This is a genomic window from Bacillus sp. B2-WWTP-C-10-Post-4 (assembly GCF_009183805.1).
GTDB lineage: Bacteria > Bacillota > Bacilli > Bacillales > Bacillaceae_G > Bacillus_A > Bacillus_A cereus.
The window spans coordinates 1-56071 of the sequence record NZ_WEII01000025.1 but is presented as its reverse complement, the minus strand read 5'-3'; the positions used below and the strand labels follow the sequence as shown (position 1 = coordinate 56071).

Below are 56071 nucleotides of genomic sequence, written 5' to 3'. Positions count from 1 at the left end.
GGGTTGTATTACATAAAATTTATAATGAATAGAGGCGGTTACATTATGTTTTGGTTAGGGTGTTTTTTAGGATATATTGTAGGTTCAGTTATTACATGTGCTCTACTTTACTATGGGTATAGATCCAATGAAAATAAAAAAGTGGATATACAAAAGAGGGAGGAGAGGAAAGTCAATAAAAAAGGTGTATAGGATGTGTAAGGTAAGGTGATAATGTTGATGCAACAATAAAGGACAGTACATATTTTATATGACGATTATGTACTGTTCCGCTTATTCTTTTTGGATTATGAAAAATTGTTGCCTGTCTTGCTATAAATTTCATAGGCGAAATAACCAAATAAATAGCCTATTCCAGACCCTAAAATAATGGAAAACAGTGAGAAATCTGGGGAAAACATACCGGAAATCAAACCAATCATACAGCCGACAAGCATTCCCATAGGTATGAAACTATCTAATAACAGTTGAGCTTTTTGAGATTTTTTCTTACCTAATTTTCCGTTCTTATATTTATGTTCCAATCTTTTAATTACAAATACTACAATTCCACCAACTATTACAACAGGCGCGATTGCCGTGATTAGCCACATGTGAAAATCTCCTTTCACCTTTTAATAGGATTATACCAGATACTTACAATTAGGTGTTCCTAAACGTACTATCTAGTCTATTTAAATGGCCAATCAAAAAGACTCCTTCAATTGTAGTCAGTAACCCGTCAAAAAAACTTTCCCTTTCGTTTTCTCCGCAGATTGCACAACATCAACCGCCGTTTTCACATCCGCTAAGTCATATGTAGAATGGACTTTCATAAAACGTAATTGCTCATTTTCTACTAGACGAATTAAGTGACGAAACGTCTCCTGCCATTTATATGCTGACACATTTTTATTCCAATGTCGTAAATGAAATATGTTTGCGTGTACTTTTGCTTTTGTGACAATCTCGGCCCAGTTCACTTGTATTCCTGATAGAAGACCGATCGTTAAAAAATGCCCGTTTGGACGTAAGGAAAAAGCTAATTCATTTCCATCCGGTCCTCCGATAGAATCAATCGCAGCATCCGCACCAATCCCGTTTGTTAATTCCATAACAGTTTCATAAAGCGGGGCAGTGGAAGTATCAATTACATATGCAGCACCAAGGCGCAGTAATTCTTCTGTATGCTTATTATTTCTTGTAACGGCAATTAATCGGAAATTTAAAATTTGGGATAACTGCGCAAATAGATGTCCAATAGCGGACCCACAAGCATTCACTAATAAAACGTCATTACGCTGTAAGTTTAACGTTTCTGTACAAGTAACCCACGCCGTAAGGGGATTAATATACATTTGTGCCGCTGTGAAATCATCAATGGAATCAGGAATAGGGACTACAAAATCAGCTGATGTCTTCACATATTCTTGCCAAGTACCTTCCCCGCGTAAAGGTAACACTCGTTTACCGATAAGCTCTCGAGAAACAAAAGCGCCAACATTTTCTACAATACCAACACCTTCATAGCCAGGTATGTTAGGTAAAGGAATTCTATGAGCGTATGCTCCTGTGATGGGAATTAAGTCAGATGGATTAATCGGTCTAACTAGCATACGGACGAAAACTTCATTATCTTTCAGTGGTTCTATATTTTTATATTCAACTTGTAATACGTCTTTTGGATTGCCAAACTTATGAAATTGAATGCATGTTCCAAGCAAAGTAATTTGCCCCCTTAGTTTGATTGGGTTTATTATAGCATTTTTAGTTTGGGTGGTTACTTTGTTAGTGATAAATAGGGTTTTTAATTTACGTATTTATCAGAATTTTATAAAATGTGTATATAACTATAAAATGGGGGGATTTCTTCATGTGTACTAGTTTGACGTTACAAACTAAAAATTTCCAACATCTTTTTGCGAGAACAATGGATTTCACATTAGATATGAATCAGGAAGTAATAATCATTCCTCGGCGTTATCAGTGGAACAATATAACTGGTGAAACTATCCGAGCGAAAAAGGCTGTTGTCGGAATGGGAATTAATCATGAAGGAAGGGTCATTATGGCGGACGGAGTAAATGAAGCTGGTATGACGTGTGCCACTCTCTATTTCCCGGGATTCGCTACTTATAGTAACAGTATAGATAACCATAAAACGAATTTAGCGCCATTTGATTTTGTGGCTTGGAGCCTCACGCAATTTAATTCTGTTGAAGAGTTAAAAAAATCTGTTGATAACATTTCCCTTATAGATATACCATTACCAGTTTTAGGAATTACCCCACCGCTACATTGGATTTTAGCAGATAAATGGGGAGATTGTATTGTACTTGAGCCGACAACTGATGGACTAAAAATGTATGACAATCCATTAGGAGTGATGACTAATAGTCCGGAGTTTAATTGGCATTTACAAAATTTAAGACAATATATTGGACTTAAATCGCAGCCATTTGCGCCAACGGAGTGGGGAGATGTACCATTAAGTGCTTTTGGCCAAGGTTCAGGAACGATGGGACTTCCTGGAGATTTTACCCCGCCATCAAGATTTGTACGGGCAGCATATGGCAAACAAAACATTCAAGGTATAGAGAACGAAGAAGAGGGGATATCGGCTATTTTTCATATCTTATCAAATTGTGAGGTTCCTAAAGGGGCAGTAATAACAGAAGACGGAACATTAGATAATACCATCTATACGAGTGCAATGTGTATGGAATCTGGAACATATTATTACCATACTTACGATTGTAGACAAATTATAGCTATTCATTTATTCAATGAAAATTTAGATACAGCTGAGATTAAAACTTATCCGTTTCAACGGAAACAAAAAATATTTTATGAAAACTGAAGCGCCCCTGAAAAAGTGAGACTGATAAAAACACCTCCATTTAATTTGCATACTTAGTATGCGAATTTAGGAGGTGTTTTTTATCATTTACTAATATTCAGGTTTACTTCTTGCTATTCTATTAAGCCGAAGCTCTCTTCATTCTCTCAAGTAAACTAGACAACACATGCGTACGATACGATTCTAGTTTTTTACCTTCATAAGTACGGATACCTAATTTTTTAAGTTCTTTTACATACCAACCTTTGCTTCCGAAATACATGTGATCGCTCCCCTTCAACTTTGTTTTATTTATTCTGATTGCATATGGAGGTACAGGTAATATAATGAAGGAAATGAATTTCGCGCGAAAATGGTTAACTTTGTTGCAAAAGACATATATACTAAAGATAGTATACAACGAGGTGGAGAAGACGTGATTATAGAGAAGCACGAAATTCAAATTGACCAAATTACTAGCGGTAAAGTGAATATCTTTACTTTCTATCGAAATAGAAAGCAAATTGATGATCATTTTTTACGATTGCAAGAACCATCGCTTACAGCAAACTACTTCTTCCATTTTCATTTTGATGCAGAGAGCTTGCATCTACTGCAGAAAGAGTTTCCGAGCGTATATCCGTACGACGGTAGTGAAACGATTCACGACTGGACGGAAAAGATGAAAGCAGAATTGCAACATCAGATCCAAACAGGTAAATGGAATAAACGCGTACGTATCGGTAATCGTATTCTAGATGTGGTGTTTACGTGGTGTGACGAAGATATAGTAGAGTGAAAAAGAAGCGGATGACGCTTCTTTTTTTAGCGCTGGAATAAAACGAGCTTACCTGCAGTAGATGTACAGCGATGTGTTTTTTCATACAATCCTTTTTCTTGTAAGATAGATTCACCTTTTACTTTTGCTTCTTTTTCAGTTGCCGCCTCGAATGATTCGTCTAATGCTTTTGAACCATCTTTTTCAAAGACTGTTAGAACGTATACTCCCATGAAAATTCCCTCCAATATTTAAAATCAGAATCTTATAATTATTTTGACATAAAATGCTACAATATGCAAAGAAATATATGACATTGCGTGGTAAAATAGAATGAAACTTTAATTATCGAGAATATTTTTATTCTCGATAATTATTAGTTTTCAGCGATTTAAATTTTGATAAAATGAAACTTTTGAAAGATAGAAAGGATCGTTATTTGTGAAACAAGTAAGGTTTATACATGCGGCTGATTTGCATTTGGATAGTCCGTTTAAAGGGATGGAGATGAATGTTACGCAGTCTGTGTGGGAGAGAATGAAGCAAAGTACGTTTGAATCATTTGAGCGTATTGTTGATAAAGCGATTCAAGAGCGCGTTGATTTCGTATTACTAGCTGGGGATTTGTATGATGCGGAGACGAGAAGTTTGAGGGCGCAAGTGTTTGTGCGTGAGCAAATGAAGAGACTTTCGCAATACGATATCCCTGTTTTTATTATTCACGGTAACCATGATCATTTAGGGGGAAGCTGGGCAGCAATTGAGTTTTCGGAAAATGTTCATGTATTTACTGAGCCTTATGTAGAAGAGAAATCATTTTATAAAAATGGTGAGCTATTAGCTTCTATTTATGGTTTTAGTTATTTGCAGCAAGCGGTAACGGATAATATGACAGCGCAGTATACGAAAATGAGTGATGCGCCTTTTCATATTGGTATGCTTCACGGAAGTGTGGAAGGAGATGCAGAGCATAATCGCTATGCACCGTTTCAAATTCGTGAGTTGAAAGAAAAACAGTTTGATTATTGGGCTCTTGGCCATATACATAAACGTGAAATTTTATCAGAAGAACCATACATTATTTATCCAGGGAACATACAAGGTCGTCATCGTAAGGAAACAGGCGAGAAGGGTGCATACCTTATTGAACTTACGAAAAAAGGATCGCAGTGTTCATTTTTCCATACGGCAGATGTTGTATGGGACGAAATCGAGGTTGGTATTGATGGACTTGACACTGTTGATGAACTTATGACAAGCATATCTACTGCGATGAATGAATGCCGAAGAGAAGAGGAAGGTACGCTATTAACTGTCGTATTTACAGGACAAGGCCCACTTTCACCTTATTTGCGCGACGAAAAGCGTGTGGAAGAGATTTTTCACATTTTAGCATCTGGAGAAGAGCGAAAAGATTTCGTATATGCAATGAAGTGGAAAAATGAGACGGTTTCTTTTGCGGAAATCGAACGTTTGAAAGCGGAAAATCATTTCGTCGGTAGTGTGCTAAAGGAGTTAGAAGCTTTCACTAATATGGACGGAGTATTGCGCACAATTTGGACATCTCCTGTAGCGCGTAATAGTATTGAATCTTTTACAGAAGAAGAGAAGAAAGAGATTCAAAAGGAAGCAGAAAATATTATTTTAGAACAATTATTCCAGCAAGAGAGGGATAAAAAATGAGAATTGAAAAACTCCATATTTATGGGTACGGAAAATTAGAAAATGTGGAAATGGATCTTTCCTTGCTGACAGTGTTATACGGTGAAAATGAAGCGGGGAAATCGACAATTCGCTCATTTATGAAAAGTATTTTATTCGGTTTTCCGACGAGAGGACAGCGCCGTTATGAGCCGAAAGAAGGCGGGAAATATGGCGGTGCGATCACTGTGCAAACAGAGCAGTACGGTCGTTTGAAAATTGAGCGATTGCCAAAGACGGCAGCTGGCGAGGTGACCGTTTATTTTGAAGACGGGAAAACGGGCGGAGAAGAAATTTTAAACGATATATTAAGCGGGATGAATGAAAGTTTATTTGAATCTGTCTTTTCATTTGATATGCATGGCCTTCAAAACATTCATCAGCTCGGCGAAGCGGATATTGGCAATTATTTATTTTCGGCAAGTGCAGTCGGAAGTGATGCGCTATTGCAGTTAGATAAAAAGCTAGAAAAAGAAATGGACCAGCGCTTCAAGCCAAGCGGGCGTAAACCTGAAATTAACGTGTCACTGCAAGAGATGAAGAAGCTGGAAGAGAAGATGAAAGAGTGGCAAGGGAAAATTGGCACGTATGAAAAGCAAGTGGAGCAGCTAAAAGCAAGTGAAGAGAAGCTAGCTACTGTTCGCGTGGAAAAAGAGAATGCAGAAAAGCGGAAGCAAGATTATGAAATATTAGCAGCGCTTGAGCCTCTCGTTATTGAAAAGCGTGCGCACGAGAAAGTGTTAGAGAACGAGAGCGGGCAGTTTCCTGTAAACGGAATGGCGCGTTATGAAGCAATTAAGGCGAAGATGGAGCCGCTTCAATTACAAGTTGATTCGCTCCACAAGAAAATTGAGACAGTGCAATCGGAAATTGCCTCGATTCAAATAGATGAAGAGTTTTTACAAAAAGAAAGTTATGTAGAAGAACTTCGTATGCAGCATATGTCTTACGAAAATGCACGCCAAGAAATGCGTGATTTGACAGGAAGTATTACGAATATAAAAGAAGAACTGGCAGAACTAGAGCAACAAATTGGTGCTACTTTTGAAAAGGAAACAGTTCTGTCGTTTGATATGAGTTTGGCAACGAAAGAGTTAATTACGCAAACAGTGCAAAAGGCGCGTGAATTAGAAACGCAAAAAGCACAGCTTGATGATCGTTTTAAAGTAGCGCAGGAGCAATTAGAAGAACAAGAAGAGAATATAAGACAGATTAAGCAACAAATGTTAGCGGATGAAGAGCGAAATGCGTTAGCTGAGAAAGAGAAGTCGTTCCAAGATGCGGCGTTTATCGGTATGGGCGCAGAGAGAATGAAGCGCAAGTACGAGGAAAAAGCAGGAGCGGCTATGCAAAAGAAAAAGCAGTGGCAAAGAGTTTGTCTTCTGTTACTCCTTATTAATACAGGCATTTTATTCACGAGCTTATTTATAGACAATCGCCCGCTTTTATTTATTAGTGTCATCGTATTTGTAGGGATTGTTCTCGCCCTTGTTTTATATAAAGATCCATCAAGCGGATTACAAGAAGAGCTTCTTACTCTTCAGCAAAGTGCCGGCGGGAGACAAAGTGAAGAAGCGATGTCTGTACGCTATGAGTTAGAAAAAGATGAAGAGATTCGGAAGTTATTTGAGCGCGAGTCTTATAAGTTACAGCAGTTGGAACGAGCGTATGATAAAGTCGTTTCATCGTATGAGGAATGGGAGAGAGAAACGTTCCAGGCGGGAGAACAAGTCGATGCATATAAAACGCGCTATATGTTTCCTGAATTTTATACGTATGCACACATATTGCCGGCGTTTGAGCGTATTGAAAAAATGCAGCAATTATATCGGGAGTTAGAGAAGCAAGGTACGCGAAAATCTTCATTATATGAAATGATTTCGCAATTTGAACATAAACTAGAAACTGTTATCGGTAGTGCGGAGTATAGTAAGCTACACGAGGCACAAAGCCGTATGCAAAATGAGAAAGAGAAGCGCCAAACTTGTAAGCAGTTAAAAGAAAAACTGGCGGAATGGCAAGAAGAATATGAGTTTATGCAAGAACAATTAAAGCAATTACTAATAGAACGAGATGGTATATGGCATATTGCAGAGTCTACAGATGAAGAGATGTTTTTAGAAGCAGGTAAACTGGCGGAAAAACGTGAGGATGCAGAGAAACAAGTGGGGCGTTTATTACCGCAAATTGATCTGTTGGAACAGCGTTTAACGAGTTTATCATTAGCTGAACATTATGAAGCTGACGGTTATGAAGGAAAATTAAAGCAAGAAATTACAACTGTCCAAAACTGTCTTACGAAAGAGAAAGAACTGACAGAGCGTATTGCGAAACATCGTATGGAAATTGCGAATTTAGAAGAAGGTAATACGTACGGCGATTTAATGCATGAATGGGAAATAAAAAAAGCGCAAGTGCGTGAACAAGTGAAGAAGTGGGCTGCTTATGCGGCCGCAAAGACAGTGTTAACGAAAACGAAGCACTATTATCATGAAGTTCATCTTCCTCGTATTTTACAAAAATCAGAAGAGTATTTCGTCTATTTAACAGGCGGACGCTATAGTAAAATCTTTTCACCGTCAGAGGCAGAACCGTTTATCGTTGAACGTAACGACGGTATGCGTTTTTACAGTCATGAACTAAGCCAAGCGACAGCGGAGCAGTTATATTTATCGCTGAGATTTGCACTCGCGAAAACATTCGAACATGATTATCCATTTATTATTGATGATAGTTTCGTGCATTTTGATGCGGTAAGGACGAATCGAACGATTGAACTTATAAAGGAAATTGCAAAGGATAGACAAGTCATATTCTTTACATGTCATGCGCATTTACTTGCGTATTTTCCAGAAAAACAGATTATAAAATTAACACATATGCGTAAAGAAAATGAGTTGTAGTGTGCTATACTAAAAGTAACTGATTTGGTGGAGGAATTCGAATGAAAAAGAAAATTGCAGAGTATGAAGTTGGTGAACAAGTCGATATTTTCTTGTTAATTAAAACAGCGACAAAAGGTATCGCAAGCAATGGAAAGCCATTTTTAACAGTAATCTTACAAGATCCAAGTGGAGACATTGAAGCGAAGCTATGGGACGTATCACCAGAAGTTGAGAAACAATATGTAGCGGAAACAATCGTGAAAGTAGCTGGTGATATTTTAAACTACAAAGGACGTATTCAATTACGTGTGAAACAAATTCGTGTTGCGAATGAAAATGAAGTAACAGATATCTCAGACTTCGTAGAAAAAGCACCAGTGAAAAAAGAAGATATGGTTGAGAAAATTACGCAATACATATTTGAAATGAGAAACCCGAACATTCAGCGTCTAACAAGACATTTATTAAATAAGCATCAAAACGAATTTTTAGACTATCCAGCAGCGACAAAGAACCATCACGAGTTCGTATCTGGACTAGCTTATCACGTCGTATCAATGCTTGATTTAGCGAAAGCTATCTCAAATCTATACCCATCGTTAGATAAAGACTTACTATATGCAGGCGTTATTTTACATGACCTTGGTAAAGTAATCGAACTATCTGGCCCAATTTCTACAACGTATACGTTAGAAGGAAATTTACTAGGCCACATTTCTATTATGGTGAACGAAATTGGTAAAGCAGCAGACGAATTGCAAATCGATGCAGAAGAAGTATTAATTCTTCAACACATCGTCCTTTCTCACCACGGAAAAGCGGAATGGGGTAGCCCAAAACCACCATTAGTAAAAGAAGCAGAAATTCTGCATTACATCGATAACTTAGATGCAAAAATGAACATGATGGACCGCGCATTAGGACGCACAAAACCAGGCGAATACACAGAGCGTGTCTTTGCACTTGATAATCGTTCGTTCTATAAACCGACGTTCCATAATTAATAGTGTGAATAAAGTGGCCTCATTAAGTGTTAATACGCTTAGTGGGGCTGTTGTATAATGATAATAAAGTTATTGAATTTTGATTATTAAAAAGCTAAGAGCCTTACTACATTCTACGTAGCAAGGCTCTTTAAAGTTGTTTCAAATTACATCCATCTGTTCGTTCAAGTGTAACTATTCGCAATTATTTGATATTATATAGGTGAATAGAAAGATACATTAAAAATTAGTTTCGTAGTTGTAAAAGGAGGTTATTTATATTATTCTCTTATAATTTTTCCAAAAGGGAGAGTTTATGAAAAAGATTATTGTTTTTGTATTAATGATATTTATATTATTCTCAGGATTCGCAACACAAAGTTATGCGTTGTCAGATTCGCAATCTGCGGCAATACAAGCGTTGCTAGATGATGCCTGTCGTATATCAGGTGTGCCGGGAATGTCAATCTCAATACTTGCTGATGATGAAGTGTTCTACTTTTCTTCAGGGTATGCAGACCGTGAAAAGGGGTTGTCTGCAAGTGAAAATACACTCTATGAGTTAGCCTCGGTCAGTAAAGCTTTTACCGGTATGGGTATTATGCTATTGGAAGAGCAAGGGCTGCTCTCAATGACTGACCCTGTCCAAAAATATTTACCTTGGTTTACATTAAAGTATCAAGGGAAACCTGTTGATATGCAAAGTCTTACACTAAATAACTTTCTTCACCATACCAGTGGTCTAACAAATATTAGGCATCTTCAAAATATTCCACAAGGCAATACACCGGATATGTTGCAAAAGACTGTGGAAATGCTCGTTGATGCTGAATTGGCGTTCCCTCCCGGTGAACAGTATAACTATGGAACCGTTAATTATGACGTATTGGGTTTGGTTATTGAGATTGTGTCGCGACAAAGCTATGAAGACTTTATGAAGGAACAGGTATTTCAGCCGCTAGGTCTTCACCAGACGTATGTTTATAAAGAAGATGCTCAAGCTACTGGACAGTTGGCACAGGGCTACCGTTCTTCCTTTTTTATGACAACTCCATTTAAAGCTCCGGATTATGCTGGGAATAAACCCGCAGGCTACATCATTTCTAATACAAAAGATATGGCTCGTTGGCTGGGCATACAGATGGGTATCGTGCAGGACATACCCGAAATATTTCACACGGTTATCGAAAAATCACATAGGGGTGATATGTCTGTTTCGGCTGTCAACGGTATGTATTATGCGGCAGGTTGGTCCGTAAATGCCGAACAAACGATTATAGAACACACTGGGGGCAATCCAAATTTCAGAACCGAAGTAGTCATACTGCCAAATGAACGAACAGCCGTCTCCTTGCTGAGCAACGGCACAAATACCAATACAAACATGGTACTAAAAGTTAAAGATATATTAGAAGGCAATCTAACTCAGTCATATGAAATAAGCGGCACACAGCTTTTGGATATCATTTTGTCGTCTATCACAATTATTTTTTGCCTATTTGGCCGTTTTGCTATTTCTCTTAGGATTACGCAGAAGGAGAACGAATGAGCGACAGCCAATGACAAAAAAGAGAATAACCGTAACAGTTATTTTCCTGATCGCTACGATTGCTCTGGGTATACTGTGCTGCGCTTTCGATTGGTCAACAATACTTATGTGGCAAACATATAGTGTTCTTACAGCTTTGATTTCGTCAGCATTATTAACAGCAAGCATTACATGGCTTGTATACACTCACCGATAAAATACCTCGCTCCTAAGATAAGCATAATGTTAAGTCATTAAAGTCCGATTGGTGAGGGCTGATAATCAGTGGGGGGGGGAAGAAAACCCCCACTGATTAAAGTTTCACTTTATTAAAAATGAAATAAAATAGTTAAGAAGTACGCATGGGTGTAACGAAGAACTAATAAAACATATCTTGCCACTAGAATGGGGGCATATCAACTTTTAAATTGAGTACCGCCAGCATTTCAGAAAAAATATGTTAAGCAAAAAATACAGTAAGCTGTCCATATGGGCAGCTTATTTACATAATTCTCGATATTGGAAGTTGATTAATATCAGTTCATTTGTTTTTCGAAAGGAGTTATTTTGTTCGTTCAAAGATAATATCAAAGTAATTCGCGTACCCCATAGTTGGTGGCGCAAATAGTTGATTTTATAGGGGGAAAACCTGTAACTAAAGCCTAACATAGGTGTTTTTGTTTAAATTTTGCTTAATTCTCACTAGTAATTAACTAAAAATTTAGAAATCGTTATATAATGAATTTAATTTAAAATTAGGAGTGATTAAATTGCCAGATATGATAAACCTCGTTCTTTTCATCATTATAGCGAGGTGTTAAAACTTCTAATAGAAAGCATATTCGATTAAGAAAGAAGGGGTAGTTATGAAAACTAGTGAAGAAACGCATTGGCAAAGGTTTAAACGTAAGAGTAAATCCCCGAAAGAGTGGTTAAAGAAAGTATACGAATTTTTTATTAATGAACACGTATGGGATGCTATCTTTAAAGTGTTCCTTAAACTAGTATGGGCAGTAAAAGGTATGGGGAAAAGCTTGAAACGGGTAATAGAAAACATATTCAATTAAATTCTATTCTTTCATAATTTCCTCATACGATCGATAATTTCCAATAAATTTGTTTTATATAATGGAGTGTGAATACAACAGTTGATACAGCAATGGCTATAATACCTATATGTGCGTAAAAATTGAAGTAATCATATTTCTGGAAGAAAAATTCAAGGACAGGAAATAAAAGAGTAAGACTAGCAATTAATATTAATTGTTCTTTTTTCATTATCATGCCTCCTTCTTTGTATAATTCAGCATTGATAGAAACAATTTCTATATGAATATCCTATACATGATCAGTTAACATAACGTCCTATTATCGGTAGCAAGGAAAAAGGAGGAACCCTACTCTCACAAGGGAACCTCCTTTTTTTGTTCTATCAATCTATGCAATTTTTTATACATTCCTATTCTGGTGCGGTTTTAGGGTTCTTGTCTGTTATTGGATTAACGAAAAAACTGTATAAAATCTCGCATACTCTTAGCGTGTTTTTTTCAAAAATGCTGGCGATATCTCACATCCATCAACTTATGAATTTTATAATGTCCTCAAACCAAGAATTTCTCGTGTTTTTAGTCCAAAATGTTATTTAATAAAAAAATATCTCGAATTCGAGATAAAACACTTGCTTTTTAATCACTTGAGTTGTAAAGTGATAGTAACGAAAGCAATTGAGCCATATGAAAAACATATACTCAGTTGTTTTCGATTAAAAAACAAAGTAACTTATACAGTAAAAACTAAGATGAATTTACGAAAACATTAATGAGGATAAATTGAAAAGCTAAAAAACATATTATTTTTTTATCATCACTTGACTAGTAAAACGAAGTGGAGGAATTAAAAATGTATAAAATTAAAGGGCATCATCACATTTCAATGGTTACGAAAAATGCAAATGAAAATAATCACTTTTATAAAAATGTGCTTGGATTACGTCGTGTGAAAATGACAGTAAACCAAGATGATCCGTCAATGTATCATTTATTTTACGGAGATAAAACAGGAAGTCCGGGTACAGAGTTATCATTTTTTGAAATTCCTTTAGTAGGAAGAACATATCGCGGTACAAATGCGATTACTCGAATTGGATTACTCGTTCCTTCAGAGGAAAGCTTACATTACTGGAAAGAACGATTTGAGAAATTTGATGTGAAACATAGTGAGATGACAACATATGCAAATCGTCCTGCTTTACAATTTGAGGATGCTGAAGGTCTTCGCTTAGTACTACTCGTTTCAAACGGAGAAAAAGTAGAGCACTGGGAAACTTGGGAGAAATCAGAAGTTCCTGCAAAGCATCAAATTCAAGGAATGGGTTCTGTGGAAATGACAGTTCGTAGACTTGATAAAATGGCGAGTACACTTACAGAGATGTTTGGTTATACAGAGGTTAGCCGAAGCGAAGAGGAAGCAATTTTTCAGTCCATTAAAGGAGAGGCTTTTGGAGAAATCGTTGTGAAATATTTAGATGGTCCTACTGAAAAGCCCGGCCGCGGTAGCATCCACCACTTAGCAATTCGTGTGAAAAACGATGCAGAGCTTGCCTATTGGGAAGAACAAGTGAAACAAAGAGGCTTCCATTCTTCAGGAATCATTGACCGTTTCTACTTTAAAAGCTTATATTTCCGTGAATCAAACGGAATCCTATTTGAAATTGCGACAGATGGACCAGGGTTTACAGTTGATGGAGATGTAGAACATTTAGGAGAAAAACTTGATTTACCACCGTTCTTAGAAAATCAGCGTGCAGAGATTGAAGCGAATTTAGCACCTATTGAAGAGAAGTAATAGAAGAAAATATACAACTTTAACATATAAATGAAACCCATTGGAGGAATATAAAATGAACCAATTAAAAGGAATTCACCACGTTACAGCGATTACAAGTAGTGCAGAAAAAAACTATGAGTTTTTCACTCACGTTTTAGGAATGCGTTTAGTTAAAAAAACAGTAAACCAAGATGACATTCAAACGTATCATTTATTCTTTGCAGATGATAAAGGTAGTGCAGGAACAGATATGACATTCTTTGACTTCCCAGGTATTCCAAAAGGAGTACACGGTACAAATGAAATTTCAAAAACTTCATTCCGAGTGCCAACTGATGCAGCGTTAGCATATTGGGTGAAACGTTTTGACCGTCTTGAAGTAGAACATACAGGAATTAAAGAGCAATTTGGTAAGAAAACTCTTTCTTTCGTTGACTTTGATGAACAACACTATCAATTAATCTCAGATGAACTTGATAAAGGGATCGAATCAGGTACACCATGGCAAAATGGACCAGTTCCATTAGAATATGCAATTACTGGTTTAGGCCCTGTATTCATTCGTATCGCGAACTTTAGTTTCTTCAAAGAAGTGTTAGAAAAAGTTTTATTATTTAAAGAGGTTGCGCAAGAAGGAGAATTCTATTTATTTGAAGTGAACGAAGGTGGAAACGGTGCTTCTGTCATTGTAGAACATAATACGGTTCTTCCAGAAGCACGACAAGGTTTTGGTACGGTTCACCATGCTGCATTCCGCGTAGAAGATCGCGCTGTATTAGAAGAATGGATTGAGAGAATCAGTAGCGTTGGACTTCCTTCATCTGGCTATGTAGACCGTCACTTCTTCGAATCATTATACGCAAGAGTTGCACCACAAATCTTATTTGAATTTGCAACAGACGGCCCAGGATTTATGGGAGATGAGCCATACGAAACACTTGGCGAAAAATTATCTTTACCTCCATTCCTAGAGCCAAAACGTGAAGAAATTGAAAAATTAGTTCGTCCAATTGATACAGTGAGAAGTACGAAGGAATTTATTAAAGAGTAAAAATAGAGATAGTAAGTAGGAGAGCAAGTAGTTTTAGCGGAGTGCTGGAACTGCTTGCTTTTTTATTTATTCTAGTAAGTTTTCTGACAATTATTTCTCAAGTTATTAAAAAGGAAAACTTTGGTATAATTAATTAAAATATTGAATTTTCTAATAATTATTTTTCAATACATAGAAAAGGAGTGGTAATATACAATTTTAATAATTGTATAAAAATCCTAATTTTGTAATTTTGGAGAAAAGGGGATGCGAGTGTATGGGAGCAGATGTAGTAACGCGGGAGCAAATGAAACATTCTTTAGATGATTGGTATCGTGTAATGTTGCAGCAAAATATAGAGAAGGCCACAGAAATGAAAGAGGAGATTGAAAGTAAGATTAGTGGGTTGGATGTGGATCAGGATGTATTACTTTATCATGCGTTGTTGAATTTTAGATATGATGCATTAGTTGATTGGATTTCAGTTAGAGAAGATAGTTTTGATAAAGTGGAATCTTTCGAAATTCCAACAGAGGGCTTTTTAGCTTATTATTATCACTTTTTTAAAGGGTTTCATTGCACATTAATTTCAAATTATAACGAAGCGAAAGAACAGTATGAGCAAGCTGAGAAGTTATTGAAATATATTGCAGATCCGATAGAACATGCGGAGTTTAATTATCGGATGGGATATTTTTACTATCAAGTATATCAGCAAATGTTAGCTTTAGATTATATCAAAAAGGCGAAAGAAATATTTTGTGAACATAAAGGTTACGAAGGAAACGTGGCGTTGTGTCATAACTTCATAGGATTATGTTGTATTGATTTTAAACAGTTTGAGTTAGCGGAGGAAAGTTTTAATACCGCAATCCATTTACTTCAACAACATGATAAAGAAGAAAAACATATTTTAATGGTTAGAAGTAACTTAGGGTGGTTATATAGTAGTCAGAATTTATCAGATTTGGCAATTAGACATTTAAGTGAAGTGACTAAGAAAATGCCTAAGCATTTTAAAGCGATTTTTACTGAAGCAGAGGAAAATTATAAACTGGGCAAAATAGAAATTGCTAATAACTTAATAGAACTAGGGCTGAAAATTTGTAATGAGTTGCAAAATAAAGAATTTCAACATCGCTTTATGATATTGAAGGAATTAAATATTAATTCGAGTGCTAATGAGTTAGAAAAAGTAACTGTGGAAAGTATTTCGTATTTTGAAGAACACTCCCTTTTAGATTGTGTTAAGGAATACGCAGAAATATTAGCTTATAAATTTTATCAAGAAGAAAAACATGAAAAGGCTAGTAAATACTTTTATATTAGTAGCCAAGCTCGAAAAAAACTTTTAAAAGAAGGAGCGCTAAAATAAATGAAAAAAATTAATGTATTGATAGCAGGTTTAGTAATACTACTTTCATTAGGGCTTACTGCTTTTACAGAGTCTGAACAACATGCTTTAAATAGAGGTGATGGTGGCGGAGCACCAGCAAGACCAGACTACGTTAACATTGGCGACACAGGAGGAGCACCAGCAGATAATAAAGGCGACGGCGGCGGAGTAAGCCAACTATAATAACAAAGAAAGGGACTTCAACATGAAGTCCCTTTTTCTATTTTCAGGCCATGTAGAGAAAAGAGTTGACTTACTTTAAATGTGTAACTATAATAGTTATAGTATAACCATTAGTAATAGAAATGAGTTATATTTTTTTAGTATAATTGTAACTATTTCAGTTACAATTAAAAAGAGAACATAAAATAACCAAAAAATGTAAAAACTTTTAAATAGCAACAAGAGAAAGGAGACGGGAATGTTGAAACGGTTTAAGTTTTATTTGATTAGCGGTATTGTGCTTGTTTTGCTTATCGTATGTAACTTCGTTGATAAGCCGATTGCGAAGGTTGAAGAAGTGAAAGATACTGTTATGATGAAGCTGAATACGAAAGAGAGTATGGCGCAAATTGATGGGCAGACGATTTATTTTAAGCAAATTGGTGAGGGAAAACCGCCGTTACTCATGTTGCATGGGTTTGGTGGTTCTTCTGATGGGTTTAGTGATATTTATCCGGAACTAGCGCGAGACCATACGATTATTGCGGTTGATATTTTAGGGTTTGGGCGTTCTTCTAAGCCAGTTGATTTTCAGTATTCGTTTCCTGCGCAAGTGAATTTATATTATAAGTTAATGAAGAAGCTCGGATACGATCAGTTTGCGGTGCTTGGCCATTCGATGGGCGGAGAGATGTCCCTCAATTTAGCGTATTTATATCCAGACGCAGTGACGCATCTCATCTTGGCGGATGCTACAGGGATAGAGTCTTTCCAGCAAAAAGAAAGTTATGAAGTACCACCGCTATCGACGGACTTACAAACTGTAACTGAGATTACGAAGTATAATAAAAATGAAGTGAAAAATAGTCGTGATGATAAAGAGCATTATGATCAGCTTACGAAAATGAGAGAGCGCCGCATTGCGATGGAAGCTGATAAAATTAAGGTACCGACTTTAATTATATGGGGACGACATGATAAAAGTGTTTCTTGGAAAAATGGTGAACTGTATCATGAGCTATTTGCGAATAGTACGTTTCATATTATTGAAAAAGGATACCACGCACCGTTTCGTCAGGAACCAATTGAGTTTATGGAATATGTACAAGCATTTTTCGCGAAGCATCCACAATAAAAATTTTAAGCATAAATCCAATTCTTTCCTCATAAAGTGAAACTAATAAGGCTTGTCTAAGGAAAGGAATGAAGTGATTTGGAAACTTTACCATGGTGGGTGTATCTTGTAATTGTTGGGATTGTACTAAGTGGCTACATGGTTTTATATACTTCGAAAAAAGAGCAAGATATGGATAATGAGTTTATCGAAAAAGAAGGCGAAGTATATATGAAGCGCTTAGAAGAAGAGCGTGAGAAACGTAATCAGGATAGTGATAAGGATTCTGTATTGCTTTAATAGAAATTTTGAAAGGTTACCACCTAGTAGGATTTTACATCTCGGTGGTAGCTTTTTTTCTTCTGCGGGAGCAGTATATGTTCATCAAGCTAAGGTTATATTAGTTTAATTTTACATGTATAAGAGAGTCATCATAAACTTTTATTGATGGTATTTATATATTTTTTTACTCATAAGAATGGAACTAGTGGGGATTTTACTGGGGGGGGATTAACAATGCATAGGGATGAAACTTCATTACATCCGGATACAGGTGTTACATCTGTAATGTTTGTTGAGCGTTCATTAAATGAAATTCGTTTTTGGTCTAGAATCATGAAGGAGCATTCTTTTTTTCTTCGTTTAGGATTTAGATGCGAGGATACTCAACTAATCGAAGAGGCGAATCAATTTTATCGATTGTTTGAACATATTGAACAAATAGCGCATTCCTATACAAATGAAACAGATCCTGAGCAAATAAAAAGATTTAATGCAGAAGTACAACAAGCCGCAACTAATATTTGGGGATTTAAACGAAAAATTTTAGGGTTAATTCTCACATGTAAATTGCCAGGACAAAATAACTTTCCACTTTTAGTTGACCATACAAGTAGGGAAGCTGATTATTTTAGAAAACGTTTAATACAATTAAATGAAGGTAAATTAGATGCTCTTCCTGATGCTATTATTAAAGAAAATGTTTTCTTTTTACGGATTATGGCAGACCATGCTAAATTTATTGGCCATCTTCTTGATCCATCGGAAAGAAAGCTTGTAGATACAGCACGGAATTTTAGCAATGATTTTGATGAATTGATGTATCAAGCAATTGACTTAGAATCTATGAAACCACAATCCCAAACAGCCCCTCTTTTAGATCAATTTTTAGATCAAAATCGTGTGTCGGTTGCATCTCTTCGGGATTTTAAGAAAACAGCACGTGATTTAATTGAGCAATGTAAAATAAAGAGTATCATTCATCCGTTATTAGCAGACCATGTTTTCCGTGAAGCTGATAGATTTCTTGAAATCATTGATATGTATGATGTTCATCTTACAAATATTCAATCACAACCTAGATATTAGAAGATAAGGAAAGATACTATTTTTTCCTTAAGCTGAGAAGTTAACAATTTATTGTTAGCTTCTTTTCTTTTTGATTAAAATTTTCTTTTAAGGACTACATAAATCCCTTTGACCAAATATGTAATTCTTTGTAAAATGATATATATGGAAAGATTATGAATATACAGGAAATCTATGGATAGTAGATTTTAATAAATTATTCGGGGGAAATTTATTAGTTAAGTATATTAACTTGTTTGCACTACATTTTACAAATAAAGGGGTATTAGTAATCATGAAAGCAAAGAAATTAGTAAGTTTAGCGTTACCAGTTATGTTATTGAGTGGTTGTATTACAATTGAAACTGATGGTAAGAAAGCTGAACCAAAGAAAGAAGAAACGCAAAAGGTAGAGAAAGAGAATAAGACTTCTGAAAAAGAGAGTAAGTCAACTGATAGCAAGAAAGAGGATAGCTTATCTGTAGCGAAAGGTGAAGGTACAAACAGTAGTTCATCAAGTAGTCAACCAAGTTCTTCTTCAAATAATTTAACTTCTTCTAGTTCTTCAACTGGTAAGGTAACTGGTTCAGATGTTGAAAGGTACAAGGCAGATATCATAAATAGTGCTACTCAAATTGAAGATACAATGAAATTAATTGAAGGAATAGCAGATTCAGACGTAAAATCATACAAACAAAAGAAAAGTGAAGTACAACTGAGTTTAGGTGGAGCAAAGGCAACTGCAACGAAACTGAAGAATCTACAAGCGCCTCCTGAGTTACAGGGAGAACAGGCGAAGATAAAGCAGTCGATGGAACTGTATGCGGATTGTTTTCAACTTCTCTTTGATGCATTGGACCAAGAAGACGAAAGTAAAATGCATCAATCATTAAGTAAAGCACAAGAAGGTTCGAAACTGTTTGAAGAGGCAGCGAAGAGTATCGGTAGTAAAACCAACTAAAAATAAAGTATTTAAAGGGGTATTTGTAAGTACAGTTGGTGCAAGTGAAGAGTTAGGAATTAGTTATGGGAACACATTACAAATTTATCAAATGGACGATAATGTTCGTATTCGATATGTAAAACAATAAATAATTGGTGAAAAACTCTGTAATAAATTTTACAGGGTTTTTTGTTAGTTCTAGTTTATTTTTTGTCTTCCTAAGCGCTAAGCATACTAGTATAAGTTGAGAAATGAACAAAACGATAATGATAGGCAGATGATGTAACTCTATAGTAACTGTAACCATCTAAAGCCCAATTCATACACTATGATGGAGGCTTTTTACTTACTAATCGGATGAAAAAGGAGTGTAATCATGAAGAAACGTACTGTTAATGAAGCGGGAGGGAATGTGCCACAACCAATCCGCAGCGACGGAGCTGGTGCGATTGATTCTGGACCTCGTAATGTTATGCGGGATATTCAAAATCCGAATATGCTTGTTCCGCCTATAACGGATGCAGGGTTAGTTCCTAACTTGAAGTTTTCATTCTCGGACACTTCTATGATTTTGAAACAAGGCGGGTGGTCTCGGGAGATTACTGCTCGGGAACTACCGGTTTCGACGACGATTGCGGGAGTAAATATGAGTTTAACGGCCGGTGGAGTACGAGAACTACATTGGCATAAAGAAGCGGAATGGGCGTATATGCTTTTAGGACGGGCGCGCATAACGGCTGTTGATCAAAATGGGAGTAATTTTATTGCTGATGTTGGGCCAGGTGATCTTTGGTATTTTCCTCCTGGTATTCCGCATTCCATTCAAGGATTGGAACATTGTGAATTTCTACTCGTTTTCGATGATGGGCATTTTTCTGATTTATCTACTTTAGCTATTTCTGATTGGTTTGCGCATACGCCAAAAGAAGTGTTGTCGGCTAATTTCGGAGTACCTGAGAGTGCTTTTCGTTCTATTCCTTCAGATCAAGTTTATATTTATCAAGGAGAGGTGCCAGGTTCGCTTGAAAGTCAGGAAATTCAATCGCCGAAAGGAGAAGTTCCTTTAACATTTAAACATGAATTGTTAAAACAAAAGCCGATTAAGACTTCTGGTGGTAGCGTCCGAATTGTAGATTCTACAAATTTCCCTATTTCCAAAACAATCGCAGCAGCGCTCGTTGAGGTTGAGCCTGGTGGAATGAGAGAACTTCATTGGCACCCGAATAATGATGAATGGCAATATTATTTGACAGGGGAAGCGAGAATGACTGTGTTTCTTGGAAATGGTACCGCTCGTACATTTGATTATAGAGCTGGCGATGTCGGGTATGTACCGTTTGCGACAGGGCATTATATTCAAAATACAGGTACCGAAACATTATGGTTTTTAGAGATGTTCAGAAGCAATCGTTTTGAAGATGTATCGTTAAATCAATGGATGGCACTGACTCCTAAAGAAATAGTGGAGAGTAATATACATGTTGGCCCGCAAGTAATGGATTCCCTGCGTAAGGAGAAGTGGCCTGTTGTGAAATATCCGGGGTTTTCATATAGTCCGAAAAATGATTAGTAAAAATGAAAATTTGCGCTATTCTTTCTGGAGACTGATAAGAAGGGATGGCGTATTTTTTATGCCTAATCTAGTCTTTATCCCGCTATTTGCCGGGCAGTAAGACCCCACCTCAAAATTCAGCGGAAGCAAAGAAGTTAGGTGGGGGGCGGGCTGTCCGTAAAAGCCCGATTGGTGAGGGTTGATTAAAGTTTCACTTTATTAGTATCCGTTCCTTGTATTATTGTTCGGGAAATTATTATTGGAGCATAGTATAGGGAAGATACATATAAAAGAGCGCCATTATAAGCTGTAACGCATAAGTTGCGCAGGAAATGCAACGATAACTAGCTTTACTCTTCATCATTTATTTGAACATAATGGGCATAGAGAGGTGATAAACACAGTATGATTTTTAGCGAACGTTTAAAAGAAGAACGAGAAAAACGAAATTGGTCGCAAAATGATTTGGCTGAAAAACTTCATGTGAGCAGGCAATCTGTTTCGAAATGGGAGACGGGAAAGAACTATCCGAGCATTGAAATTATTATTCATTTAAGTGATCTGTTCGGTATTACAATTGATGAACTGCTAAGGAGTGATGAAGAATTGACGCAGAAAGTAATTGAAGATAGTAAGCAATTGGCATATCCAAAATGGAAGGTGTTTTTTGATAGTCTATTTATGATAGGAGTATTTTTGTTTATTGCAAAAATCGTTGTATGGATGCTAAACAAATTTGCTGGAGCAAGTATTACAATTGTAGCAGATGCGCCATATGTAATGAATCTTTTGCCTCTTGTATTCATGATTATAGGTGGTATAGGTTCTGATAAGTTGAAGAAAATATATAGATAAGAGAAAGATTTGAAAGAAATCCCCAACACTAGCTGTTCTTTTCACTTAAATTGTGTACTATAAAGGATAGGATGACATAAAGAAGGGGACATATAGAATGGAATTTCATGAACAGAAGATTTTGCCGGCAGTGAGGCAAATTAAAGATTTGGAAAAGCTATTACATAGTTCGTATGAATATATCGTTATTTTAGATATTCATGTCGGTCAATTGAAAAGTGTTATATCACTTGCGAAGCAATATTGTAAAAAGGTGTTTTTACATGTGGATTTAATTCATGGTTTGCAGAGTGATGGGCATGCGACGGAATATTTATGTCAGGAGTTTAGACCGTACGGGTTACTTTCAACAAAGGCGAGCGTTATTATGAAGGCGAAGCAAAAAGGTGTTGTGGCAATACAACGCATCTTTTTAATCGATTCGAGTGCAATGGAGAAGAGCTGCAATCTTTTAGATAAGACGAAACCGGATTATATTGAGGTACTTCCTGGAGCATTGACGGACGTTATTGCTGAAGTGAAAGAGCGTACTGGTGTACCGATTTTAGCAGGTGGTTTTATTCGTACTGTAGAAGATGTGGAAAGAGCTTTAAACGCTGGTGCGACAGCAATTACGACATCAAAACGCGAACTATGGAAACATTACCAAAAAAAGTGACGAAAATGTGAATTTTTTCGTTGACACCGCTTTCATTTACGGTTAACATTATAGACAAGTTAATAAACGTGACGGAGAAAAGTAGAGATCCACATTTCATTGTTTCTATATAAATTTATATAGAAGCGTGCAAGCTGTGGGTCTTTTTCTTTTTACAAAAACGAATGGCCATTCATTTTACCTCTATCACATTTGGAAGCGTTTAAATTGATTGTGGAGGGATACTATGTCAGCATTTTTAGGAGAGTTAATAGGGACTGCGTTGTTAATCGTACTTGGTGGCGGCGTTTGTGCTGGTGTAAGTTTAAAGAAGTCGTTTGCGAAAGATTCTGGTTGGATTGTTATTACAATGGGCTGGGGCTTAGCAGTAGCGGTTGCAGCGTATGCGGTTGGATCAATTAGTGGGGCACATTTGAATCCAGCTTTAACAATAGGATTAGCATTTAAGGGAGCGTTCCCATGGAGTGATGTACCAGGTTATATCGCAGCACAAATGATTGGGGCAATTATCGGGGCAGTTATCGTATATTTACATTACTTACCACACTGGAAAGAAACAGAAGATCCAGGAACAAAGTTAGGTGTATTTGCAACAGGTCCAGCAATTCCGAACACATTTGCAAACCTTTTAAGTGAAATGATTGGAACATTCGTTTTAGTATTTGGTATATTAGCAATTGGTGCAAATAAATTTGCAGATGGATTAAATCCATTTATCGTAGGTTTCTTAATTGTAAGTATTGGTTTATCATTAGGTGGGACAACAGGATATGCAATTAACCCAGCGCGTGATTTAGGTCCGCGTATCGCACACTTCTTCCTTCCGATTGCAGGAAAAGGCGGTTCAAACTGGAAGTATGCATGGATTCCAGTAGTTGGTCCAATTTTAGGTGGATCACTTGCAGGTTTATTCCATCAAGTTGTATTTGAAGGAAAACAAAATTCAGCACTTATTTATGTGATTATCGCAACTGTGATTGTACTAGCAATCTCTTATATGACAAGTAAAAAAAGCGGAAGCAATACAAATAGTAGAAAAGTAGCATAAGGGGGAAACCGATATGAAAAAATATATTCTTTCATTAGACCAAGGAACAACAAGCTCACGCGCAATTCTTTTCAATAAAAAAGGTGAAATTGTTCATTCAGCTCAAAAAGAGTTTACACAACATTTTCCAAAGCCGGGCTGGGTAGAGCATAATGCACAAGAAATTTGGGGATCTATTTTAGCAGTTATCGCAACTTGCTTAAGCGAAGCAGATGTAAAACCAGAACAAATCGCAGGTATCGGTATTACGAACCAACGTGAAACAACGGTTGTCTGGGATAAAACAACTAGTAAACCAATTTACAACGCAATCGTATGGCAATCTCGCCAAACAGCTGAAATTTGTGATGAGTTAAAAGAAAAAGGTTATAGCGAAATGGTTCGCGAAAAAACAGGTCTTTTAATTGATGCATACTTCTCTGGTACGAAAGTAAAATGGATTTTAGATAACGTTGAAGGTGCAAGAGAAAAAGCAGAAAACGGCGATCTATTATTCGGAACAATTGATTCGTGGCTTGTATGGAAACTATCTGGTGGTAAAGCACACGTAACAGATTACTCAAACGCATCACGTACGTTAATGTTTAACATTCACGACTTACAGTGGGATGATGAGCTTCTAGAAATGTTAACAATACCAAAGAGCATGCTTCCAGAAGTACGTCCATCATCTGAAATTTACGGAGAAACAATTGATTACCACTTCTTCGGTCAAAATGTACCGATTGCAGGTGTAGCTGGTGACCAACAAGCAGCATTATTTGGACAAGCTTGTTTCGGTGAAGGTATGGCGAAAAATACTTACGGAACTGGTTGCTTCATGTTAATGAACACAGGTGAAAAAGCAGTAGCTTCTGAGCACGGTCTATTAACAACAATTGCATGGGGAATAGATGGTAAAGTAAACTACGCATTAGAAGGAAGTATTTTCGTAGCAGGTTCTGCAATTCAGTGGTTACGTGACGGAATGCGTATGTTTAAAGATGCAAGTGAGAGTGAAGTGTATGCGAGTCGCGTTGAATCAACTGACGGTGTATACGTTGTACCAGCATTCGTTGGACTAGGAACACCTTATTGGGATAGTGAAGTACGCGGCGCTATGTTTGGTGTAACGCGCGGTACGACGAAAGAGCACTTCATTCGTGCAACGCTAGAATCTTTAGCTTACCAAACGAAAGATGTATTATGCGCAATGGAAGCAGATTCAGGTATTGAACTGAAAACATTACGCGTTGATGGCGGAGCAGTTAAAAATAACTTCTTAATGAAGTTCCAAAGTGATATTTTAGATGTTCCTGTAGAGCGTCCAGTGATCAACGAAACAACGGCTCTAGGTGCAGCATACTTAGCTGGTCTTGCGGTTGGATATTGGAAAAACCAAGATGAAATTAAAGAACAGTGGCATATGGACAAACGCTTTGAACCAACGATGGAAGCGAAAACAAGCGAAGAGCTATATGCTGGATGGAAAAAAGCAATTGAAGCAACAAAAGCTTTCAAATAATCATAAACAGTGTTATAATGGTGACAAGTTAATAATTCGGTAGGAGATTTGGAGAGACCACAACGCGCTATAGAGGCGAAATCTATAGCGGAGTTTGTGGTCTCTTTTTTCGTTATCAAAGGGAGGAATTACCATGAAATTTTCAAGTAAACAACGTAAAGACGTATTAAACGGAGTAAATAAACAAGAGTTAGATGTGATCGTAATTGGTGGAGGTATTACTGGTTCTGGTATTGCATTAGATGGAGCAACACGCGGGTTATCAACAATTGTGTTTGAAATGCAGGACTTTGCAGCAGGTACATCAAGTCGTTCAACGAAGCTTGTACACGGTGGTCTACGTTATTTAAAACAACTTGAAGTGAAAATGGTAGCAGAGGTGGGTAAAGAGCGTGCGATTGTATATGAGAACGGTCCCCATGTAACAACACCAGAGTGGATGTTACTTCCGTTCCATACAGGCGGTACGTTCGGATCATTTAGTACATCAATTGGTCTTCGTGTATACGACTTCTTAGCAGGTGTAAAACGAAGCGAGCGCAGAAAGATGTTTAACCGTGAAGAAACATTAAACAAAGAGCCTCTTGTAAAAAAAGAAGGATTAAAAGGCGGCGGTTACTACGTAGAATATCGTACAGATGATGCGCGTCTTACAATTGAAGTAATGAAAGAAGCAATTGAGCACGGCGCAAAAGCTGTTAACTATGCAAAAGTAGACAGTTTCTTATATAAAGATGGAAAAGTATGCGGTGTACGTGTAATCGATTTACTAGACGAAGAAGTATACGAAGTTTACGGTAAGAAAATTGTAAACGCAGCTGGCCCTTGGGTAGATACACTTCGTGAAAAAGATAACTCGAAAAAAGGAAAAGTACTTCAGTTATCAAAAGGTGTTCACTTAGTAATTGACCAAAAACGTTTCCCATTAGGTCAAGCGATTTACTTCGATACACCAGATAAACGTATGGTGTTCGCGATTCCTCGCGGCGGAAAAACTTATGTAGGTACAACAGATACGTTCTACGATAAAGACGCAGCTGTACCACAAATGACAACAGAAGATCGCACCTACATCATTAATGCGATTAACTACATGTTCCCAAGCGTGAAAATTACAGAGAAAGACATTGAATCAAGCTGGGCTGGTGTACGTCCGTTAATTTATGAAGAAGGTAAGAGTGCATCTGAAATTTCTCGTAAAGATGAAATTTGGACTTCTGAATCTGGTTTAATTACAATCGCAGGTGGTAAATTAACAGGATACCGCAAAATGGCTGAAATGGTAGTAGACTACGTAACGAACTTACTACAAAAAGAAGGTCATAGCGCATATCCGAAGAGCGACACGAAACATATGCCAATCTCTGGTGGACATGTAGATGGTTCACACGGATTCCCAGCATTCGTTGCGAAAAAAGCTGGCGAAGGTACGAAATATGGTTTAACAACAGCACAAGCAGAAGAATTCGCGAAATTCTACGGTTCTAACGTTGACGTACTATTTGACTTAGCGAAAAAACATAAAGACGAAGCGAAAGAATACAACATGCCGCTTGACGTTCTAATCCCACTTGTATACGCAATGGATTATGAAATGACAGCAAAACCAGTTGACTTCTTCGTACGCCGCAGAGGCGCTGTATTCTTCAACATCCACTGGGTATACGAGTGGAAAGAAGCAGTAATCAACTACATGGCTGCGAAACTAGGCTGGAGCAAAGAAGAACAAATGAAATATACAGCAGAACTAGAAAAAGCATTAACAGACGCTGTAATTCCTGTAGATCAACAAGAACAGGCAGCTGCGTTAGCATAAAATAGAGAACCACCTGAAGGGGAGCCTTTAGGTGGTTTTTTTATGGAATATTATTCTAAATATATTGCATAACGACATATGTTGTTATACGATGTATATAAGGTGGTGGTATTGTTGGACAAAGAAATCTTGAAGGGAAGTATAGATATTTTATTACTTTCTATCATTGCAAAACGTGATACATATGGATATGAAATAGCTCAAAGTTTAAAGGATGCAAGTGAAGATTTGTATAGTATGGGGCAGGGAACGTTGTATCCTGCTTTAAAGAGATTAGAGAAAAAGGAGTTTCTTGAATCTTATTGGAATGAATCTGAGAATGGGATGAAAAGGAAATTCTATACTATTACAGATAAAGGGAAAAAAGAATTACAGAAGAAAATGAATTCTTGGGAGAGTGTAACAGCATTAATTCAAGCTTGTCAGAAAGGAGTTATTTATGAGTGAATTTGATGAGTATATTAAGTCTATTTTAGCCTATTCAGAACTTAGTGATATTGAACAGGATGAGTTATTTCTAGAAATGTATGATCACTTGAACAGCTTGAAAGAAGAATATATGGAACAAGGTATGAATGAAAAAGAAGCGATTTATAAAGCGATTCAAAGTTTTGGAGAATCAAAAGTTATTGGCGTAGAGATTAATAAATCGGTATACGAAGTTCCTAGATCATTAAAGGTATTATCAAAAATTTTATGTATTCCTTATATAATCATTTGTTTTATTGTCTTTTTAGGAACGTTTATTTCAACTTCTACATTTGACTCTGTTCGCAGTTTGACAGGTGGGACTGTCTATCATCCCATTGAATTTTGGCAGCAATTTTTACATATATCTGATTTAGAAACGTTATTACAACTTTTTGGAATAACACTTTGGCAAGTTAAAGATTTTATTGCACATCCAGGTCCTTGGGGAAACTCAACTTATTGGTTAAGTGTTTTACAACATATAATATTAGTAGTTCCATTTGGATTTTTCGTTCCAGTGCTGCTTAATAAAGTGACTAACTATAAGAAAGCTCGTAAGTGGTATGTTATGACCTTTCTTGTTTGGGAGATATTACATTTACTAACTTTGTCTGATGTTTTTGATGTGTGGCGGATTGCTATAAATATGCTCGGTGCGTCGGTAGGATATCTTTTATTTATAAGCATGATACAAATAGATAATAAATTTAGGATAATGTGCAAGAAGATATTTGAAAATTAGCTTGCTATTCTGTAGTTTAAATTATACAAATTTAGTTTGATGGTAATAGAGTATTGCTGAAAACATAGGTGCTATATAGTGAGAGGATTTTTTATATTCGTAATAGGTGTTGTTCCTTGTTTACTCATACTGTTATGAAGCGGGTACATAATCCGTCTTTATTGGTGCTATAAATGATGAGAGCGGCACAGCTGAACTTGAAAAAGTCTAGCTGCGTTAGCGTAAAATAGAGAACTACCTGAAGGGGAGCCCTTTAGGTAGTTTTTCTCTTGACTAAAAATAAATAAAATGTGTTACAATAATGATAGAGTATGTAGTGTGAATTTTGCATAAAATAAAAAAGACAGAAGCCTGAGAAACTTCTGCCTTGTGTAACCTAACTTGCTATTGTGGTGGTAGTAGGTGCGGTTATAAGACAATTACATTAACGTTTTAGCCGAGAACCGCCCTTACCTTTTCCACGAAGCAGGGTGGTTCTCGCTTTTTTGTATACAGAAATTAGCCACGGACCGACGTATCTTCTACCGATGACAACGCCAGCTCCGGTTAGGATACCATACACTAATTTAATTATAAACATCGCGATTATATTATCACCTCCCCCCTTTTTTCAAAATGGAAGAGATGATTGCCACACCTACTAGTTATAGCTTATTAAGTTACATTTTAATTGTATTATGTTTTAAAATAGGGAACAAGATATATGGATGAAAATTCCTGTTTTTAAGCAGAACATTAGTGTCAGGGGACAAGAAGTAAATAAATATTCATAAAAAAACGGTATGGACATCGCAATCTGTATTTTTTACACTAGCACACTTAGTACGTTTTGTTTCAAAAACATAAATAGATAGTATGTAGAGGGTTATGATAAATAACCCTCTTTTCGTGTTTAAATAAGTGCACTCTCTTTAATAGAAATACATAATTCAGAACGAGAAATTGATTCAGCTAGCTGGTGTAAATAGGCGTATTCTTCCGCGTCTTTTTCGGAAGTGTTAGGATCCAATAAAGGTGAAGAAAGAAGTACATCAATCGTAAGTATGTCTGTATCATGAGAGACGATGTTATAACCTGCAAATACAGGTCGTTTTAAGTTTTTTACTTTTTGAATCATTTGATGGAATTTCGTAACACTTATATGGATTTGTGCGAATGGAAAGCATTTTTGGATTGGATTCTCGATGTTCTTTCTAATTTTATAATCGTATACATAGTAGTACTTTTCTTGCTGCTCGAGTGTTTGCAACTCTTTCGTGAATAAGTGGTATTTGTCTGTAAATCCAGTTGTGAGTGTATCGTGTTCTTCGCCAACTAATAATGTGAAAGGTCTTGGTGAGGAGATTGAAATGGTGCGGACGTTTAAGTTAGTAAAAGTGTGATTAGATTGTAAAATAGTATGTAATTTTTCGGTAGGAAACTCGCCGTCATAAATAGCAATAAAATAATAGTTCATTGTTTCACTCCTTGCTTTTTTCTAAAATGATATATTCTACTTTAAAGGTGTAAGTCCTGCAAAAAAAGAAACACCTTGATTGTCATCAAGGTGTAATAAGCTCAAAACTCTCCGAATCAGCCCCAAGCACAAAAGGACTAACCTCGCCAACGCTATAAAGTTGCAATTCATGCATTGCGCGTGTGCAAGCAGTGTAGAACAATCTACGAACGCTCTCATCGTTGTACACATCTTTAGAAGCATTGTAAATAATAACAGCATCAAATTCAATACCTTTCGCTAAGTAAGCAGGGATTACGACAATGCCTTGCTCATACTCGGCTGAGTTACTCTTCACGAGTTTAATATTATCGATATGATTAAGTGCTTCGTATGCAGCTGCGCTTTCAGCTGCAGATTTACATATAATTGCGATCGTATTGTGCTGCTCTTTTTGTAGTTCAGCAACTTTGGCAGTAATACGTTCGTGCAGTTCTTTGACATTCGATACTTTCGTCACTGTAGGTTTCTCGCCGTCACGTTCAAAGGCGTGAATGTTCTTGCCTTCCGGTACGAGAGCACGTGTAAATTCAATAATCGGTTTTGTTGAGCGATAGCTACGAGTTAAGTTAATGCCGTTTGTTTCGTCTGGACCGTATAAATTTGTAAGTGTATCGAAATTAACCGTTTCACTCGCATGAGCAAATATCGCTTGGTTAAAGTCGCCGAGTACTGTCATTCTTGCGGCAGGGAAGAGACGTTTTAAAAACTCGAACTGAAACGGAGAATAATCTTGCGCTTCGTCTACGAGTACGTGTTTAATCGATCTGTTCGTTTGGAAGCCTTCAATTAATTCTTTTAAAAGTAAGAATGGAGTCGCATCCTCGTAATATAGTTTTCCTTCATCAAGCATGTTTATTGTTAAGGAGCAAATGTCATCCCACTCTTTCGGTTTTTTCTCAGTAACCCATGATGCATCTGTGAAGAGTTGTTTATATATACCTGTGAAATTGATAAAGCGTAATGTTTGAACGCCTTTACGCAGTGGCTTCAATTTTTTACGGACAATCATACGTCCAAGTACTCTCGTTTCTTTTTCAAAATCATTAAAGGAGTTGTCGTCAAACTCTCCTTTTTTCTGCAAATATTTATAAGCTTTTTGGTATTCATCTTTACTAAGTAATTCAATTTCTTCTTCTACCCAAGGCTTTTTCAGTTCTGCTTTTTCAAGTGCATCTATTTGCTTATTTAGCCAATCCGTTAACTTCTCAATTCGACTATGGAAGCGGAGGGAGGAGTCGGTATTGTAAAATTGTTCTGTAATTTCTTTCGCAGAAACAATCAGTTTTCCTCTAAATTTCATTCCTCTAAATAGCATGCCTGAAGATTCAAGAGATTGTCTGTACGCTCTAATCATCTCGAAAAATTGAGTGGATGCTTTAAATCGGATGCTCGCATTTCTCGTTTTATAGGTAGGGCTATTCGTTTCAGTTAACATATATTCCAATTGCTCATAAGGATCTTCAACTTCAAATGACTTACTTAGTCTATGATTTAAATATTCTTGGAATGTAACTTGCTGCATATTTTCTTCACCGAGTTCAGGTAGTACGTTAGAAACGTAGCTATTGAACATAGAGTTAGGAGAGAAGAGAATAATTTGATCTGCTTTTAGCCATTCGCGATATTTATATAGTAAGTAGGCGATTCGTTGCAATGCAGCTGATGTTTTACCACTACCAGCGGCTCCTTGCACGATAAGGAGTCGGCCTTCATCGTGACGGATAATTTCATTTTGCTCGCGCTGAATCGTAGCAACGATGCTTTGCATATGTTTGTTCGTGCCTTTTCCAAGCGCTTGTTGCAAGATTTCATCACCAATTGTAAGGCTCGTATCGAACATAGAATCAATCTCGCCATTTTGAATAATGTATTGTAATTTTTTCTCCACATTACCGTGGATTACGCCGCCTGGTGTACTGTATTCAGCAGGTCCTGGTGGATAATCATAGTACACACTCGAAATAGGTGCGCGCCAGTCATATATAAGGAAGTTTTCTCCGCTTGCATCAGTAAGTGTAGCGACGCCGATATAAATTTGATCCGCGGTAGATTCTCCTTCTTCTTTGAAATCAATTCGTCCGAAATAAGGTGCTTTATGCATACGTCTTAATGCGGCAAGTCGATTAAAGGTGTGCTTATGGGTAATTTGTGTGACAGCTAGTGACTGAGCTTGTTGTCTTAAGTTGATAACTGTTTCAAGATAATCATCGAAAGTATCAGTATTCACTTTCACGTCATCCCAAAAGTGTTTACGAATATTGATTACTTCTGCTCGGCGTCTGCCAGTTTCGTTTTCCAGTTTATCAATTTGCTCCGTAATTGTTTCAATTACGGTATCCAATCTTTTTTGCTCTAGATCAAGTTTTTTGTTCATACGGTAAGCACTCCTTTAAAAGTGAAAAATAGAGGTTGACTGAAGATGTGTTTTGGTGTACAATTAAGATACGGATAAATACGTTCCTTTTGTTTTGTGAAACGTGTTTCTGTTCTAATTTAACATAGTTTTTTCATTTAATCAATGATAATAAGATAAACCTTGGTTCTACGTGGCGTGGATCAAGGTTTTTTTGTGTTTGAAGAGGGAGTCACGCTTGTTGTCGTTTTTTGTCGGTAAGTCGATATATTTCGAAAATCGCCGATATAATTGGAGTTGCGGTCGATATATTTGAAAAATCGCCGATATAATTTCATTTACCGAATCTAGATTAACTACCGGGAGAAGAGGGGATAAAAAAGCTTGGGCCGAAGCCCAAGCTTTTTTTACTTCATTATTTCTTTTCGTCTTTCTTAGCGTCAGCTTTTTTCTCTTCGAAAAGATCTTTTAAATCTTTATCGTCAACTTTTACGTCAGCTTTTTTGATTTCTTTCATCATAAGATCGTTCATAAATTGAGCATCTTGTGTTTTTTCTTGAACTAGTGATTTTTTAATATCAGCTTTTGCTTTATCGAAATTTGCATCTGCGTGATTATCAGTTACTTTGATGATATGGTAACCGAATTGTGTTTTTACAGGTTCGCTTACTTCACCTTTTTTCAACTTTTGAGCTGCTTCTTCAAATTCTTTTACCATTTTCCCTGGTCCGAAGAATCCTAAGTCGCCACCTTTTTCTTTTGAGCCTGTATCTTCAGAGTATTGTTTTGCTAATTCTTCGAAAGATTTACCTTGAGCAAGTTCATCTTTTACCTTTTTAGCAGTTTCTTCATCTTTTACAAGGATATGACTTGCTTTAATTTCTTTTTTATAATCCTCGAATTTTGCTTTTACATCTTTATCAGTAATCGATTGTTCAACCGCTTTTTCTTGAGCTAATTGAGCACGCACACTATTTTTAATAGTTTCTTCTTTAATACCTTGTTGTTTCATTAGTGTATCGAATTGATCACCGTATTGTTTTTTCATTTCATCGAACTTTTTGTCTACATCTTTGTCTTCAACTTTGTAGTTTTTAATAAGTACTTTTTCCATAACCATGTTGTTTAGTACTTGTTTACCAGCTTGTGTCTTCATTTGATCGTAGAATTCTTCTTTTGTAATGTCACCAGCTTTAGATGTAACAATTTTGTCTGATGATGATGTTCCACATGCTGATAATGCGATTACACTTGTTGCGGCTAAGGCAAGCATAGCTTTCTTCATTCGATAAACACTCCTACTATTATGTATTTTTAATTTATCCTACACCGATGAATTTTCATTCATAAGAGCCCGATTAAGTCTCACTGATACTTTTGCTTTTTTATATTGGTAAAGCGCGCTTAACAGGGCTTACCGTGGCTGAGGATAAAGTTTTGATGAATGTTTTGTTCTATAGTATAAGCAATATGTACAAAATTTAATATATCATATTTCGAACCGTTTTCATATTGATAAAGAAAAATTAACCAGCACGTGTCAGATTTTGAAAGTGTGCCATATTGGGCGCATGCCGCATATACAGAATAGAGGAGGGGATGGGGATGAATTCTCAACTTATTTTATTACTTGTACTGTTTATTTTATTGGTTATTGTAGGTATAATTTGCTTATAGAGGAAAAAAGTGAGGAAGGGGCTTTCCTTCCTCACTTTCCATGAAATATAATTTCTATATAACTAGAAATTAATAAAATTGTTATACATACATTAATAACCCGAAAGACACCGGGCTGGCGGCTCGCAGCTATTTGTTTTCGTTCACACAGTGTATGTGTCATGAAATTCGTGTAAAATATAACAAGAAGTGCGAATGCGACAAAAACAACTGTTATAAGTGTCATGAGGCGAGACCTCCTTTTGGCTAAAATACATATACATATATTGTATCACACGATATTTTGTTCGTGTTACAAAATTCAGAAATAGAAGACTTTGTGTTAGAAAGTGAGGGAGAAAATGGACGTTGTTAGAAGATTAGAACAAGCTGAATACTATGTAGACTTATTATTTAAAATGATTGATGAAGAGAAGTGTCCATTTTATTCTTTGATCATAAAGAAAAAAGCTCGTAAAAAAGATATTGAACGTATATTAAATCTTTGTGAAAAACTGAACGAGCAATATGTAGTGGAGAAAACAGAAGGGCTTCTTTTGTTCGATGCGCTGTTAGATCAATTTGAAAAAGCGCTTCCACATCAGCTCGAAGTACACGAAACTGCGGAAGCGCTAGCAAAACAAGGTTTATTTAAGCCGCTTATGAATGAATTCTTAAGCATGATTGCGAAAAAATAAATAGATTATTTCTTAACTAACTTTTGATCGGATTCTGTAAAGTTCTCTTCAATATCTTCTAATGATTTCTCAAAAATATCGATAAAGTCTTGTCCGTAAATGTTACGCAGGATTGCAATCAGTTCGATATTTTCTGGGAACTTCCCATAAAAATTACGAAGTGCAAGAGCCCCATTAAACACTGAATTATTTTCAGGGTCATACTCTTCCATTAAGCGAAGTAGTAATTCTTCCCCTTTGTCTGTAATTTCAATGTACGTATTTCGTTTATCATCTTCCTTTTTCGAGAATACAAGATAGCCGCGTTCTTCCAGCTTTTTCGAGAAGTTAAACGCTGTTGATACGTGCATAACTCCAAACTTAGCAATCTCAGAAATAGAAGCCCCTTTTAAATGATAAGCGATTGTTAAAATATGATGTTCATTAATATTTAAATCGTAAGGTTTAATCCACTGCTGCCAATCTTTCTCTACACATTTCCATAACGCTTTCGATAATTGAGCAATGCGTTGGCTGAAAATCATCGCTTCTTTTACCGAGTAATCTTTTTCTCCACTTTTCATTTACTCACCCACTTTAACATTCTTTTTTCATTACTATCTATTATGCCAGTAAAATAAAAATTAATAAAGTCTTTTTGTGAGAATTGTGAAAATTTTTCGGAAAAATGACATTCTATACAAATCATGCATAACTATGGAAGCGTTTTATGAGTCGTGAATACATACGTTGTCCTTACATGTTAAGTGATAACATATATTGTAAATGCATAAAAACACGGCATATCTATACGATATGCCGTGTCAAGGTCAATTTATATAAAAAATATTTGTTATATGCAAAAAACTAAGCAGGAATTTGTTTACGCTTTTTCTGGAACAGCTTCTTGTAGTTTCTCAATTGACTTTTGGATGTCCAAAATTTCTTTCTCAATATGGCGCTTGTTTTGAGAAATATCTTGCTTCCAGTTAGAAAGCGTGTCTTGCATGTCATCTTTTAATTCTTGAAACACTTCTTTACCTTCTGAAGCAGTTTCAACAATTTGACGCTTTAATAATTTCGTATCAGCTGTAATATCAGCTAAAGTCTTTTTAATATCATTTCCTTTTTCTTTTAACTTGCCACGCATGTCTTTACCAGAAGAAGGAGTTGAGAAAAGAACAGCTAGTCCAGCAACTGCTCCGCCGCAAATAACACCTGTAATAAAGGATTTAGCTTTTGACATAAAAGGAGACCTCCTTATTTTTTGTTCGTATTCATGATGGGAAAAATATGCATATCTTTCTTATATGTGCTATGCACAAACAATCATCCCTGAGCATTTTAAGTAAAGAAACAAGCCATGCGGAATTTGATGACTTCAGGGAAGTGGCTTGTTATGTATTACGCCTTCTTATAGTGTCATTATTTCACACTATTTGCAATTGTACTTGCGATGTTTTGTAAATTTTCCATAGTGTATTCATTTTGATGTGATTTCCAAACAGCACCGAAACCATCTTTTTCACCGTAGCGTGGAATTAAATGAAGGTGGAAGTGGAACACAGTTTGTCCAGCTTTTTCACCGTTATTGTTAAGTAGGTTAAAGCCAACTGGATTAAACTCTGCTTTAATCGCATTTGCGATTTTTGGAACGACAGAAAAAATGTGTGATGCGATTTCTGGCGTTAACGCAAAAATGTCTTGTTTGTGAACTTTCGGAATAACAAGAGTATGTCCTTTTGTTACTTGACTAATATCTAAAAATGCAAGCACATGTTCATCTTCGTATACTTTTGAGCAAGGGATTTGCCCGTCAATGATTTTACAAAAAATACAATTGTCTGCTGTATGATTCATTGATCTCATCCTTTCAAATATCCTTAGCCGTATTTTACCATAATTACATAAGAGAACAAACACGAAAAACAGGAAGCTGACTCAGCTTCCTGTTTTCTGAAGAGGGATTGAAAAAGCATTATCGTAATTTACGTTTCGCAGACACCTCATTTATTTAAGAAATGCACGGTAAATCGGCTAAAGTTTCTGCCGTAGACACCCCATTTTCAAGTGAAATGAATTGCAATCTTTTTTAAAATGAAATTGTTTATTTTTTAAAACAGTATATGCTCTTTCAGAGACACCCCGTTTCGAAAATGAAACAAATGATCTGGTTATGTGTAAATTTCATTGTCCAACTTGGACACCCCATTTCATGATGACTTCACTATGTTGTTGTACTCATCAATTGGTGGTTGCTTTTTCAATGTGTTCCTTCTTCAATAATTATGATGTCCGCTTTCGGAAAAATATATGCTAATAAATTTAAAAATTTTTTTTGAGTACATGGATACTATGTAGTACAGCATAATTTTTGGTAAGATGAATATAGAATGAATACTAATGAAGAAAGTGGTGTCGTATGAGCGAGTTATTGCGTGTAGAAAATGTTACAGGAGGATATACGAAACGACCTGTATTAAAAGACGTTTCGTTCTCTGTTAATAAAGGCGAACTTGTCGGCTTAATCGGTTTAAATGGAGCTGGTAAAAGTACGACGATTAAACATATTATCGGTTTAATGGAACCGAAAAAAGGAACTGTCACAATTAATGGGAAAACAATTCGTGATGATATGACAGCGTACCGTTCTAGCTTTTCATTCATTCCGGAAACGCCAGTATTATATGATGAATTAACGTTAGAAGAGCATTTGAAATTAACAGCTATGGCGTATGGCGTTGATGAAAAACAATATGAAGAACGTGTAGGACAACTACTACAAGAGTTTCGTATGAAAAATCGTTTAAAATGGTTTCCATCTCATTTCTCAAAAGGAATGAAACAAAAAGTAATGATTATGAGCGCATTTTTAGTGGAGCCATCTCTTTACATAGTAGATGAACCTTTCGTTGGATTAGATCCGTTAGCGATTCAATCCCTTCTTCAAATGATGGACCAAATGAAAAAGAGTGGTGCCGGTATTTTAATGAGCACACATATTTTAGCGACGGCAGAGCGTTATTGTGATTCGTTCATTATTTTGCATCAAGGTGAAGTAAGAGCGAAGGGAACGCTATCTGAACTGCAATCACAGTTTAATATGCCAGGTGCAACGTTAGATGATATTTACATCGCGCTAACAAAGGAAGAAGATTATGAATAGCACAGCGTTATGGAAAGAACGATTTCGTCACTTTCTAAAAGAAGTTCGTACATATAGTAAATACGTATTTAATGATCATTTGAAATTTATTTTCGTGTTCATCATCGGTGCGGGAGCGTACTATTACCAGCAATGGTTACAAACGTTAACACCTTCGTTTCCGGCGGCGCTCGTAATGGCAGTATTAATTGGACTCGTGTTAACGGCTGGATCCATTCAAACATTATTAAAAGAAGCGGATCTCGTTTACTTACTGCCAGTTGAAGAAAAGTTAAAACCTTACTTCACAAAGGCATTTCTTTTTACATTTATGATTCAGTTATACATAATCGCAATCGTAGCAGCTGCGCTTGCTCCGTTATACTTCCAACAAATGAAGCAAACAGGAGCTGGCTACATATGGATCGTACTCGCATTTGTCATTGTAAAAGCGTGGAATTTATTTGTAGCGTGGGAAAAGTCATTTTTAACAGATCAAAATATACAAAGGGCTGATTGGTTTATTCGTTTTATCCTAAACGGTTTATTTGTATATTTCCTTGTAGAACGTACTTCAGTTCTTTTCATTGGTGGAATCGTCCTTCTCATGGTGTTATACCTTGCTATCATGCATCAAATGGTCAAAGGAAAGCCACTAAACTGGGAGTATTTAATTTCCGAAGAAGGTAAGAAGATGATGCTACTGTACCGCATTGCGAACATGTTCGTTGATGTACCAGCATTAAAAGAAAGAGTAGCCCGCAGAAAATGGCTAGATTTCATTCTGTCGATGATAGGCGAAAAGCGTACATATTTATACTTATATACGAGAACGTTTTTAAGATCTGGTAATTATTTTGGATTATATGTGCGTCTGCTCGCTCTTGGCGGAGTAATTCTTTACTTCATTCCATTTTTATATGGACGATTTATCGTAAGCCTTATCTTCCTATACTTAATCGGTTATCAGCTATTAACTTTATGGAAACATCATCGCATGAAAATTTGGCTTGATTTGTATCCAGTAGGGGGAGAAGAGAAGAAGAAAGATTTTCTTGCTTTATTAAACGCGATTCTAATCATCGGAAGCGTAATCTTTACAGTTATATTTGCACTAGCAACGAAAGATTTCATGATGACAGGAATTTTACTTATCGTAAGCATATTATTTAGTATCGGTTTCGTTTACCAATACGGGGCGAAGCGCATTGAGCGTTTAAATTGAAAGGAATGAACCTATGATTACATACGAAGAGAAGGTTATAAAAGAATTGGAGCAGTGGAAAGCTACATTCATGAAAGATTCTTCTATGATGACACGGTTCTCCAAAAAAGTGCAGACGAAGGTGCAACAGCTCATTCCGGCGAAAGTACAAAAGGTACTAACAGAGACAATTCGTATGATGGTGCAAACGATTAGCGCCGGGTCAAACTTTATAAAGCCGAAGCTAAAAGAGACGACATGGTCACTGCAAAGACGTGACGATGAAGTTCGTAAAAAAATGGATGAGTACAAAAAAATAGCAGCGGCAGAAGGAGCAGGGACTGGAGCTGGTGGTATTCTCCTCGGTCTTGCTGACTTTCCGCTTTTACTTACAATTAAAATTAAATTTTTATTCGATGCAGCGACATTGTACGGATTTGATACGAGTAAACAAGAAGAGCGTCTTTTTATCCTTCACGTTTTCCAACTTGCCTTTTCAAGTGACGATCACAGAAAAGAAATATGGAAAGCAATCGAAACGTGGGATACAGAAAAAGAAAATCATATGGACTGGGAAAAGTTCCAAACAGAGTACCGAGACTATATTGATTTAGCGAAAATGCTTCAGCTCGTACCAGTAATCGGTGCCCCAGTCGGCGCATATGCGAACTATCAATTACTGCAAAGGCTTGGAGAAGTGACGATGAATTGTTATCGTATGCGATTGCTGAATAGAGATTAAAAACAAGGCGTCCTACATATGTAATGTAGGACGCCTTTTCTTAGAAGCTAAGTCCGATATAGCTAATTCCAGCTATAATCAATACGATAAAAAGTACAATGATTAATGAAAATCCGCTCTTACCAGCTTGTCCCGCTTCACCGCCGCCATTACCACCACTACCGCCATTACCACCAAGTCCCATATGATATCCTCCTTATTCTTATATGTTGCTTTTACTTTATAACTTTCTATATTTTCCAATAAATACCTTCTGTAGTGCTAACTAAATTGAAAATCATTTCGTTTTATTTTATAATTTACTTACCGACCGGTAAGTAAAAACAAGTGAGGTACAGTATGACGAAGAATTTACAAACATCGCAAAACATTGTAGAGGCATCATTTAAACTTATGGCAGAACACGGCATTGAGAAGATGAGTCTTTCCATGATTGCGAAAGAGGTAGGTATTTCAAAACCGGCTATTTATTATCATTTTTCTTCTAAAGAAGCGTTAATCGATTTTTTATTTGAAGAAATTTTCTCTGGATATCATTTCGTGAGTTATTTCGATAAAGAGCAATATACGAAAGAAAACTTTGCAGAAAAGTTAATTGCTGATGGTTTACATATGCTCTCTGAATATGAAGGGCAAGAAGGGATATTACGCGTTATCAATGAATTTATCGTAACTGCATCGCGAAATGAAAAGTATCAGAAACGCTTATTTGAAATACAAGAAGATTTCTTAAATGGTTTCCACGATTTATTGAAGAAAGGCGCAAGACTTGACGTTGTGTCACAACATGAAACGGAAGAAAATGCTCATACGCTAGCACTCGTGATTGATAATATGAGCAACTATATGCTCATGGGATTCCAGTTAAAGTATAAAGAAATTTGGATTCGAAATGTGAAAAACGTCATGAAGGAGGAGTAAAGATGAAAATGCAAAAAAACTGGTGGCTCGGTTTTCTTGGATTTATTGGGGTTTATAAAATACCAGGTATGATTGAAGCTTTTCAAGCGGATGGAAATTGGATGAAGTTAATCGGTTTCATTTGGCTACTTTGGTTCGGATATTTTATTCCTGAGAAGAAAGAAGATTGAATTTCAATTTTCTGTAAAGTTACGTAAAATATAGATTGAGAGTATTTATATATTAGATTACTAGATTTGGAGTGGTTACATGGATCCATTGAAAAATGAAATTCACCCTGACATGGTCAAGGTGTGGAAAGCGCGTTCTTTAATTGAGCTAGGAATCAGTATTATAGTCATTTTGGCATATCTTTTCTTTATGATTAAGTTTAATTGGTGGGCTTGGATTTTCTATGTGCTCATCGGATTAACAATTGTATATACACCGTTTGATTACTTTACGTTTCCGAAACTACGTCAACGTTATTACAGCTACCAACTAAATGAAGAAGAACTTGAAATTCAGCATGGTCTTTTCGTCGTAAAGCGCGTATTAGTACCGATGATTCGTGTGCAGCACGTTACGATTGAACAAGGGCCAATTATGAGAAAATACGGATTAGCAGAATTACACATTTCAACAGCAGCAACTTCTCATAGCATCCCAGGTTTAACGATGTATGAAGCTGAAATGTTGAAAACGAAAATCGCAGAATTAGCGAAAGTGAGTGATGAGGATGTATAAGAGGCAGCATCCAATCACGATGTTATTAGAGTTAAAAATAACAGACTTTATACCACTCATTATTTTTCTTTTTAGCTTAAGGGGAAAGTTTCCATTTTGGTATTTAGTTCCTATTGGTTTTGCGTTGATCACAATTATTTCAGCTATCGTAGGCTGGTATTACAAAGTATACTGGGTCGAAAATAACGTATTACATGTGAAGCAAGGTCTCTTCGTAAAGAAGGAGAGCTACTTAAATAAAGAACGTGTTCAAACGATTAATACAAGTTCTAACGTACTATACCAAATGCTCGGTTTGAAAAAAATTCAGATTGAAACAGCTGGCGGGGGCGATGAAGCAGAAGTTAGCTTAGCTGGAATTACGGTAGAAGAGGCGACGGAGCTTATTACTTTGCTAAATGAGCCAACTCCAGAAGTGAAAGCAGAAAAAACGTTAGACGAAGCAGCAGAAAATACAGTAGAAAAAGCAATTGTTACAGAGGAAAAACAAACGACAGAGTACAAGTTAACGTGGAAAGAGATTTTAATAGCGTCTGTTACATCTGGTCAATTTGGAGTATTGTTCTCTTTAATCTTTTTCGTTTATCACCAAGTAGATGAGTATATTCCGAAATGGATAAAAAATAGTGTGACGTCATATGTAATGGACCACGATATATATGGCTGGATTTACATGGTAGCTATTCTACTTGTTGTTTCTTGGATGATATCTACAATTGGCTACGCGTTAAAACACGGTAACTTCACAGTAAATCGAAAAAATGATGAAGTCCGTATTTCGCAAGGGTTACTGGAGAGAAAAGAACTCGTACTAAAATTGCACCGCATTCAAGGGATTACGATAAAAGAAGGCATTTTACGCCAACCGTTCGGTTATTGTGCTGTGCAAGTAGAAGTCATTCAAAGTGAAGGGAAAGAAGAAAAAGTTACACTGCATCCTATCATTCGAAAAAATCGAGTGCAACAGTTACTCGCGCATTTACAATTACCATACGAACTGAATGCAAATATTACTTCGTTACCAAAAGCAGCATTGCGCCGCTATCTCATTGATAGTTTCATCTTTTTCGCTATGCTCGCAATCCCGCTTACTGGAATAAGCGTATACTTTGAAAAGTATTACATCATGTGGGCATTACTACCGCTCGCAATCCTTATCTTTACACTTGGCTACGCAACATTTAAAACAAATGGCTACAGTGTTAACGGAGAACAAATTACACTTGTCTATCGTAGCGTCGGAAAATATACAGGACTTATTAGAAGAAGACACGTCCAATCAATGGAGAAGACACAATCATATTTTCAGCGCCGTGCGGATTTATGTACGTATAAGTTTTCGAGTGCATCATCTAGTTACAAAATAGAGCATACGAGAGTAGAAGATGCGGAGAGAATGCAGGATTGGTATAAGAAGAAGTTAAGTGAGAATTAACCAGAGAAAGCTTGCCTATTATGAAAGGCAGGCTTTTTTGTTATAGGGAAAAGATTGGTTTAATCCATATATTAGTACAACTACAGTATATGAAAAAAGGTAATTAGCTTCTATTTAAGGGAAATCTATGGGGTTTTTGATATAAATGGTATACTAAAATATAAATAGTATTAGGAGGTTATATATGATAAGTCAGTTGAAAAGAGAAGCACTTGATGCATTAAAAGGAAGATGGGGATTAGCGGTAGGGGCAACCTTATTAATTGGAATCCTTATTGGAGCTGTTGAAATGCTAACAACAGGTATTTTCTCGATATTTTGGGGTTGGGAAGAAGCAAGTGATTCACTTACAGTAAGTATTATAGTAATGCTTGTTATTGGTCCATTAACAATAGGTGCCTATTATCTTGTTTTAAATGCAATTCGTGGGACTGATGCTCGCATTGGTCATATATTTAGATGGTTTAGCGATGGAAGTAAGTTGATAAAGTCGTTTTTAACATATTTACTAATGTATGTATACTTGACTCTATGGACATTACTTCTTATTATTCCAGGTATTATTAAATCATTTTCTTATTCTATGACATATTTTATTTTGAATGATCATCCAGAATATACAGCGAATCAAGCGATTACTGAGAGTCGTCATATGATGAATGGACATAAAATGGATTACTTTTTACTATGCTTAAGTTTCTTAGGTTGGTTCATTTTAAGTATTCTTACTGTAGGAATCGGTTTCTTATGGTTAGCACCTTATTTCTACGCGACATCAGCCGCATTTTATGAAGAGATTTCAAAAGAATATTATAAAAAAGAAGGCACTACTTTCTAATAAAACATATAAACTATCTACCCTAAAGAATGTAGGGAGCAGATAGCAAATGGTTTAGGTGTTTTGATATTTGTCCTATTTTCGGGATTCACTTCAGGATAAGGTATAGATTTTTATATAGAAATGCTTCCCTCTATGTTTTATCATAGAGGGTTATTTTTTTATGTAAAAATGATAGGAAATAATGAATAATATATGTAAAGAAAAAAGCGAGGTGAATGAGAGTGAGCAAATTTTTAATACCGTATTCATTTTCTATATTAAGTTTCTTTATTTCAGCAACAGCACTTGATTTATATGATAGGATGGGAAACGATAGTGAGCTGGTTTCGCCGAACATAATTGGAAAGATAATTCAATCTACTGCGCAAATGGGAGTCCTTACATTGTATTTCGGAGTACCTATTATTTTAGGTGGCTGTCTACTTGGTGAGCTATTGTTTAGAGGTATCATTTTACGATTTAAACTAAGCTATATTATATCTTTATTATTATATCTATTTTTAGCTTTTAGTATTGTTTTCGTAACGGTAGGCATTCCAACTACATATGAAGATTCTAATACATTTTTCATGGGGATAACTATGATTTGTGCTGTTACATTCTTTGTGAGTCGGAATATATGGGAAAACAAGTTAATAATGGAGTGACAAAATGAAATACACCTGTCCATGTTGCGGATATAAAGTTTCACTTTATTGGATCAGTTAGAAAACCGACTAGTGAAGATGTGAAGGATGCTAGTTGGCAGCGAATTTGTTAAGTAGAATGTTATTACTCAATTTAATGGGAGTAATAACATTTTTTATTTAGTACTGAAAGAATTAATGCTGTCTTAAAGTAATAAGAAGGAATAAATCGGTAAATTTTATTAATGGATATATTTTCAATAAATACAAAAGGATAGATGTATAGTCAGCTTTGTGTATTTAATGTTATCATATTGAATGATATGGAAATTTTTAATAGAATAAGTAACTAAAAATTCAAAGGTAATGAAGCTTTTGTTGTATAAAGAAAATACTTAGTAGTAATCAACAATATTAAAAATAAGATTCGTATTTATATAAATTTAGTAGAAATGGGGTTTTAAAAAGGAATGAGTATAAGCATAACGCGGCAAAAGATTTTGACGGCCGCTTCTCAAATTGTACAATGTAAAGGGGTTGCTAAATTAACCTTGGAAGCAGTGGCAAAAGAGGCGGGTTTAAGCAAAGGTGGATTATTGTATCACTTTTCAAATAAAGAAGCTTTAATAGAAGGTATGATAGTCCGAGGGGTAGAGGATTATGAAGGGGCCATTTACAATAAAGTAGCGGAAGACTCAGAGAGGAAAGGGAGATGGGTTCGCTCTTTTGTAGAGGAAAGATTAAGTAATGAGAGAAGAACAGAAGAGTTGTCTAGCAGTATGATGGCAGCACTCATGTTAAAACCTGAATTACTTGAGCCATTACAACAATCATTTCAGCAACTGCAAAAGAATATAGAGAATGATGAGATAGATTCAGTTTGTGCAACAATTATTAGATTAGCAGCAGATGGATTATGGTATTCGGAATATTTAGGGGTTGGAAGACTAAGCCCCGAGTTAAGAGAAAAAGTAATTCAAGCTCTTATTAGTAATTCATATAAATAGAATATGCGAACTATATAATTTTAAAATAATTCACCATTGCTTCTTTAATGTAGTGGTGAATTATTTTTTTTATTAGAAAAATAGAACAATTTTATAGAGTATTGAATTATAACCGTCTAGACGGTATAGTAATATTTGGTTTAAGAGGAAAATGAAACAAAAAAAGAATAAAAGATATTTTTAGCACACTATTCGAAAGGATAGGCCGCAAAGCTTAGAGTCTACGGTAATACATATTGGTTACTAAGATCGTCTGGTTGCACATTTTTGATGCAACCGGACGATCTTTTTTTGTTATATAAATATAAAAATTTAGGAGGGAACTATGCAAATGAAAAGTACTAAAAGACATGTTTCAATGGTTTCATTAGTTTTTCTAGTATTATTTTCAGTGCTGAATGTGTGGGCTCCAGTTATTCAAGCTGCTGTGATGAAAAGTCCAGTGGACGAAATTAATATTTCCCGTACTGATGGCACGACATCTGAACCATATCAAGCCTCAGATGGTATGAAAGTAGAAGTGAAGTGGTCAGCTAAAGAAAAAATAAAAAGTGGAGATCAATTCACAATTGATATGCCAAAAGAGTTTCGAAAAGACCTTATGAATATGAGTTTTCCTTTAAAAGATGCTGAAGGAAAAACAGTTGGTACATGTGAGATGAAAAAGGGTCTATTAACGTGTACTATGGGTGATTACGTAGAAGGAAAGAACAACATTAAAGGTTCTTTATTCGTAGAATTCTACTTTGGTCTAGAAGCATATGATGGTGTTAAAGAAATTCCATTAGAATTTAACGTTGATGGTCAAATCGTAAATAAAGAAGTAAATGTAAGTAATACGACAGAGAGACCGAAGCCACAACCCAATACGGAAAATCTATTGAAATGGGGTTCTTATAATCAAGAAGATCCGTCTATTGCTGATTGGCTTGTATATGTAAATGCAACTGGAACAGAAATGCAAGATCTTAAATTAACAGATACATTAGGACCTGGGCATGAGTTAATTACAGACAGCGTATTATTAGAAGAGGCTGTATTTGAAGATGGTTATGCACCAACAAATATTAAGCCAGCAAATTTATCTAACATTAAAATAAATGCAACAAAGACTGGATTTACAATTGAATTTCCAGACAGTTCAAAAGGCTATATTTTAAGATATAAAACAAAGGTTACAAATCCTGCTGCAAAACCTCATAAAAATACTGTGAAATTAGAAGGTAAAAATATTAAAACTGAAGAAAAAGTAGGACAAGTATTTGTGAGTGGTGGGGGAGGATCCGGTTCAGGTGACGATAATCCACCTAGCATTGAAAAAAATATAGTTGATGAGAATGGCAAGCTTGTAGAGAATGAGCAGCTAACACAAATGAATCAAGTTATTCAATATCAAGTTGGTACACATATACCAAACGATCCTCCTAAATACACATCAATGGTAATTAGTGATGATTTAGAAGATGTTTTAGAAGTATTAGAGGCAAAAGTGTATGATCAAAATGGCCAAGATATTACTTCTAAAGGAACGTTAAATATAGATAAACAAAGAAGTGAAGTAACATTTACGTTTGGTGAGAATTTTGATTATAAGTCGTATGAAGACCAGATAATTAATCTTAGTATCAAGGCGAAAATTAAAAATAATGCAGACTTATCTTCTTACGTAGATAAGAAGATTCCTAATAAAGCAGAATTACATTTTGATGATAAAACATTAACATCAAAAGAAGTAACTATTACGCCGCCTGAAGCTCCAAAAGATGGTACAGTATCGCTTCATAAAATAGATTCTGAGAATCCGAGCAAAGGGTTAAAAGGTGCCGAATTTGAAGTTCGAAATAGTGCAAATGAAGTTGTTGCAAAACTGACAACGGACGAAAAAGGTTTTTCAGTACCTCAAACTTTAGCTCCGGGGACGTATAAAGTTTATGAAACAGTAGCACCAGAAGGATATCAAAAATTAACAAGCCCAGTAGAGGTTACACTTCAAGCTGGAGAAACAAAAACAATTGAAATTAAAAATACTGTGCAAAAGGGTCAAATTGAAGTAAAGAAAATTGATTCGGAAAATGGTGAGAAACCATTAGCAAATGCAGAGTTTGATATAGTAAAAGACGGTGTAGTAGTCGAACATATTGTTACAGATAAAGATGGTAAGGCAACCTCTAAACCGTTAGCACTAGGAAAATATATTTTAAAAGAAACGAAAGCACCTGAAGGATACCAATTAAAAGAAACAGAGTTCGAAGTAAATGTAACAGGGGACGGCATATTCCCAATACAAGTGGAAAATGCAATGGTTGACAAAGGTAATATAGAAATCACAAAAGTGGACAAAGAAAACGGGGCAGTATTAGCGGGTGTCGAATTTGAAGTCCAAGATGAGAAAGATGGAGTAGTAAGAAAAGTAGTAACAGATAAAGATGGAAAAGCAAACGTTTCAGATCTATCAGTAGGAAAGTACAAATTAGTAGAGACGAAAAGCTTACCAGGTTATAAAAAGCTAACAGAACCAGTACCATTTGAAATTACAAAAGGTATGACAAAAGCTGTATCGATAAAAGTAGAAAATGAGCAGTTAGACAAAGGCTCAGTAGAAATTACAAAAATAGATAAAGATAGCCAAAAAGTATTAGAAGGCGTAGTCTTCGAAGTGCAAGATGAGCAAGGAAAAGTAGTAACAGAAGTAAAAACAGATAAAGATGGTAAAGCAAAAATCTCAGATCTATCAGTAGGAAAGTACAAATTAGTAGAGACGAAAAGTTTACCAGGCTACAAAAAGCTAACAGATCCAGTATCATTCGAAATTACAAAAGGTATGACAACAGTCCTATCATTGAAAGTAGAAAATGAACAGTTAGATAAAGGTTCAGTAGAAATTACAAAAATAGATAAAGACAGCAAAAAAGCATTAAAAGGCGTAGTCTTTGAAGTGCAAGATGAAGCTGGAACAGTAGTAAAGGAAGTAAAAACAGATAAAGATGGTAAAGCAAAAATCTCAGATCTATTAGTAGGAAAGTATAAATTAGTAGAGAAAGAAAGTTTACCAGGCTATAAAAAATTAACAGAGCCAGTATCGTTTGAAATCAAAAAAGGCATGACCGAAGTTCTATCATTAAAAATAGAAAATGAAATGGTAGATACGGGAAATATAGAGATAACAAAGATAGATAAAGATAATAAAGCACCGTTAGCGGGAGTAACATTCATCGTCCAAGATGAAAAGGGTAATGAAGTTACAAAAGTAACGACAGATAAAGATGGAAAAGCAAATGTTTCAGATTTACTTGTAGGAAAGTATGAATTAGTAGAGGTAGAAAGTTTACCTGGTTATAAAAAATTAGAAAAACCAATATCATTTGAAATCAAAAAAGGCATGACCGAAGTCCTATCATTAAAAGTAGAAAATGAAATGGTGGATACAGGGAATGTCGAGATAACAAAAATAGATAAAGATAGTAAAGCACCATTAGAAAATGTTGTATTTGAAGTACGTGATTTAAAAGGAAAAGTAGTTGCAAAAGTAACGACGGATAAAGAAGGAAAAGCAAACGTTTCAGATTTATCTATCGGGAAGTATGAGTTGGTGGAAGTAGAAACACCGGCAGGATACAAACCACTAGAAAAGCCAATTTCATTCGAAATTGAAAAGGGTAGAGTAACAGCGCTAAAGCTAACAGTAGAAAATGAATTAGTGGATACAGGAAATGTAGAAATTACAAAAGTAGATAAAGAAAATAAAGATGCTTTAGCTGATGTAGTCTTTGAAATTCAAGATGAAGCAGGACAAGTAGTCGCTAAAATAACGACAGATAAAAAAGGACAAGTACAAGTTACTAATTTATCAGTCGGCACATACAAGTTAGTAGAAGTAAAAGCACCAAAAGGATATAAACAATTAGTAGATCCGATTACTTTCCAAATTGAAAAAGGCATGACAAAATCTCTTGCTTTAACAGTAGAAAACGAAATGTTAGACAAGGGAAATGTAGAAATCACAAAAGTAGATAAAGATAATCAAAAAGCATTAGAAGGCGTAGTCTTCGAAGTACAAGACGAACAAGGAAAAGTAGTAACGGAAGTAAAGACAGATAAAAATGGTAAAGCAAAAATCTCAGACTTATCTGTAGGAAAGTACAAATTAGTAGAGAAAGAAAGCTTACCAGGTTACAAAAAACTAACAGAGCCAGTATCATTCGAAATCAAAAAAGGTATGACAGAAGTCTTATCATTAAAAGTAGAGAATGAACAGTTAGACAAAGGCTCAGTAGAGATTACAAAAGTAGATAAAGATAGTCAAAAAGCATTAGAAGGCGTAGTCTTCGAAGTACAAGACGAACAAGGAAAAGTAGTAACGGAAGTAAAGACAGATAAAAATGGTAAAGCAAAAATCTCAGACTTATCTGTAGGAAAGTACAAATTAGTAGAGAAAGAAAGCTTACCAGGCTACAAACAATTAACAGAACCAGTATCATTCGAAATCAAAAAAGGTATGACAGAAGTCTTATCATTAAAAGTAGAGAATGAGCAGTTAGACAAAGGTTCAGTAGAAATTACAAAAGTAGATAAAGATAGTCAAAAAGTATTAGAAGACGTAGTCTTCGAAGTACAAGACGAACAAGGAAAAGTAGTAACGGAAGTAAAGACAGATAAAAATGGTAAAGCAAAAATCTCAGACTTATCTGTAGGAAAGTACAAATTAGTAGAGAAAGAAAGCTTACCAGGCTACAAACAATTAACAGAACCAGTATCATTCGAAATCAAAAAAGGCATGACAGAAGTCTTATCATTAAAAGTAGAGAATGAACAGTTAGACAAAGGCTCAGTAGAGATTACAAAAGTAGATAAAGAGAGTCAAAAAGTATTAGAAGGCGTAGTCTTCGAAGTGCAAGACGAACAAGGAAAAGTAGTAACGGAAGTAAAAACAGATAAAAATGGTAAAGCAAAAATCTCAGACTTATCTGTAGGAAAGTACAAATTAGTAGAGAAAGAGAGCTTACCAGGCTACAAACAATTAACAGAACCAGTACTGTTTGAAATTAAAAAGGGTATGACAGAAGTTCTATCATTAAACATAGAAAATGAAATGGTAGATACGGGAAATGTAGAAATTACAAAAATAGATAAAGATAATAAGGCACCGTTAGCAGGTGTAGTCTTTGAAGTTCAAGACGACAAAGGCAAGGTAGTAACGAAAGTAACGACAGATAAAGGTGGAAAAGCAACAGTTGCAGATTTACTTGTAGGAAAGTACAAGTTAGTAGAAGTAGAGAGTTTACCAGGCTACAAAAAATTAGAAAAGCCTGTACCATTTGAAATTACAAAAGGTATGACAAAATCTTTAGCGTTCACTGTAGAAAATGAAATGGTAGATACGGGGAATGTAGAAATCACAAAAATAGATAAAGACAGTAAAGCACCATTAGAAAATGTTGTATTTGAAGTACGTGACTCAAAAGGCAAAGTAGTTGCGAAAGTAACAACGGATAAAGAAGGAAAAGCAGACGTTTCAGATTTATCTATTGGAAAGTATGAGTTAGTAGAAGTAGAAACACCAGCAGGCTACAAACCACTAGAAAAGCCAGTTTCATTCGAAATTACAAAAGGTATGACGAAAGTCTTATCATTGCAAGTAGAGAATGAACAGTTAGACAAAGGTTCAGTGGAGATTACAAAAATGGCCGCTGAAAGCAAGGAAGTCTTATCAGGAGCTGTGTTTGAGGTTCATGATGAAAAGGGAAAAGTAGTAGTGAAAGTAACAACAGATAAAGATGGAAAGGCAAAAATCACAGATCTATCTGTAGGTAACTACACACTAGTAGAAGTAGAAGCACCAAAAGGATATGAAAAATTAACTAATCCAATTCCATTTGAAATTACAAATGGAATGATAAATGCAGTTCAATTAGAAGTATTAAACAAATTGAATCATTTAGCGCCACCAGGCCCAGAAACACCAGATCCAGAAAAACCTGGAACACCAGATCCAGAAAAACCTGGAACACCAGATCCAGAAAAACCTGGAACACCAGATCCGGAGAAACCTGGAACACCGAATCCAGAAAAGCCTGGAATACCAAATCCAGAAAAGCCTGGAACACCGAATCCAGAAAAATCTGGGACACCAGATCCAGAAAAACCTGGAACACCAGATCCAGAAAAGCCTGGAACACCGAATCCAGAGAAACTTGAAAAAGAATTACCGAAGACAGGGCAGAAAATGCCTGTGGAACCATATATGGGAGCACTTCTTGTAATGATGAGTTTTGGATTACTCATATTAGGTAGAAAGCAGCAGAGATAATAAAGGTGAAAAGGTATCCTCAAAGTAATTGAGGATACCTTTTTTATGTCAAATAAAAAAGTATTTAGCAAAAGAACTCGATACAAATAAAAACAAAAAGGAATACAAAGTTTGCCCTATTTTCTTAATGTGACTATATCAAAAAAGTTAGCTATATATATTTAATGTGAAAGTAAAAGATTAAAGGTCTTCGTAATGTTTGGATGAAAAAAGAGTTATCTTTGTAATTAATTTGAGTACTTTAGGAAAGAAGTCTATTTCCTAAAGTACTCAAAGGATGATAGTCCAATAACAGGTGGGAGATGAAAATCGTTTTAGCACTGTAGTAGCACCTTAAAATGTAGATAGGGGAAAATAATGTAAAAAAACTATTGTATGTTCAAAATTCTTATGTAACATTTATATTACATTAATGTTACAAACGGTAACTTATGTTACGGTTTGTTTTCTTTTGTCTTTCGTTATGTTACGAAATGAGGTTCGTATCAATCAACCGAGAATATGTAAAGTTAAAAAAATAGCAACCTAAAAATAGTTTTTCTATGTGTATAAGAGTGTGTGTAGTAAAGAGCCTGGTGAGAGATTTACGCACATTATTAAAACTCCTTTCTGTCTTAAAAGAAGAAGAAAACCAACTATTTAGGAGTTTTAAGTAATGATAGTAAATGAAATGTAATTCCTTTCCCACACACAACGTAGTACATATTTACTTTCAGTCTAATTACTACACAGACTTTTATACATATGCTGTTATTATTTTAGGGATATATAGGAGGAGAGAAAATGAAAAAGTTATTAATGGTAATTGGACTTACGTTTTTAATGTTAGCTGGATGTAGTAATGGTAATTTTGAAAAAGCAATGGATGAAGGAAAGACCGCGTTAACGAATAAAGAATATAAAAATGCCTTATCATCATTTGAACAAGCGCTAGATGAGAAAAAAGATGATTCAGATGCAAAAGTTCTTGTAGAACAAACGAAAGCAATGATTGAAGCTGTGAAGTTAAAAGAAGAAACAAAGATAGAAGAATCAATCAAGTCATTTGAAAAAGTAGAGAACATGAAGAATGGAAATACTACGCTTATAAAACAAGCGAAGGAAGAACGGACAGCATTACTAGCCATCTTAGAACAAAAAAAGAAGTATAGCGAGCAACTGACGAAAAGTGAAGAGTTAATAAGTAAGAAAAATTATGCAGAAGCAAGAGAGATATTAAATAAGCTAGTTGCAGAAACAAAAGATAACAAGAAACTTGAAGAATATAATAAAAAAGCGGTAGGATTAGTTACTAAAATTAATGAAGAAGAAAAAAATGCAAAAAGTGAATCACCAACGAAGGCACAAAAAACCACTGCAGTAACGACTCAAAAGGTAGCAACAGAAAAGAATCAAAAAGCAGAGACAGAAAAAAATCAAAAGCTAGCGACTGAAAAGAATCAGAAGGTAGAGGCAGAAAAAAATCAAAAAACTGAGACAGAAAAGAATCAGAAGGTAGAGGCAGAAAAAAATCAAAAAACTGAGACAGAAAAAAAACAAAATGCATTTACTTTTGAGAAAGCTAAAGAATATATTAAAAATGAATATAAAGAAGACTATGATTACACGCTAGAGAATACGCAAGTGGAGAATGGAAAGAAATATTATCAAATTAGAGTGCGTACGACATATAAAATAGAAGGCGCAGCTGGACCAGGATTTACTGGAGTATTCAAAGTATTCGAAGATGGTACAATTATTGAACTGCACTAATTGATGGAAAAGGTATCCTCAAAGTATTTGAGGATACCCTTTTTAGCATAAAAAAAAGCATCTAGCAAAAGTACTAGATGCAAATAAAAACACAAGGGAAGACAAAGTTCTTCCCTTTTCCCGTATGTAATTATATCAAAAAATTTATAAAAAACTAGCTATATTTAAAATATAATTTTTAAAAAGTTATATACATAAATAATTGCAATACGCGCAGTTTTATCTTTCTGAAAAATCTATTTCTTTATTTTTGAATATTAAGACTAATGTTGATAAATCTTCAGATAATTAGAAAAAATAACCAAAAGGATATATAATATTGCTTAATAAATAATTTTAATGAATTACGTATATTTCATTTGGTGTATTAATTGAATATCATAATTTTTAATTTTATTAAGCAAGAATCTCGGTTACTTATTGCATTTCTAACATAGGGTGAGATAGAAAAATACAATAGTGTGGAGGTTTTTATAATGACGTTTGTTCTTAGTAAAATGAGTGGCTTTAGCATAGAAGAAAAGGTACATGAATTTGAATCTAAAGGATTCCTTGAAATCTCAAATGAAATCTTTTTACAAGAGGAAGAGAATCATCGTTTATTAACACAAGCACAGTTAGATTATTATAATTTGGAAGATGATGCATACGGTGAATGCCGTGCTAGATCTTATTCAAGGTATATAAAGTATGTTGATTCACCAGATTATATTTTAGATAATAGTAATGATTACTTCCAATCTAAAGAATATAACTATGACGATGGCGGGAAAGTTAGACAGTTCAATAGCATAAATGATAGCTTTTTATGTAATCCTTTAATTCAAAATATCGTGCGCTTCGATACTGAATTTGCATTTAAAACAAATATAATAGATACAAGTAAAGACTTAATTATAGGTTTACATCAAGTAAGATATAAAGCTACTAAAGAAAGACCATCTTTTAGTTCACCTATTTGGTTACATAAAGATGATGAACCAGTAGTGTTTTTACACCTTATGAATTTAAGTAATACAGCTATTGGTGGAGATAATTTAATAGCTAATTCTCCTCGGGAAATTAATCAGTTTATAAGTTTGAAGGAGCCTTTAGAAACTTTAGTATTTGGACAAAAGGTCTTCCATGCCGTAACGCCACTTGGAACAGAATGTAGTACGGAGGCTTTTCGTGATATTTTATTAGTAACATTTTCTTATAAGGAGACAAAATGAGAGAGAATAAAATAATTATGATTTCTGGAGCCAATAGCGGTATAGGTCATGCTTGTATAAAATACTTTTTAGAAAAATCATTTCATGTAATAGCGCTTGATATTAATAATAATAATTTAATAGATTATATGAAAACAGATATGCCTTTGAAAGTAGTGCAAATTGATTTAAGTAATAGCGAAGCGATTCATAATCTTTTTACTCAATTAGATTTAGAAAAGCTTTCTCCTGATATATTAATAAATGCAGCTGGTATTCGAGAGATAACACCTGTTTTACATTTATCCGATGATATGTTTAAAAAAGTAATTGATGTAAATTTAGTAGCCCCATTTATCCTTTCTAGGGAAGTAGCTAAGCGATGGTGTGAATCGAAAATAAAAGGTTGTATTGTGAATATAGCATCGGTTTCTGGATTAATGGCTGAACCAGAGCGAGCTGCTTATGTTGCATCAAAGCATGCTTTAATCGGATTGACTAAACAGATGGCTATGGAATTTGGAAAGCAAAATATAAGGGTGAATAGCATTTCTCCTGGTGTTATTAGAACTGAACTTACAGAAGAATACTTTAGTAATAAAGCCTTGATGTCTATGATAAAAAGTAATCAATCTTTAGATACTTGGGGGTTGCCGCAGGATATTGTTTCATGTATTGAGTACTTGATTTCTGATCAGGCCCGCTTTATTACTGGTTCTAATTTTGTAATTGATGGTGGTTGGACTGCTGGGAAAAATTTATAATTGAGTGTTTTTGAGGAAAAGCACCTGTCCTTTTTTAGGCTGGTGTTTTTCTCACTATAAACCGAGTTTTTATTGGAGGGGGATTAATTTGCTTCAAAAAAGTTTTAAGCAAGAGAAAACGGTACCGGCTTTAAAGATGATAGCATCAATGGTTATCTTTGGATCAGTTGGATTTTTTTCAGTTCAAACAAACTTACCTTCGTTTGAATTAGTGTTTGTAAGGTGTATTTTTGCGACAATATTTTTAAGTGTATGCTGGTTGCTTACAGGGCAATATAAACAAGATAAATGGGAACGAAAAGAAGTTATTCAAGTTTTAATATGTGGCTTTTTCTTAGTATTTAATTGGGTTTTCTTATTTAAAGCCTTTGAAAATATGTCAGTTACAATTGCTATCTCGGTTTATCATCTTGCACCAGTAATTGTACTGTTAATTGGAAGTATCGTCTTTAAAGAAAAATTAACATTCATATCTATCATTTCAATAGTTGTGTGTTTTGCAGGAGCTTTATTAATTGCTGGTATCGATGGAAGTTTCTCTGTCGGTTCATTAATGTCTTCAGGTATGATATGGGGATTTCTTGCAGCTCTCTTTTATGCATTTACAACTTTATTTGGTAAAGGGATTAACAAAATGAGTGCGTATGCAATGACATTTTTACAAACATTCTTGGGGATATTTCTTTTAATACCATTTATAGATTTAGATGCTTTTAGTGGCCTCACTCAAAGTAATTGGACATATATTATAGCTACTGGTTTTATTCACACAGGGATAGTATATTATCTGTTTTTTGATAGTTTACGCTATTTATCTACAAAAACAATCTCAATATTAGTTTTTTTGGATCCGGCAGTGGCAATATTATTAGATACTGTACTTACTGGATTCCGTCCAACTTTAATGCAAATAACAGGAATTCTTTTTATTTTTATTGGTATGACTTTAACATTAAAAAAATCTAAAGATAAAAAACTGAGCCAAAAAGAAAAGCGAATTGAAAGCGATGCTAGTATATCTCAACAATAATGAAATATATTGTGTATAAAACGATAAACCTTACATG

The 56071-nt window shown here is 35.4% G+C and carries 53 protein-coding genes, 1 pseudogene and 1 riboswitch; of the genes and pseudogenes, 40 read left to right on the top strand and 14 right to left on the bottom strand.

Annotated features, from left to right (window positions below; all coding sequences use genetic code 11):
* Positions 1 to 287 precede the first annotated feature (287 nt).
* Both GBN78_RS12930 and GBN78_RS12925 read right to left on the bottom strand, forming a co-directional pair.
* Positions 288 to 593, bottom strand: a complete 306-nt coding sequence (locus GBN78_RS12930) for a hypothetical protein (RefSeq protein WP_088046146.1) — start codon at positions 591 to 593, stop codon at positions 288 to 290.
* Between the two features lie 117 nt (positions 594 to 710).
* Positions 711 to 1703 carry a zinc-dependent alcohol dehydrogenase family protein gene (locus GBN78_RS12925; protein WP_000901746.1) on the bottom strand — a complete coding sequence of 331 codons (993 nt, stop codon included), beginning with the start codon at positions 1701 to 1703 and terminating at the stop codon, positions 711 to 713.
* A gap of 149 nt (positions 1704 to 1852) precedes the next feature.
* On the opposite strand from GBN78_RS12925, the gene GBN78_RS12920 reads away from it, so the two are divergent.
* Positions 1853 to 2839, top strand: a complete 987-nt coding sequence (locus GBN78_RS12920; RefSeq protein WP_000337593.1) for a choloylglycine hydrolase family protein — start codon at positions 1853 to 1855, stop codon at positions 2837 to 2839.
* A 121-nt stretch (positions 2840 to 2960) separates the two neighbouring features.
* Here GBN78_RS12920 and GBN78_RS12915 read toward each other — a convergent pair whose 3' ends face one another.
* Positions 2961 to 3101 carry a YflJ family protein gene (locus GBN78_RS12915; protein ID WP_000273537.1) on the bottom strand — a complete coding sequence of 47 codons (141 nt, stop codon included), beginning with the start codon at positions 3099 to 3101 and terminating at the stop codon, positions 2961 to 2963.
* 153 nt (positions 3102 to 3254) lie between these two features.
* On the opposite strand from GBN78_RS12915, the gene GBN78_RS12910 reads away from it, so the two are divergent.
* Positions 3255 to 3617, top strand: coding sequence for a hypothetical protein (locus GBN78_RS12910; RefSeq protein WP_000582785.1), 363 nt, complete (start codon positions 3255 to 3257; stop codon positions 3615 to 3617).
* 26 nt (positions 3618 to 3643) lie between these two features.
* On the opposite strand, the gene GBN78_RS12905 is transcribed toward GBN78_RS12910, so the two are convergent.
* Complete coding sequence (locus GBN78_RS12905) at positions 3644 to 3829, bottom strand: YhzD family protein (protein ID WP_000539557.1); 186 nt, start codon at positions 3827 to 3829, stop codon at positions 3644 to 3646.
* A 208-nt stretch (positions 3830 to 4037) separates the two neighbouring features.
* On the opposite strand from GBN78_RS12905, the gene GBN78_RS12900 reads away from it, so the two are divergent.
* From GBN78_RS12900 to GBN78_RS12880, 5 genes and pseudogenes are all read left to right on the top strand, one after another.
* On the top strand, positions 4038 to 5279 hold the full coding sequence (locus GBN78_RS12900; protein ID WP_000815873.1) for a metallophosphoesterase family protein: 1242 nt from the start codon (positions 4038 to 4040) through the stop codon (positions 5277 to 5279).
* A complete protein-coding gene (locus GBN78_RS12895) occupies positions 5276 to 8200 on the top strand; it encodes an ATP-binding protein (RefSeq protein ID WP_152127459.1) in 2925 nt (974 codons plus the stop codon). Before GBN78_RS12900 ends, GBN78_RS12895 begins: the two co-directional genes overlap by 4 nt.
* Before the next feature lie 41 nt (positions 8201 to 8241).
* The gene (gene yhaM, locus GBN78_RS12890) at positions 8242 to 9186 is read left to right on the top strand and encodes a 3'-5' exoribonuclease YhaM (RefSeq protein ID WP_000726639.1); all 945 of its coding nucleotides are present in this window, start codon (positions 8242 to 8244) and stop codon (positions 9184 to 9186) included.
* A gap of 295 nt (positions 9187 to 9481) precedes the next feature.
* Positions 9482 to 10910, top strand: a pseudogene (locus tag GBN78_RS12885) (serine hydrolase domain-containing protein).
* 649 nt (positions 10911 to 11559) lie between these two features.
* Positions 11560 to 11760: a hypothetical protein gene (locus tag GBN78_RS12880; RefSeq protein ID WP_000858032.1), complete on the top strand. Its 201-nt coding sequence runs from the start codon at positions 11560 to 11562 to the stop codon at positions 11758 to 11760.
* A 22-nt stretch (positions 11761 to 11782) separates the two neighbouring features.
* Here GBN78_RS12880 and GBN78_RS12875 read toward each other — a convergent pair whose 3' ends face one another.
* Positions 11783 to 11971: a hypothetical protein gene (locus GBN78_RS12875; RefSeq protein ID WP_000712159.1), complete on the bottom strand. Its 189-nt coding sequence runs from the start codon at positions 11969 to 11971 to the stop codon at positions 11783 to 11785.
* Positions 11972 to 12592: 621 nt separating this feature from the next.
* Between GBN78_RS12875 and GBN78_RS12865 the strand changes: the two genes are divergently transcribed.
* From GBN78_RS12865 to GBN78_RS12785, 17 genes are all read left to right on the top strand, one after another.
* Positions 12593 to 13537, top strand: a complete 945-nt coding sequence (locus tag GBN78_RS12865; protein ID WP_000276678.1) for a ring-cleaving dioxygenase — start codon at positions 12593 to 12595, stop codon at positions 13535 to 13537.
* Between the two features lie 55 nt (positions 13538 to 13592).
* Complete coding sequence (locus tag GBN78_RS12860; RefSeq protein WP_001072544.1) at positions 13593 to 14570, top strand: ring-cleaving dioxygenase; 978 nt, start codon at positions 13593 to 13595, stop codon at positions 14568 to 14570.
* A 256-nt stretch (positions 14571 to 14826) separates the two neighbouring features.
* Positions 14827 to 15924 (top strand): response regulator aspartate phosphatase, encoded by a 1098-nt coding sequence (locus tag GBN78_RS12855; RefSeq protein WP_000500590.1) that lies wholly within the window; start codon positions 14827 to 14829, stop codon positions 15922 to 15924.
* Positions 15925 to 16128, top strand: coding sequence for a hypothetical protein (locus GBN78_RS12850; RefSeq protein WP_000723609.1), 204 nt, complete (start codon positions 15925 to 15927; stop codon positions 16126 to 16128).
* Between the two features lie 238 nt (positions 16129 to 16366).
* Entirely contained in the window at positions 16367 to 17242 is an 876-nt protein-coding gene (locus GBN78_RS12845; RefSeq protein WP_000919245.1) for an alpha/beta fold hydrolase, read from the top strand.
* Positions 17243 to 17320: 78 nt separating this feature from the next.
* On the top strand, positions 17321 to 17521 hold the full coding sequence (locus GBN78_RS12840; RefSeq protein WP_000449223.1) for a sporulation YhaL family protein: 201 nt from the start codon (positions 17321 to 17323) through the stop codon (positions 17519 to 17521).
* 216 nt (positions 17522 to 17737) lie between these two features.
* A complete protein-coding gene (locus GBN78_RS12835; RefSeq protein ID WP_000554479.1) occupies positions 17738 to 18589 on the top strand; it encodes a DUF2935 domain-containing protein in 852 nt (283 codons plus the stop codon).
* Positions 18590 to 18863: 274 nt separating this feature from the next.
* Positions 18864 to 19529 carry a DUF7018 domain-containing (lipo)protein gene (locus GBN78_RS12830; protein WP_044584206.1) on the top strand — a complete coding sequence of 222 codons (666 nt, stop codon included), beginning with the start codon at positions 18864 to 18866 and terminating at the stop codon, positions 19527 to 19529.
* Positions 19489 to 19659 (top strand): hypothetical protein, encoded by a 171-nt coding sequence (locus tag GBN78_RS30200; RefSeq protein WP_162841976.1) that lies wholly within the window; start codon positions 19489 to 19491, stop codon positions 19657 to 19659. The genes GBN78_RS12830 and GBN78_RS30200 overlap by 41 nt, the downstream gene beginning before the upstream one ends.
* A gap of 228 nt (positions 19660 to 19887) precedes the next feature.
* Complete coding sequence (locus GBN78_RS12820; RefSeq protein ID WP_000747517.1) at positions 19888 to 21081, top strand: oxalate decarboxylase family bicupin; 1194 nt, start codon at positions 19888 to 19890, stop codon at positions 21079 to 21081.
* Positions 21082 to 21468: 387 nt separating this feature from the next.
* A complete protein-coding gene (locus GBN78_RS12815) occupies positions 21469 to 21918 on the top strand; it encodes a helix-turn-helix domain-containing protein (RefSeq protein WP_000577658.1) in 450 nt (149 codons plus the stop codon).
* Positions 21919 to 22015: 97 nt separating this feature from the next.
* Positions 22016 to 22576, top strand: a complete 561-nt coding sequence (glpP, locus tag GBN78_RS12810; RefSeq protein ID WP_000394285.1) for a glycerol uptake operon antiterminator GlpP — start codon at positions 22016 to 22018, stop codon at positions 22574 to 22576.
* Between the two features lie 226 nt (positions 22577 to 22802).
* Entirely contained in the window at positions 22803 to 23624 is an 822-nt protein-coding gene (gene glpF, locus GBN78_RS12805) for a glycerol uptake facilitator protein GlpF (RefSeq protein WP_001272195.1), read from the top strand.
* A gap of 13 nt (positions 23625 to 23637) precedes the next feature.
* The gene (gene glpK, locus GBN78_RS12800) at positions 23638 to 25128 is read left to right on the top strand and encodes a glycerol kinase GlpK (RefSeq protein WP_000760008.1); all 1491 of its coding nucleotides are present in this window, start codon (positions 23638 to 23640) and stop codon (positions 25126 to 25128) included.
* Positions 25129 to 25261: 133 nt separating this feature from the next.
* Positions 25262 to 26944 carry an aerobic glycerol-3-phosphate dehydrogenase gene (gene glpD, locus GBN78_RS12795; RefSeq protein WP_000672818.1) on the top strand — a complete coding sequence of 561 codons (1683 nt, stop codon included), beginning with the start codon at positions 25262 to 25264 and terminating at the stop codon, positions 26942 to 26944.
* A 114-nt stretch (positions 26945 to 27058) separates the two neighbouring features.
* Positions 27059 to 27391 (top strand): PadR family transcriptional regulator, encoded by a 333-nt coding sequence (locus tag GBN78_RS12790; RefSeq protein WP_000356629.1) that lies wholly within the window; start codon positions 27059 to 27061, stop codon positions 27389 to 27391.
* Complete coding sequence (locus GBN78_RS12785; protein WP_044584207.1) at positions 27384 to 28157, top strand: VanZ family protein; 774 nt, start codon at positions 27384 to 27386, stop codon at positions 28155 to 28157. Before GBN78_RS12790 ends, GBN78_RS12785 begins: the two co-directional genes overlap by 8 nt.
* A gap of 424 nt (positions 28158 to 28581) precedes the next feature.
* Here the strand turns inward: GBN78_RS12785 and GBN78_RS30195 are convergent, their stop codons facing one another.
* The 5 genes from GBN78_RS30195 to GBN78_RS12760 all read right to left on the bottom strand — a co-directional run bounded on the left by GBN78_RS30195 (position 28582) and on the right by GBN78_RS12760 (position 33911).
* Positions 28582 to 28737, bottom strand: coding sequence for a hypothetical protein (locus tag GBN78_RS30195; RefSeq protein ID WP_000469930.1), 156 nt, complete (start codon positions 28735 to 28737; stop codon positions 28582 to 28584).
* A 312-nt stretch (positions 28738 to 29049) separates the two neighbouring features.
* Positions 29050 to 29613 carry a hypothetical protein gene (locus tag GBN78_RS12780; protein ID WP_001110341.1) on the bottom strand — a complete coding sequence of 188 codons (564 nt, stop codon included), beginning with the start codon at positions 29611 to 29613 and terminating at the stop codon, positions 29050 to 29052.
* Between the two features lie 85 nt (positions 29614 to 29698).
* Complete coding sequence (gene helD / locus GBN78_RS12775; RefSeq protein ID WP_001035442.1) at positions 29699 to 32029, bottom strand: RNA polymerase recycling motor HelD; 2331 nt, start codon at positions 32027 to 32029, stop codon at positions 29699 to 29701.
* Between the two features lie 394 nt (positions 32030 to 32423).
* Positions 32424 to 33293, bottom strand: coding sequence for a peptidylprolyl isomerase PrsA (gene prsA / locus GBN78_RS12770; protein ID WP_000710063.1), 870 nt, complete (start codon positions 33291 to 33293; stop codon positions 32424 to 32426).
* Between the two features lie 423 nt (positions 33294 to 33716).
* Entirely contained in the window at positions 33717 to 33911 is a 195-nt protein-coding gene (locus GBN78_RS12760; protein ID WP_000172690.1) for a hypothetical protein, read from the bottom strand.
* Positions 33912 to 34026: 115 nt separating this feature from the next.
* Here GBN78_RS12760 and GBN78_RS12755 point away from each other — a divergent pair, with 115 nt between their 5' ends.
* Positions 34027 to 34362 (top strand): DUF1878 family protein, encoded by a 336-nt coding sequence (locus tag GBN78_RS12755; protein WP_000383658.1) that lies wholly within the window; start codon positions 34027 to 34029, stop codon positions 34360 to 34362.
* Positions 34363 to 34367: 5 nt separating this feature from the next.
* Here the strand turns inward: GBN78_RS12755 and GBN78_RS12750 are convergent, their stop codons facing one another.
* The 3 genes from GBN78_RS12750 to GBN78_RS12740 all read right to left on the bottom strand — a co-directional run bounded on the left by GBN78_RS12750 (position 34368) and on the right by GBN78_RS12740 (position 36201).
* Positions 34368 to 34925, bottom strand: coding sequence for an HTH-type transcriptional regulator Hpr (locus tag GBN78_RS12750; RefSeq protein WP_000834924.1), 558 nt, complete (start codon positions 34923 to 34925; stop codon positions 34368 to 34370).
* A gap of 299 nt (positions 34926 to 35224) precedes the next feature.
* Complete coding sequence (locus GBN78_RS12745) at positions 35225 to 35587, bottom strand: YtxH domain-containing protein (protein ID WP_000030302.1); 363 nt, start codon at positions 35585 to 35587, stop codon at positions 35225 to 35227.
* Positions 35588 to 35766: 179 nt separating this feature from the next.
* A complete protein-coding gene (locus tag GBN78_RS12740; RefSeq protein ID WP_001016835.1) occupies positions 35767 to 36201 on the bottom strand; it encodes an HIT family protein in 435 nt (144 codons plus the stop codon).
* A gap of 562 nt (positions 36202 to 36763) precedes the next feature.
* Here GBN78_RS12740 and ecsA point away from each other — a divergent pair.
* Genes ecsA through ecsC form a run of 3 tightly spaced genes read left to right on the top strand, consistent with a single transcriptional unit; the run spans position 36764 to position 39432 of the window.
* Positions 36764 to 37507: an ABC transporter ATP-binding protein EcsA gene (ecsA, locus tag GBN78_RS12735; RefSeq protein ID WP_001292603.1), complete on the top strand. Its 744-nt coding sequence runs from the start codon at positions 36764 to 36766 to the stop codon at positions 37505 to 37507.
* On the top strand, positions 37500 to 38711 hold the full coding sequence (gene ecsB, locus GBN78_RS12730; protein ID WP_001089102.1) for an ABC transporter permease EcsB: 1212 nt from the start codon (positions 37500 to 37502) through the stop codon (positions 38709 to 38711). The genes ecsA and ecsB overlap by 8 nt, the downstream gene beginning before the upstream one ends.
* 13 nt (positions 38712 to 38724) lie before the next feature.
* On the top strand, positions 38725 to 39432 hold the full coding sequence (gene ecsC, locus GBN78_RS12725; RefSeq protein ID WP_000634142.1) for an ecs operon protein EcsC: 708 nt from the start codon (positions 38725 to 38727) through the stop codon (positions 39430 to 39432).
* A 40-nt stretch (positions 39433 to 39472) separates the two neighbouring features.
* On the opposite strand, the gene GBN78_RS12720 is transcribed toward ecsC, so the two are convergent.
* Positions 39473 to 39616 carry a YjcZ family sporulation protein gene (locus GBN78_RS12720; RefSeq protein WP_000522758.1) on the bottom strand — a complete coding sequence of 48 codons (144 nt, stop codon included), beginning with the start codon at positions 39614 to 39616 and terminating at the stop codon, positions 39473 to 39475.
* A gap of 155 nt (positions 39617 to 39771) precedes the next feature.
* Between GBN78_RS12720 and GBN78_RS12715 the strand changes: the two genes are divergently transcribed.
* From GBN78_RS12715 to GBN78_RS12665, 12 genes are all read left to right on the top strand, one after another.
* Positions 39772 to 40353 (top strand): TetR/AcrR family transcriptional regulator, encoded by a 582-nt coding sequence (locus GBN78_RS12715; protein WP_000164830.1) that lies wholly within the window; start codon positions 39772 to 39774, stop codon positions 40351 to 40353.
* Positions 40354 to 40355: 2 nt separating this feature from the next.
* Positions 40356 to 40523 carry a hypothetical protein gene (locus tag GBN78_RS30190; RefSeq protein ID WP_000783813.1) on the top strand — a complete coding sequence of 56 codons (168 nt, stop codon included), beginning with the start codon at positions 40356 to 40358 and terminating at the stop codon, positions 40521 to 40523.
* Between the two features lie 79 nt (positions 40524 to 40602).
* On the top strand, positions 40603 to 41079 hold the full coding sequence (locus GBN78_RS12710; RefSeq protein WP_000371346.1) for a PH domain-containing protein: 477 nt from the start codon (positions 40603 to 40605) through the stop codon (positions 41077 to 41079).
* The gene (locus GBN78_RS12705; protein ID WP_000278203.1) at positions 41072 to 42514 is read left to right on the top strand and encodes a PH domain-containing protein; all 1443 of its coding nucleotides are present in this window, start codon (positions 41072 to 41074) and stop codon (positions 42512 to 42514) included. The genes GBN78_RS12710 and GBN78_RS12705 overlap by 8 nt, the downstream gene beginning before the upstream one ends.
* A 184-nt stretch (positions 42515 to 42698) precedes the next feature.
* Entirely contained in the window at positions 42699 to 43352 is a 654-nt protein-coding gene (locus GBN78_RS12700; RefSeq protein ID WP_000625397.1) for a DUF975 family protein, read from the top strand.
* Positions 43353 to 43576: 224 nt separating this feature from the next.
* The gene (locus tag GBN78_RS12695; protein ID WP_002098741.1) at positions 43577 to 44002 is read left to right on the top strand and encodes a hypothetical protein; all 426 of its coding nucleotides are present in this window, start codon (positions 43577 to 43579) and stop codon (positions 44000 to 44002) included.
* A gap of 449 nt (positions 44003 to 44451) precedes the next feature.
* Positions 44452 to 44988, top strand: coding sequence for a TetR/AcrR family transcriptional regulator (locus tag GBN78_RS12690; protein WP_009327226.1), 537 nt, complete (start codon positions 44452 to 44454; stop codon positions 44986 to 44988).
* A 172-nt stretch (positions 44989 to 45160) separates the two neighbouring features.
* Positions 45161 to 45253, top strand: a riboswitch (cyclic di-GMP riboswitch).
* A gap of 60 nt (positions 45254 to 45313) precedes the next feature.
* Positions 45314 to 51295, top strand: coding sequence for a SpaA isopeptide-forming pilin-related protein (locus GBN78_RS12685; protein ID WP_070183666.1), 5982 nt, complete (start codon positions 45314 to 45316; stop codon positions 51293 to 51295).
* A gap of 783 nt (positions 51296 to 52078) precedes the next feature.
* Positions 52079 to 53047, top strand: a complete 969-nt coding sequence (locus tag GBN78_RS12680; RefSeq protein WP_044584211.1) for a hypothetical protein — start codon at positions 52079 to 52081, stop codon at positions 53045 to 53047.
* A 476-nt stretch (positions 53048 to 53523) separates the two neighbouring features.
* Positions 53524 to 54261 carry a 2OG-Fe dioxygenase family protein gene (locus GBN78_RS12675; protein ID WP_000144819.1) on the top strand — a complete coding sequence of 246 codons (738 nt, stop codon included), beginning with the start codon at positions 53524 to 53526 and terminating at the stop codon, positions 54259 to 54261.
* Complete coding sequence (locus GBN78_RS12670; protein WP_001208940.1) at positions 54258 to 55004, top strand: SDR family NAD(P)-dependent oxidoreductase; 747 nt, start codon at positions 54258 to 54260, stop codon at positions 55002 to 55004. The genes GBN78_RS12675 and GBN78_RS12670 overlap by 4 nt, the downstream gene beginning before the upstream one ends.
* A gap of 88 nt (positions 55005 to 55092) precedes the next feature.
* Complete coding sequence (locus GBN78_RS12665) at positions 55093 to 56034, top strand: DMT family transporter (RefSeq protein ID WP_000939627.1); 942 nt, start codon at positions 55093 to 55095, stop codon at positions 56032 to 56034.
* Positions 56035 to 56071: the final 37 nt, after the last annotated feature.

Excerpts from the sequence above, each read along its gene's own strand:
- GBN78_RS12830 (WP_044584206.1), top strand. The coding sequence starts at position 18,864 with ATGAAAGCAAAGAAATTAGTAAGTTTAGCGTTACCAGTTATGTTATTG.
- GBN78_RS12670 (WP_001208940.1), top strand. The coding sequence starts at position 54,258 with ATGAGAGAGAATAAAATAATTATGATTTCTGGAGCCAATAGCGGTATA.
- GBN78_RS12850 (WP_000723609.1), top strand. The coding sequence starts at position 15,925 with ATGAAAAAAATTAATGTATTGATAGCAGGTTTAGTAATACTACTTTCA.
- GBN78_RS12685 (WP_070183666.1), top strand. The coding sequence starts at position 45,314 with ATGCAAATGAAAAGTACTAAAAGACATGTTTCAATGGTTTCATTAGTT.
- GBN78_RS12865 (WP_000276678.1), top strand. The coding sequence starts at position 12,593 with ATGTATAAAATTAAAGGGCATCATCACATTTCAATGGTTACGAAAAAT.
- GBN78_RS12755 (WP_000383658.1), top strand. The coding sequence starts at position 34,027 with ATGGACGTTGTTAGAAGATTAGAACAAGCTGAATACTATGTAGACTTA.
- GBN78_RS12855 (WP_000500590.1), top strand. The coding sequence starts at position 14,827 with ATGGGAGCAGATGTAGTAACGCGGGAGCAAATGAAACATTCTTTAGAT.
- GBN78_RS12715 (WP_000164830.1), top strand. The coding sequence starts at position 39,772 with ATGACGAAGAATTTACAAACATCGCAAAACATTGTAGAGGCATCATTT.
- GBN78_RS12780 (WP_001110341.1), bottom strand. The coding sequence starts at position 29,613 with ATGAACTATTATTTTATTGCTATTTATGACGGCGAGTTTCCTACCGAA.
- glpF (WP_001272195.1), top strand. The coding sequence starts at position 22,803 with ATGTCAGCATTTTTAGGAGAGTTAATAGGGACTGCGTTGTTAATCGTA.
- GBN78_RS12845 (WP_000919245.1), top strand. The coding sequence starts at position 16,367 with ATGTTGAAACGGTTTAAGTTTTATTTGATTAGCGGTATTGTGCTTGTT.
- prsA (WP_000710063.1), bottom strand. The coding sequence starts at position 33,293 with ATGAAGAAAGCTATGCTTGCCTTAGCCGCAACAAGTGTAATCGCATTA.
- GBN78_RS12690 (WP_009327226.1), top strand. The coding sequence starts at position 44,452 with ATGAGTATAAGCATAACGCGGCAAAAGATTTTGACGGCCGCTTCTCAA.
- GBN78_RS12815 (WP_000577658.1), top strand. The coding sequence starts at position 21,469 with ATGATTTTTAGCGAACGTTTAAAAGAAGAACGAGAAAAACGAAATTGG.
- GBN78_RS12835 (WP_000554479.1), top strand. The coding sequence starts at position 17,738 with ATGCATAGGGATGAAACTTCATTACATCCGGATACAGGTGTTACATCT.
- GBN78_RS12920 (WP_000337593.1), top strand. The coding sequence starts at position 1,853 with ATGTGTACTAGTTTGACGTTACAAACTAAAAATTTCCAACATCTTTTT.
- GBN78_RS12710 (WP_000371346.1), top strand. The coding sequence starts at position 40,603 with ATGGATCCATTGAAAAATGAAATTCACCCTGACATGGTCAAGGTGTGG.
- glpD (WP_000672818.1), top strand. The coding sequence starts at position 25,262 with ATGAAATTTTCAAGTAAACAACGTAAAGACGTATTAAACGGAGTAAAT.
- helD (WP_001035442.1), bottom strand. The coding sequence starts at position 32,029 with ATGAACAAAAAACTTGATCTAGAGCAAAAAAGATTGGATACCGTAATT.
- GBN78_RS12760 (WP_000172690.1), bottom strand. The coding sequence starts at position 33,911 with ATGACACTTATAACAGTTGTTTTTGTCGCATTCGCACTTCTTGTTATA.
- GBN78_RS12720 (WP_000522758.1), bottom strand. The coding sequence starts at position 39,616 with ATGGGACTTGGTGGTAATGGCGGTAGTGGTGGTAATGGCGGCGGTGAA.
- GBN78_RS12915 (WP_000273537.1), bottom strand. The coding sequence starts at position 3,101 with ATGTATTTCGGAAGCAAAGGTTGGTATGTAAAAGAACTTAAAAAATTA.
- ecsC (WP_000634142.1), top strand. The coding sequence starts at position 38,725 with ATGATTACATACGAAGAGAAGGTTATAAAAGAATTGGAGCAGTGGAAA.
- GBN78_RS12740 (WP_001016835.1), bottom strand. The coding sequence starts at position 36,201 with ATGAATCATACAGCAGACAATTGTATTTTTTGTAAAATCATTGACGGG.
- GBN78_RS12860 (WP_001072544.1), top strand. The coding sequence starts at position 13,593 with ATGAACCAATTAAAAGGAATTCACCACGTTACAGCGATTACAAGTAGT.
- GBN78_RS12785 (WP_044584207.1), top strand. The coding sequence starts at position 27,384 with ATGAGTGAATTTGATGAGTATATTAAGTCTATTTTAGCCTATTCAGAA.
- GBN78_RS12675 (WP_000144819.1), top strand. The coding sequence starts at position 53,524 with ATGACGTTTGTTCTTAGTAAAATGAGTGGCTTTAGCATAGAAGAAAAG.
- GBN78_RS12705 (WP_000278203.1), top strand. The coding sequence starts at position 41,072 with ATGTATAAGAGGCAGCATCCAATCACGATGTTATTAGAGTTAAAAATA.
- ecsA (WP_001292603.1), top strand. The coding sequence starts at position 36,764 with ATGAGCGAGTTATTGCGTGTAGAAAATGTTACAGGAGGATATACGAAA.
- GBN78_RS12875 (WP_000712159.1), bottom strand. The coding sequence starts at position 11,971 with ATGAAAAAAGAACAATTAATATTAATTGCTAGTCTTACTCTTTTATTT.
- yhaM (WP_000726639.1), top strand. The coding sequence starts at position 8,242 with ATGAAAAAGAAAATTGCAGAGTATGAAGTTGGTGAACAAGTCGATATT.
- ecsB (WP_001089102.1), top strand. The coding sequence starts at position 37,500 with ATGAATAGCACAGCGTTATGGAAAGAACGATTTCGTCACTTTCTAAAA.
- GBN78_RS12750 (WP_000834924.1), bottom strand. The coding sequence starts at position 34,925 with ATGAAAAGTGGAGAAAAAGATTACTCGGTAAAAGAAGCGATGATTTTC.
- GBN78_RS12745 (WP_000030302.1), bottom strand. The coding sequence starts at position 35,587 with ATGTCAAAAGCTAAATCCTTTATTACAGGTGTTATTTGCGGCGGAGCA.
- GBN78_RS12680 (WP_044584211.1), top strand. The coding sequence starts at position 52,079 with ATGAAAAAGTTATTAATGGTAATTGGACTTACGTTTTTAATGTTAGCT.
- GBN78_RS12905 (WP_000539557.1), bottom strand. The coding sequence starts at position 3,829 with ATGGGAGTATACGTTCTAACAGTCTTTGAAAAAGATGGTTCAAAAGCA.
- GBN78_RS12895 (WP_152127459.1), top strand. The coding sequence starts at position 5,276 with ATGAGAATTGAAAAACTCCATATTTATGGGTACGGAAAATTAGAAAAT.
- glpK (WP_000760008.1), top strand. The coding sequence starts at position 23,638 with ATGAAAAAATATATTCTTTCATTAGACCAAGGAACAACAAGCTCACGC.
- GBN78_RS30195 (WP_000469930.1), bottom strand. The coding sequence starts at position 28,737 with ATGTTTATAATTAAATTAGTGTATGGTATCCTAACCGGAGCTGGCGTT.
- GBN78_RS12930 (WP_088046146.1), bottom strand. The coding sequence starts at position 593 with ATGTGGCTAATCACGGCAATCGCGCCTGTTGTAATAGTTGGTGGAATT.
- GBN78_RS12700 (WP_000625397.1), top strand. The coding sequence starts at position 42,699 with ATGATAAGTCAGTTGAAAAGAGAAGCACTTGATGCATTAAAAGGAAGA.
- GBN78_RS12820 (WP_000747517.1), top strand. The coding sequence starts at position 19,888 with ATGAAGAAACGTACTGTTAATGAAGCGGGAGGGAATGTGCCACAACCA.
- GBN78_RS12880 (WP_000858032.1), top strand. The coding sequence starts at position 11,560 with ATGAAAACTAGTGAAGAAACGCATTGGCAAAGGTTTAAACGTAAGAGT.
- glpP (WP_000394285.1), top strand. The coding sequence starts at position 22,016 with ATGGAATTTCATGAACAGAAGATTTTGCCGGCAGTGAGGCAAATTAAA.
- GBN78_RS30190 (WP_000783813.1), top strand. The coding sequence starts at position 40,356 with ATGAAAATGCAAAAAAACTGGTGGCTCGGTTTTCTTGGATTTATTGGG.